A 57,671-nucleotide genomic window follows, 5' to 3' on the forward strand; every position below is an offset into this window, starting at 1 on the left:
CGAAGGGGGTCCCCCGGACCTCGGCCGGAGGGCCCTGCGGGATGCCGTCGCCGTCCACCGGCACGTAGCTGTCGGCGTCGACCTGAAGGCGGTGCCCGAGGACGTCGTCGTGGCCCGCCAGGTCGAAGTAGGCGTGGTTGGTGAGGTTGACGACGGTCGGCCGGTCGCTGACGGCCGTGTAGTCGATGGCGAGGGTCCCTGTCGCGTCGAGCGTGTACGTGACCGTGCAGTCCAGCGCCCCGGGGAAGCCCATGTCGCCGTCCGGGCTGTGCAGGGCGAGCCGTACGGACGCGGTGTCGTCCGTACTGTCCGCGCTCGCGTCCCAGACCTTGGTGTGGAAGCCCTCGGGGCCGCCGTGCAGGGCGTGGCCGCGGTCGTTGGCGGGGATGTGGTGCGTGGTCCCGTCGAGGGTGAACCGGCCGTGTGCGATGCGGTTGGCGTAGCGTCCGACGACGGCGCCGAAGTACGGGTGCTTGGCCGTGTAGTCGTCGACCGTCGCCAGAGAGCGGACGACCGAGGCGGTGGCGCCCGTGGTGTCGGGCACGGTGAGGCGGTGCAGCGAGGCGCCGTAGGTCAGTACCTCGGCCCGGACTCCCGTACCGCAGTCGAGGGTCCACAGGTGGACCGGTGTGCCGCCGATGGATCCGAAGGGGGTGCGGTGTGCGGTGGGGTGCGGCATCAGAGGTCCTCGGGACGGGCATCGTCAGGCGCCGGAGTGGTGGATTCCCGGACGATGAGGCGGTATCCGGGACGCGGCCTGCGTGGCTCGGCCACCGGTTTGCCAGACAGACGTTCGACGAGGCTGTCGACGGCCAGGCGGGCGATGGCTTCCTTGTCCGGGGCGATGGTGGTGAGCGTCGTGGCGCCGTAGTTGCTCTCCTCGATGTCGTCGAAGCCGACCACGGCGATGTCGGCCGGGATGCGCAGCCCCCGTGCCGTGATGGTCCGCATCGCGCCGATGGCGATCAGGTCGTTGTACGCGAACACGGCGTCGGGCCGCTCGCCCCGGTCCAGGAGGGCCGCCATGCCGACCGCGCCGTCCTCGCGGCCGTAACCGTCGGTGACCACGATCAGGTTCTCGTCCGGGGTGATCCCGGATGCGGTGAGTTCCTCGCGCCAGCCCCGCAGCCGCAGGTGTGCGGGCTGGCGTTCGCGGCCGGTGCGCGATCCGAGGAAGGCGATCCTGCGGTGGCCGTGGTCGACGAGATGGCGTACGGCGTCGCGGGCGGCTGCCACGTTGTCGATGGCGATGTGGTCGTACGGGGCCTCGTACTCGCGTTCGCCGAGCAGGACCAGCGGCGCCGTCTCGGTGCGCGCCATGAGGTCCTCGGTCTCCAGGTGGATGGGGCTGAGGATGAGGCCGTCGATCACGTGGGACCGGAAGCCCTGGCTGACGAGCAGCTCGTTCTCCCGCAGGCCCGCGGTGTGGTCGACCAGGACGGTGTAGTCGTGCCGGGCGGCCGCGTCGACGACCGCTCCGGCGAGCTCGGCGAAGTACGGGTTGCCGAATTCGGGGACCGCGAGCGCGATGATGCCGGTGCGGCCTTTGCGCAGGTGGCGAGCGGTGAGGTTCGGCCGGTAGCCGAGCTCGTCGATCGCCTGCTGCACCTTGGCGCGCATGGCGGGTGTGACGTGCTGATAGTTGTTCACCACGTTCGACACGGTCTTGATGGACACGCCCGCCCGTTGCGCAACGTCCTTGAGGCTGACGCCCACGGCACTCCTTGGCTCGACTCGGCACTTCTGCTCGGTGGCTCGACGCGGCTGGTTTCGCGGTCAGGTACTTCTGCGACTGCGCGCCAGGTAACGCTGGGCCACCACGACAACGATAAGGAAACCCCCGCTGACCACCGACTGGTACGAGGAGTTGAGCGAGCCGATCTGGTTGATCAGGTTCTGGATGACGGCGAGCAGGAGGACGCCCCAGAGGGTGCCGCTGATCGAGCCCGCGCCGCCGATGAGCAGGGTGCCGCCGATGACGACGGCGGAGATGGCGTCGAGCTCCATGCCTACGCCGACGATCGTGACGCCGGAGGACAGCCTCGCCGCGTTGAGTGCGCCGGCGAGCCCGGCCAGCAGGCCGCTGAGCGTGTAGACGAGGATTTTGGTGCGGGCGACGGGGAGGCCCATCAGGGTGGCCGCGTCGCTGCTGCCGCCGACGGCGAAGAGGGTCTGTCCGAAGGAGGTGCGCTGCAGGACGATGCCGCCGGCCCCGAACAGGACCAGGGCGATGAGGATCGGGTAGCCGAATCCCCACACGCTTCCCTGGCCCAGCTCGCCGAAGGCGGAGTCCTTGGGCACCAGGTGGGTCGTGGCGCCCTCGTCGGTGAGGGCGAGCAGCAGGCCGCGGGCTCCCAGCAGCGTAGCGAGCGTGACGATGAAGGGAGCCAGGTTCCCCCGGGCGATCAGGAACCCGTTGAGCAGGCCGATCGCCCCGCACACGGCGAGGGGGACGAGCAGTGCGGCGAGGAAGCCGTACTGCGAGGCCCAGGCGGCGAGTACTCCGCCCAGGGCGAAGACCGATCCGACGGACAGGTCGATGCCACCGGTGATGATGACCATGGTCATGCCGAGAGCGACCACGGCGAGGAACGACGCCTGGATGGTCACGCCGCGTGCGTTGTCCAGGGAGGCGAAGGTCGGGTAGACGAAGGACGCGGCGATCACCACGGTCAGCAGGACCGCGAGCACGCCCTGCCGCTGGAGGAGTTCGGCCGCACGCTGCCGGCCCGTGGGCCCGCCGGCGTCGGCGGGGCGGGGCGGTGACGTCTTCCGCGGCGCCGGCGTCGGCGCGGGTGCGGGGACGGTCGGTGCGGCTGTGGCTCCGGTGGGTGCGGGTGTGGTTTCGTTCATCGGGACCGACGCTCCCGTGCGACGTAGACGGCGGCGATGATGATGGCCGCCTGGGCGATCTGTGCGGTGGAGTCGGGCAGGTCGTGCTTGACGAGCGTGGCTCGCAGGAGCTGCATGAGCAGGGCGCCCGCCACGGTGCCGAGAACACGGACGGAGCCGCCGTTCAGGGGTGTGCCGCCGACCACTACGGCTGTGATGGCGGAGAGTTCCATGAGCGTGCCGAGCGAGGACGGGTCGCTCGCGGTGAGCCGGGCGGTGGCGAGGATGCCGGCGAGGGCGGCGAGCACCCCGCAGAGCACGTACACGCCGATGAGGACGCGCTTGACGGGCAGGCCCGCGAGTGCGGCGGCGGAGCGGTTCCCGCCGACCGCGACGATCTGCCGGCCGAAGGTGGTGCGCTGCACCAGGAAGGCCACCGCGACGGCGAGCACCGCGGCGATCAGTACGACGAGCGGGATGCCGAGGAAGGATCCGGTTCCCAGCGCCAGCAGGTCGGGGTTGACGATCTGCTTGAGCTGGCCGTCGGCCATGACCAGGGCCAGTCCGCGGCCGCCGACGAAGAGGGCGAGCGTCGCGACGATGGGCTGCAGTCCGATGAGGGAGACCAGGCTCCCGTTCACGGCACCGACGACCGCGCCCGCCAGGAGCGAGACGACGAGCGCGGGTACCAGCCCGTAGCCGAGGTAGAGCGGGAGAAAGGCGGCGGCGAGCGCCATCGTCGAGCCGACCGACAGGTCGACGCCCTCGGTGCCGATGACCAGGGCCATGCCCAGCGCGACGATCACGATGGGGGCGACCTGGACCAGCTGGGTACGGAAGTTGTCGGCGGTCATGAAGTGGTCGGTGAACAGCGCGTTGAAGAGCAGTACCACGCCCACGGCGACGTACACGCCGTACTCCTGGTACCAGGCGGGGTCACGCAGCCGGACCAGCGGCGAGGTGGCCCGGCCGGGCGGTGCGGGCTTCGTGGGTGGCTGGACGGCGGTCGAGGTCATCGGGGGTCCTCCTGAGCGGCCGGGTCCTCGGCCTCCGGTGCCGGTGCGTGGTCGGCGAGCACTTCGAGCAGCCGGTCCTCGGCCACGTCGTCGCCCGCCAGTTCGCCGGCGACGGCTCCGCCGCGCAGGACGACGATCCGGTCGGCGCCCTCGATGAGTTCCTCGATGTCGGAGGAGATGAGCAGGACGGCCAGTCCCTCACGGGCGAGGTCGTCGATGAGGCTCTGGACCTCGGCCTTCGCGCCGACGTCGATGCCACGGGTGGGTTCGTCGAGCAGCAGGACCTTGGGTTCCAGGCAGAGCCAGCGGGCCAGGAGGACCTTCTGCTGGTTGCCGCCGGAGAGTTCTCCGACCTTCTGTTCGGGGCTCGACGCCTTGATCCGCAGACGCTTCATGAAGATGTCGACGATCCGGTCCTGCCTGGCGCGGGAGACGACTCCGGCGCGGGACAGGCGCGGCATGGCCGCCAGCACGATGTTCTCCCGGACCGACAGGCCGGGAACGATTCCCTCGGCCTTGCGGTCCTCCGGCAGCAGGCTGATGCCGGCCCGGATGGCGGCGGCCGGGGTGAGCCGCTTCAACGGCGCCCCGTCCACGGTGAGTTGACCGGCGTCCAGCGGCAGGGCGCCGGACAGGGCCTTGGCCGTCTCGCTTCGGCCCGAGCCGAGGAGGCCGCCGAGGCCGAGCACCTCACCGGCGTACAGCGAGACGGATACGTCATGGAGCCGGAGTCGGCTGGTGAGACCTGTGGCCGTCAGTACAGGGGTACGGGCCGCCTCGTGGCCCTCGGCCGCGAAGTTGGTGACACCGGCACGGCGGACCTCGGCCAGATCGCGGCCGAGCATCATCGACACGAGCTGCATCCTGTCGAGGCCGGCGAGGTCGCCTGTGTGGATGTGGCGGCCGTCGCGCAGGACGGTGACGCGGTCGCAGATCCGGTAGAGCTCGTCCATGCGGTGGCTGACGTAGAGCACGGCGATGCCTTGGCGGCGCAGGTCCTCGATGACGCGGAAGAGGGTCTCCACCTCCCGTGGTTCGAGTGAGGACGTGGGCTCGTCCATGACGACGACCTGGGCGTTGACCGAGACGGCCCGTGCCAGGGCGACCATCTGCTGGGTGCCGATCCCCAGGGTGTGCAGCGGTCGGCGGGGGTCGACGCGTACGCCGAAGCCGTCGAGCAGTGCGGCGGTCTCGCGGTGCATCCGCGAGAAGTCGATGAGGCCGAAACGGTTGCGGGGTTCGCGGCCCAGGAAGATGTTGCGCGCCACGCTCATGAGCGGGACGAGGTTGACCTCCTGGTAGATCGTGGAGATCCCGGCCTGCTGCGCTTCGAACGGCCGGGCGAACCGGACCTGCTCGCCCGCCAGCCGCAGCTCTCCGCCGTCGGGCCGGTACACGCCGGTCAGCACCTTGATGAGGGTGGACTTGCCCGCGCCGTTCTCCCCGACCAGGGCGTGGGTCTCGCCGGCCCGCAGGGAGAAGGAGACGTCGTCGAGAGCGACGACACCGGGGAACTTCTTACTCACCGAGCGGGCTTCGAGCACGGCGGGAGCGGCGTCCGCGGCCGCCTCCGGTGCCTGAGGTACTGCTTCGGGTGGTGCCATGGGTGGTCGTGGCCTTCCGCTGTTCCAAGAGTGTGGGCCCAAGGGCCGCCGCGGTGTCGTCTGCGCCGCGGCGGCCGGGCCGTCGGTGTCCGGCGCGGATCAGTACGCCCCGCCGAGCGAGTCCTTGGCGTTGGTCTCGTCGTACGCGCGGTCGCTGATGATGACGTTCTCGGGGATCTCCTCGCCGCCGTAGAACTTCTGGGCGGTCGCGAAGGCCAGCGGTCCGAAGCGCGGGTTGGACTCGATCACGGCGTTGTACTCGCCGTTGACCAGGGCCTGTACGGCGTTGCGGGTACCGTCGATCGAGACGATCTTCACGTCCTTGCCTGGCTTCTTGCCGGCCGCCTTCAGCGCGGTGACGGCGCCCAGGCCCATCTCGTCGTTCTCCGCGTAGACGGCGGTGATGTCCGGCTTGGACTGGATGAGCTGCTCCATGACCTGCTGGCCCTTGTCGCGGGCGAACTCGCCGGTCTGCTGGGCGACGATCTCTATGCCGGGGGCCTTGGCCTCGATCTGGTCGACGAAGCCCTTGGTGCGGTCGGTGGTCACGTTGTTGCCGGAGGCGCCGAGGAGGATGGCGACCTTGGCCTTGCCACCGGTGGCCTTGATCATCGCGTCGGCGGCACGCTTGCCCTGCTCGACGAAGTCGGAGCCGAGGAAGGCCACGTAGTCCTCGCACGCCGTGGAGTTGACCTTGCGGTCGATGGTGAGGACTGGCACCTTCTTCGCCGCGGCGGCCTTGAGCGCGGGCTCCACGCCGTCGGAGTTGAGCGGGGCGACGATGAGGAACTGGGCGCCCTGGGAAAGCATGTCCTGGATGTCGCTGATCTGCTTCGACAGCTGCGACTGCGCGTTGGTGGTGAGCAGCTTCTTGACGCCGATCTTCTTGGCCTCGTCCTTGATGGACTGCGTCTCGGCGATACGGAAGGGGTTGGCTTCCTTCTCGGACTGGGAGAAGCCGACCACCGCGTCCTTCAGGTCGAGCTTCGGTCCGCCGTACGTCTGGAGCGAGCAGCCGCCACCGGAACTGGCCTCAGGCGTCTTGGCCGCCTGCGCTCCCTGGCTGCTGTCACCGCCGGCGGAGTCCGTGACCTCGGACTTCGAGCAGCCTGAGGCCGCCAGCGTGGCGGTTGCGGCCAGCAGGCAGGCCGCGGCGAGGGTACGGGATCGACGCTGAGTCATCATGCGCGGAACGCTCCTTGGCGGGGTGACGGCACGCCCTTCGGCGCACGGTCGGGCATGGCTGGACGACGCATCGGCCGCTGGGCGGCAGATGACACTGCATTCCTCACGACCCGCTTCCCAGCTGGGAAAACGGTGGTCGCAAGAGCCTGTGCGGCCTCTCGGCGGCTCGGTTTACAACGTTATATAGGCGGGGTGCCACCGGCGGCAAGAGAGTTGTCGTCGCGTTTCGAAAATGTGTCGCCCGGCGGTACGGACCCGGACGCGCCGCAGACGGGCCCTTAGGGCACCAGGTACTGCGCCACCCCTGGACACCTCGCTTGACCGCGTGCTGTCATACCGCCGACATCAGTTTTCCAACGTTGAAAGCAAGGGGCCGCGCCGTCGGCCCGAAAGCGGCAGCCACCTTCCTCAGGCACGGCCCGCGTGTGGGCCTCGCCCTCCCTGCCCGGCAGAGCAGAAGCGGAGCCGAACGATGTCCCTGAACCGCAGACAACTCATGGCCGGCGCCCTGGTCACCGCCGCCCCGGCCACCGCGACCGGCCGGTGGGCCACCACAGCGACCGCGGCCGGGGGCATGGCCGCGGCCGCCCGCGGCGGGCACTACGCACCCAACGCCGCTCCGCTGCACCCCACGGCGTTCCTGAAACTGCCCCCCGGCCGTGTCACCGCCCGAGGATGGCTCGCCGGTCAGCTCCGGCTCCAACTCGACGGTCTCTGCGGGCGGTACGAGGAGTTCTCGCACTTCCTCGACTTCGGCACATCCGGCTGGGTACACCCCGACCGGGGCGGCTGGGAGGAGGTCCCCTACTGGCTGCGCGGATACGCCGACCTTGCGATCGTCACCGCGGACGCGACAGCCCTGGCCGCCACGCGCCGCTGGATCGACGCAATCCTGGCCACCCAGCAGCCCGATGGATCATTCGGTCCGAAGTCCCTCCGGACCTCACTCGACGGCGGTCCCGACTTCTGGCCCTTCCTGCCCCTGCTGCAGGCGCTGCGCTCCTGGCAGGAGTACAGCGGCGACACCCGGATCATCCCCTTCCTCAGCAGGTTCTTCCGCTACATGAACGCCCAGGGCCCCGGCGCGTTCGGCACGAGCTGGATCGCACTTCGCTGGGGCGACGGACTCGACAGCGTCTTCTGGCTGTTCAACCGCACCGGCGACACGTTCCTGCTCGACCTCGCCGACACCATCCACCGGTACGGCGCCGACTGGGGCGACAACCTGGTCGACCAGCACAACGTCAACATCGCGCAGGGCTTCCGCGAGCCCGCCCAGTACTCCCTGCGCAGCGGGTCGCCGCAGGACGTACGGGACACGTACGGAACGTACGCCAAGGCCATGGAGCGCTACGGGCAGTTCCCCGGCGGCGGCTTCGCCGGGGACGAGAACGCCCGTCCCGGCCACGGTGATCCCCGGCAAGGTTTCGAGACCTGCGGAATCGTCGAGTTCATGGCGAGCCACCAGTTGCTCACCCGGATCACGGGCGATCCCCTGTGGGCCGACCGCTGCGAGGAACTGGCGTTCAACTCGCTGCCCGCCTCGCTGGACCCCTCCGCGAGAGCGGTTCACTACATCACGAGTGCGAACAGCGTCGATCTGGACAACACGCCGAAACGGGACAGGCAGTTCCAGAACGGGTTTGCGATGCAGGCGTACCTGCCGGGCGTCGACCAGTACCGCTGCTGCCCGCACAACTACGGAATGGGCTGGCCGTACTTCGTCGAGGAACTATGGCTGGCCACCCCGGACGGCGGTCTGGCCGCCGCCATGTACGCACCCTGCACGGTCACCGCCAAGGTCGCGGACGGCACGGAGGTCACCTTCACGGAGGAGACCGACTACCCGTTCACGGACACGGTGACCCTCTCCCTCACCTCTGCGAAGGCGCTGCGCTTCCCGCTGGTGCTGCGCGTACCCGCCTGGTGCTCCGCACCGGAGATCCGGGTGAACGGGCAGCGGATCACCGCCCCGGCCGGACCCGCCTTCACCCGGATCGAACGGACCTGGGCGGACGGCGACAAGGTCACCCTGCGCCTCCCGCAGCACACCTCCGTGCGCACCTGGACGGACAACCACGGCTCGGTCAGCGTCGATCACGGGCCGCTCACCTACTCCCTGCGCATCGGGGAGGCGTACGAGCGCATCGGTGGGACCGAGCAGTTCCCGGAGTACGCCGTGCACGCCACCACGCCGTGGAACTACGGCCTCGTGCTGGACGGTGACCGGCCGGCAGCATCCCTGCGCCACCGCTCCACCGGCCGCGCCGCCGACGGCAATCCCTTCACACTGGAGAACACACCGCTCGTCATGACCGCTCGCGCCCGCCGGATACCCGAGTGGACCGCCGACGACGAGCACGTGGTGGCGCCGCTCCGGCCGGGCCCGGCCGGAAGCACCGAGCCGGTCGAGACCGTCACGCTCGTCCCCATGGGCGCGGCGCGGCTGCGGATCACGTCCTTCCCGACCGTGAGCCCGGACGCGGAGCGGTGGCTCGCGGACCGCTGGTACCGGATCGGCAACCGGCACTCGGGCAAGGTGCTGGGCGTCGACCTCATGTCCACCGCGAACAGCGCCCACGTCGTCCAGTTCGACGACAACGGAACGGCCGACCACCTGTGGCGGCTCGTGGCCAACGGCGACGGCTGGTACCGCATCCGCAACCGGCACTCCGGCAAGGTGCTCGGCGTCGACCTCATGTCCACCGCGAACAGCGCCCACGTCGTCCAGTTCGACGACAACGACACCGCCGACCACCTCTGGCAGCTCGTGCCGGACGGCGAAGGCTGGTACCGCGTCCGCAACCGCAACTCCGGCAAGGTGCTCGGCGTCGACGGCATGTCCACGGCCGACAGTGCGCATGTCGTCCAGTTCGACGACAACGGCACCGCCGACCACCTCTGGCAACTCCTCTGATCCCCCGCTCCCCCACGAGAAGGAGAGAGATGAATTCCGTACGTGTACCCGGCCGCAGGCCGTGGTGGAGACGCTTGACCGTCGGCACGGGGCTTCTGGCCCTCGTCGCGACCGCGCTGGTCGGTGTCGGCGCGCCGCCCGCCCAGGCCGCGCCCACGGCCTGGGCGCCGAAGCCCTCCCCGATGACCACCCCGTGGACCGGCCAGGTCCCCGTGGACAAGCCGCTTCCGGAATACCCGCGCCCCCAGCTCACCCGTCCGGACTGGGCCAATCTCAACGGGATCTGGGACTTCGCCGTGACCGGGCGCGACGCCGGCCAGCCTGCCGCGTTCCCGGAGCAGATCAGGGTTCCGTTCGTCGCGGAGTCCGCGCTGTCGGGCATCAAACGCAGGATCACCGAGAACGACAAGCTCTGGTACAAGCGCACCTTCACGGTGCCATCGGACTGGAACGGCCGCCGTGTCGTGCTCAACTTCGGCGCTTCCGACTGGCAGAGCACGGTCTGGGTCAACGGCACGCAGGTCGGTGCCCACAAGGGCGGCTTCGACTCGTTCGCGTACGACATCACGCCTCGGCTGAACGGTGGCACGAACACCGTCGTGGTCTCGGTGTACGACCCCACCCAGACCGGCGGCCAGGCCGTGGGCAAACAGCGGATCAACGACGTGAACCCGCATCCGGGCGGCGGGATCTTCTACACCGCCGCCTCGGGCATCTGGCAGACCGTCTGGCTCGAACCCGTCGCCGCGTCACACATCACCCGGCTGGACATGGTGCCTGACCTGGCCGGCAGCACCCTGCGGGTGAAGGTACACGCGGCGTCCGGCGGTGGCCGCAGCGCCCGGGTCACGGTCTCCAGCGGGGGCACGGTGGTGGGTACGGCGACCGGGGCGCCCGGCGCGGAGATCGCCGTGCCGGTGCCCGGTCCCCGGCTCTGGAGCCCTGAGGACCCGTTCCTGTACGACGTGCGCGCGGAGCTGCTCGACCAGGCGTCCGTGGTGGACTCCGTGGGCAGTTACGCGGGTATGCGGTCGGTCGGCCTGGCAAGGACCGGCGGCATTCTGCGTCCGGTCCTCAACGGGAAGTTCGTCTTCCAGAGCGGCACGCTCGACCAGGGCTACTGGCCGGACGGCATCTACACGGCGCCCACCGACGCGGCCCTCAGGTCGGACCTGCAGGCCCACAAGGACCTGGGCTTCAACATGGTCCGCAAGCACATCAAGGTCGAACCGCAGCGGTGGTTCTACTGGGCGGACCGGCTGGGGCTCCTGGTGTGGCAGGACATGCCGTCGATGGACACCGGCAAGACGCCCGACAGCGCCGCGCGCATCCAGTGGGAGGCTGAGTACCACGCGATCATCGACCAGCACCGCAGTTCGCCGTCCGTGGTCATGTGGGTCAACCAGAACGAGGGCTGGGGGCAGTACGACCAGGCACGCATCGCCGACGAGGTGAAGGCGTACGACCCGTCCCGGCTGGTCAACAACATGAGCGGCGTCAACTGCTGCGGCTCCGTGGACGGCGGCAACGGTGACGTGGTCGACAACCACATCTACGTGGGCCCGGGCAACACCGCGCCCACCGCGACCCGGGCCGCGGTCCTCGGGGAGTTCGGCGGGCTGGGATACCGGGTCCCGGGGCACGAGTGGTATCCGGGCGGTGGATTCAGCTACGAGGACCAGGCGAGCGTCTCCGCCCTGAACAACCGCTTCACTGGGCTCCTCGACAGCATCCGCATCGGGCAGATGCCGGCCGGTCTCTCGGCCTCCGTGTACACGGAGATCACGGACGTCGAGAACGAGGCGAACGGCCTGCTCACCTACGACCGCCAGGTGGTCAAGGTCGACGCGGCGCGCGTGAAGGCCGCCAACCAGGCCCTGATCCAGGCCTCCAGGACTCCCGTACCCCCTGTCACTCTGCCCACCGGCCAGTTCACGTCCCTCCGGGTCACCACACCGGGGCACACGAACAAGTACCTGCGCCACCAGGAGCAGCTCGCCTTCACCGCGGTCGTGGACGGCGGCAGCACCGCACTGCTGAAGAACGACGCCACCTGGAAGGTCGTCACCGGGCTGGCGAACAGCAACTGCTACTCGCTGGAATCCCGCAACTACCCCGGTGAGTACCTCCGGCACCGGGACTTCCGGGTCCGGCGCGACGCGGACGACGGCTCCGCGCTGTTCAGGGCGGACGCCACCTGGTGCGCGGTCGCGGGAACGGGCGGGGTGCGGCTGACCAGCGCCAATCTGCCCGGCAGCTACCTGCGCCACATCGGCTCCGAGGTGTGGCTGGCCACACCGGGCGGTTCGCACGCGTGGGACAACCCGGCCACCTTCACCGAGGACATCACCTGGGCGGTGGAAGCCCCCTGGGCTCCCTGAGGTGATCCCTGAGCCCGGCGTCGGCCCCGACAGGTCGACGCCGGGCTCTCTCGTGCGCTCGCGGCCGTCCTCGGACGTCGCCCGTCACCGGGGCTCACAGGTGTGCTGCCTTCCCGGATCCTTCCCGTGACATGCCGAACTCCCGGCAGCGCGTACGCCGCGCTGCCGGGAGCGGTACGCGGGCCTCGGCCCTACGGCTTCTCGCCGTCGTGGAGTGCGGTCACCTCCTGGTCACTCAGCGCCTTGTCGTACACCCGCACCTGGTCGATGGAGCCGTTCCAGAAGTCGACGTTGCCGCCCGACCACCTGGCGCGGCCCACGGAGAGCGCGCCGGTGCTGACATCGGCGGCCCCGGCCGCGACGGTTGCGGCGAGCTCGCCGTCGACGTACAGCTTGATCTGGCCGCCGCTGCGCACGCCGACGAGGTGGTACCACCGGCCGAGCTCGGGCGTCACCTCGAACCGGGCCCGGTTGCCGCCTGGCGTGGAGAAGGCGAACGCGCCCTGTCCGTACTGGAGGTAGAACGGGTTCTCCGTGCGGCGGCCGTCCTGACTCACGACGGTGGCGTAGTTGCCCGGGAGCGTGTCCAGGGAGGCCCAGGCGGAGACGGTGTAGTCGGTGGTGGTGTCGACCACCGGGCCGCTCGTCTGGGCGTACTGTCCCTTGCCGTCGAACTTCAGCGCGGATCCGTGCACTCCGGTGGTCCAGGACGCACCCCCGGTGAGCGTGAGGTCCTTGTGGTTGGGTCCGCTGTCGGCCGCCGTGGTACCGCCGTTCTCGTCGAGGGACCAGGCGCCGCCGCCCTTGACCGCGTCCCGGTCACCCGCGGCGGCACCCGCCGCGATGACCTCTTCGTTGATCTTCCGCACCTGCGCCTGGTCGACCTTGATGTCCCGGCGGTCGTACGTCCAGAGTCCGTTGAGCTCGTTCTCCAGATCGGTCACCTGGGTGTAGACGGATCCGGAGAGCTCGGCGCCGGCCGCTTCCAGGTAGTGCGTACGGGTGTTCTCCACGTACTTGGCGGTGAGCGCGGCCTTGTCGGCGACGCCGCTGTAGATCACCGTCGGGGTGCCCGGCCACATGTGTCCGGGGGCGCGCAGCGTGAAGCCGCCGTGCTCCCCGTCCATCGCCGCCCGGTGGTCCGGGAAGGGGGCGTCGGTGTTGTTGTAGTCGTGGTGGTCGATGATGTCGCCCTTGCCACTGTCCCCCTTGGAGTTGCAGCAGTTGACGCCACTGTGGGCGTTGACGACCCGTGAGGGGTCGGCGGCCTGGACGGACTCGGTGATCCGCCCGGTCTCCGTGCGGTCCCACTCACCCCAGCCCTCGTTGAAGACGATCCATCCGCCGATCGAGGGGTAGTTGTGCAGCTGCTCCATCATCTCGGCGCCCTGGTCGAGGAACGCCTTGTGGCCCTTCTCCCCCGTCAGGTCGCCCGAGACGAAGTCCTGCCACACCAGGAGACCCAGCCGGTCGGCGTGGTGGTACCAGCGGGCGGGCTCGACCTTGATGTGCTTGCGTACGGCGTTGAAGCCGAGGTCCTTCTGTGTCTTCAGGTCGAAGACGAGGGCCGCGTCGCTGGGCGGCGTGTTGAGCCCGTCGGGGTAGAAGCCCTGGTCGAGCTGGGCGAGGGAGAAGAACGGCTTTCCGTTCAGCACGAGCTTCTGGTAGCCGCCGACCTTCTCGACGCCGAAGGAACGCATGCCGAAGTAGCTGTCGACGGTGTCCTTCGACCTGCCGTCGCGCAAGGTGACTTCCAGGTCGTAGAGGTAGGGGTCGTCCGGCGTCCACAGGTGCTGCTTCGCGACCGGCAGGCTGAGCTCGCTGTTGGCCGGTCCGGTGACGCGGCCGACGACCTCGCCCTTCTTGTCACGCGCGACGGCGGTGATCCGGGCAGCCCCGGTCGCACCCTCGGAGTTGACCGTCAGAGCCAGTCGTCCCTTGTCGATGTCGGGCGTCGCCCTGAGGGAGTCGACCGCGGCAGACGCGACGGGCTCCATCCACACGGTCTGCCAGATGCCGGAGGACGCGGTGTAGAAGATGCCGCCGGGGTTGCTGGACTGCTTGCCCGTGGGCTGGTCGCGTCCGGTGGTGTCGGTGACCGCGACGACGATCTCCTGCGGGCCGCGGCCCTTGAGCGCGTCGGTGATGTCGGCGCTGAAGGCCGTGTAGCCGCCGGTGTGCTCGGCGACCTGCTCGCCGTTCACCCACACGCGTGCCTGGTAGTCGACGGCGCCGAAGTTGAGCTTCAGGCGCTTCGCGTGGTCGCCGTTCTTGCCGACCGACCAGTTCTTGGGAACCGTGACGAGCTTGCGGTAGAACATGTGGTCTTCGTGGCGTTCGAGTCCGGACAGCTGCGACTCGACGGGGAACGGCACGGTGATGCGCTCGTCGAGCGTCCTGCCGAAGACCGGCTGCTCACCCGCGGCCGCGCCGGCGAACTCCCACGGCCCGTTGAGGTTCTTCCACTGCTTGCGCACCTGTTGCGGGCGCGGGTACTCGGGCAGCGGGTTCTGACGGTCGAGCTTCTCGCCCCACGGGGTCAGCAGCCGGTGCGTGGAGAGGTTCTTGGCCCTGCGGCTGATCTCGGGGACGGTCTCGTCGCCGTTCTTCAGGCCGCCCTCGCCGTCGTACGCCACCCGGACCTGCTGGTTCTTCTGGATCGGCTCGGCGAGGTCGACGACGAGCGCCTTCGGGTTGTCGGAAGCCCTGGTGACCGATGTGACCGGCATGGGCGTGGTGTCGGCCTCGATCACGAGGTGGTCCTTCACGCCCTCGACGTCCGCCACCTCGCCGTCGAAGGTCGCCTGCAGCTTCCGGCCGTCCTCGCCGACGGTCAGCGCGACCGGGTAGACCTCGAAGTCGGCAGGCGGGGTGAAGGCGGACTCCGGCACGATCTGCTTGGCGAGCCCCGGGCTCGACCAGCGCAGGAACATGTTGGCGCCGCCGATGTCCTGGAACATCTCCAGCCGGAACTCGTGGGGTTCACCGGCGTTCAGAGCGACCGGCTCGCTGGTCTGTTCCTTGTCCCAGTCCGGGACCCAGTGGTCGATGACCGGCTCGTCGTCGATGAAGAGCCGGAAGCCGTTGTCACCGATCGCGGAGAAGGTGTACTCGCCCGTACTCGGGGCCTCGATCTGTCCGGTCCAGCGAGCGGTGGTGTGCTCGGACTTGCCGGTGGCGGACTCGAAGGCGCCTGTCAGGCCGGGGAAGTTGATCTCCGGATCGAGTGTCACCCCGCCCAGCTCGGCGAAGTCGCGGGCGCCCGGGGCGGACATGGCGAAGTACTCGCCCTTGAGGCCGTTCACCTCGATGGACGGCTCTTCCGTCACGAAGGCGGCGGCGGAGGCCGCGTCGGCGGCTGCGGCCGTGACAGGGGCTGCCGCGGCGGCCGGTATCAGTGTCGCCCCCAGCGGGAGCAGAAGCGCCGCCGCGCAGGCGATGGTCCTGAACAAGGCGCGGGGGCGGGTTGGTTCTCGTCTCAAGGCGTCGTCCTCATCGAAGAAGCCGGAGTGCCTCGACCCGCGAGGCACTGCACATAGACGAACATTGAGCCACAGCATCAAACACCTGACTACGGTCGTGCACAGAGAATTTTCAACGATAGAAAAATGAGGCCGTTTCCGGTTCACCCCTCCGCCGGCCCATCGGCATCCGGAGCCGGGAGCGTGTCGAGCCGGTCGGTGAGCCCCCGTCCGCCGGTCGCCTTCGCGCCGGTGCGCGCCGGTACGGGCGGCGTGCTCAGGGCCCGTTCGAGGGTCTGGCCGGGCTCGTGGCGCACGGCATCCCGGAGCTCACGGCCCTGCCGGTCCCTTGCCACTGCTGGACACCACCGCCTCCCGGAACCAGATCTTCGTACTCGGCGTCTGAGGCGACATGCGGGGGACACACAGGATTCTGACCATGATCATCGCGCTGCTCGCGCTCCAGCTCGGCTCACTGATCGCGCCGGCGTACGCATGTGGCTGCGGAGCCATGGTCCCGGACCGCAACCAGCACATCGGTGTGGACCGGGAGACCTCCGCCGTGCGGTGGGACGGCCGTACGGAAGAGATCGTGATGCGCTTCACCGTGCGCGGGACCGCCGAGCGCGCCGCGTGGATCATGCCCGTGCCCGGCCGGGCCGACGTGCGGCTCGGCGACGCGGACCTCTTCGACGAGCTCGAACAGCTCACCCGCCCGGAGCACGAGGACCGGCACTACTTCTGGCCACGCGCCAAGGACTGGCCGTTCGCCGGCGGTTCCTCGGACGGGGCGGGCGCCGCACCACCCCGCGCCGGCGCGGTCGGGGTCGTCGGCCGCGAGCGACTCGGCCCCTTCGACGTGGCACGGCTCACCGCCACCGACCCGAAGGCGCTGGGCGACTGGCTGGAGGGGAACGGTTTCGAGCTCTCCGACGGGCTCACGGCCGGACTCCGGCCGTACGTGGAGCAGAAGTGGGAGTACGTCGCGGTCCGCCTCGCGCCCGACGCGGAAGGCTCGACGCTCGGCGGCGAACTGGACCCCCTGCACATCAGCTTCGCCAGTGAGCGGCTGATCTACCCCATGCGGCTCTCCCGTCTCGCCAAGACCCCCCAGTCCCTCGGCCTGTACGTCCTCGCCGAGCACCGCATGGAGCCGCGTGGCGACATCGGCGGGCGGGCCCCGGAGGTGACGTTCGCCGGGGCGATCGAGCCGGAGGGCGCTGTCGCCGAACTCACGGGCGGCGACAAGCGGGTGTACCTGACCGCGATCGACCAGTCGTTTCCCTCCCCGAAGCGGATCGACGGCGACCACGAACTGACCGCGGCGACCGCCGACACCCCGTACCGGGAGGTGATCCACCACGACCGGCTCCTGACGGTCGGCGGTGGGATCCCGGTCTGGTTCCTCACGGTGGCGGGCGTGCTGGTCGCGGCCACCGGGACGGCTCTGACGGTACGGGTCCGGCGGCGCCGCCGCCCCGCGGCGCTCTCGGCGTCATGAACCACGATCACCGAACCGTTGCCTGCCGCTGGGTGACGACCTGATCGGTACGCCGCCCGCGCGCTGACCGCCGGTTCGGACCTCCATGGCGCCACGACCCGAAGGTCCGCTCCGCGAGCACCGTCAGCACGCGCCGCACCGGGGGACGAGAACCGGGGGCGAGAGCGGGCGCGTGCGCCCTCGCACGCCCGGCCCGGCCCGCCGAGGGAGCCACTCGATGCGCGTCACACGTCGCGGCGGGGCGGCGGCGGCCCGACGCGCGCGGTGATCGTTCACACGCGTGAGTGAAGGGTTCGCACGTATGCGCTGACCGCGGCCTGTGATGCCACCCGTGACACGTACCAGCCAGCCATGCGGAACGGGCCGGGAGACGTCCGATTCCCGTGGCGACCGAACAGCCCATTCCCCGGAGAGGCCTCCAGGCCACGCCCCTGTCCGCCCATATTGTTTTCTTGCGGATTCGAAGGATCCGCTTTCCGTCTTTCGTCCCCTCCTGGAGAAAAGCCATGCGCGTTGCAGTGACCGGCGGCGGGGGATTCTTGGGCTCACACCTGTGTGAGGCACTATTGCGGCGCGGTGATTCCGTCGTATGCCTCGACGACTTCTCCACGGGAAAGCCCGAGAACATCGCACACCTGCGTGAGTTCCGCGCGTTCGAATTCATTCTCGCCGATGTGAGCGAAGCGGTCGAGGTGCACGGCCCGCTCGACGCGGTCGCTCACCTCGCGAGCCCCGCCTCACCACCCGACTACCTGCGCCGGCCCCTGGAAACCCTGGCGGTGGGCAGCCGCGGCACCGAGAACGTGCTGCGCCTCGCGGAGCGGAACGGGGCCCGCTTCCTGCTCGCCTCGACGAGTGAGGTCTACGGCGACCCCGTGATCCACCCGCAGGACGAGGACTACTGGGGGAACGTGAACCCGGTCGGACCGCGCAGCGTGTACGACGAGGCCAAGCGATACGCGGAAGCGGTCACAATGGCCTATCACCGGAGCCGCGGTGTCGACGTGGGAATCGTCCGCATTTTCAACACCTACGGCCCCCGAATGCGCCCGCACGACGGCCGTGTCGTCTCAAGTTTCATCACACAGGCGCTCACCGGCGAACCGCTCACGATTTACGGCGACGGCAAGCAGACGCGGAGCTTCTGCTATGTCGACGACCTGATCCGAGGCATTGTCGCCATGCTGGACTCACGCGTCACGGGACCGGTCAATCTCGGAAATCCGGAGGAGCGGACGGTACTCGAACTCGCCGAGCTCGTACTCGAACTCACGGGCTCGGCATCGGACGTCCAGTACCACCCGCTCCCGACGGACGACCCCACCCGCAGGCGACCGGTGATCACCCGGGCACGTGAACAGCTCGGCTGGGAGCCGGAGGTGGAGGTCCGGCAAGGGCTGCGCAGGACCGTCGAGTCGTTCATGGAGCGGCCCAAGGACATCGCGGTGGGAGCCGCGGCGATCCGCGGCGGGCAGCAGGACACCGTCCCGGTTCCGTGATCCCCCGCACGCCGGCTCGCACCCCGCCCCCGGCCCGGGCGTCGTGCCGATGCCCTCACGCATCGGCACGACGCCGCGTACGGCCGCACAAACTCGGCGACCTTCCTCCTGGAGCACACAGATGACGCAGGCCGCACCAGGCCCTGCCTTCGAGGCCGACACGATCACCCGCACGTCACCCGACGCGCTCCCCGGCGAGATCCAGGCACTCTCCGCGGGGAACGTCGTGGGGATCTCCCCCGACGGGCCCGTGTTCGGGAGCCCTCCCCGTAAGGCCATGACACGAGCCGGCAGCTTCGTCTCCCAGTTCTCCCGCGCCGAACGCTTCAAAGTGACGCTGCTCAGCGCCGGATGGCTGGCCGGGCTCGTCTGGTTCTGGGTCTGGTGGCTCCAGCCCGAACACCGGGTCGGCTGGACGGGGCTGATCGTCAACAGCGCCCTGCTGATCTACCTGGCCCTCCTGCCCCTCCAGTTCGTGCTCGTGTGCACCCGGATGCGCCGCTTCGACCCGTCCGTCGCCGTCCCCGAGCTGAGGACGGCCTTCGTGGTGACCCGCGCGCCCTCGGAGCCCTGGGACGTGGCCCGTACGACCCTCCTCGCGATGCTCGACCAGGCGTTCCCGTACTGGTACGACGTGTGGCTGTGCGACGAGGATCCCACCGAGGAGATCGTCGCCTGGTGCCGTGAGAACGGTGTCGGGCTCTCCTGCCGTCGGGGCGTAACCGACTACCACCGAGCCACCTGGCCGCGCCGCACCCGCTGCAAGGAAGGCAACCTCGCCTACTTCTACGACCACGGGGGCTACGAGAACTACGACGTCGTCGCCCAGCTCGACTGCGACCACGTTCCCCACCGCGACTACCTGAGCGAGATGGTACGGCCCTTCGCCGACCCCGCCATCGGCTACGTCGGTGCCCCCAGCATCTGCGACTCCAACGCCGACGCCTCCTGGTCGGCGCGCGGCCGGCTCCACCAGGAGGCGGCCTTCCACGGTGCCTTCCAGCTCGGACACTCCGAGGGATACGGTCCGCTGTGCATCGGCTCGCACTACGCCGTACGCACCCAGGCCCTGCGTGAGATCGGTGGCCTGGGGCCCGAGCTGGCCGAGGACTTCTCCACCACCTTCCTGATGAACTCAGGGGGATGGCACGGTGCCTTCGCCATCGACGCCGAGGCGCACGGCGAGGGCCCGATCACGTTCGCCGCCATGACCACGCAGGAATTCCAGTGGTCGCGGAGTCTCTCCGTCCTCCTCTTCGCCGTGCTCCCGAAGCACCTCGGCCGGATGAACCGTCGGCTCAGGGTGCGGTTCGGGCTCATCGCCCTCTACTACCCGCTCCTCGCGACAGCGACGGCCGTAGGCATCGCCCTCCCCCCGATCGCGGCCGTGACCGGCAGGTCCTGGATCAACGTCAACTACTTCTCCTTCCTCGGCCACTTCTGGGCCATGTCCGTGTGGCTGGTCCTCCTCACCCTCACGGTCCGCCGCTGCGGTCTGCTGCGCCCGCGCGACGCACCCGTCGTCAGCTGGGAGAAATGGCTCTTCACGCTGACCCGTTGGCCATTCGTGGCCGCGGGCATCGCCGCCGCCGTGGTGCAGCGCCTGCGCAAGCGACCTGTCGTGTTCAAGGTCACCCCCAAGTCCCGCAACGGCCTTGAGCGACTGCCGCTGCGCCTCGTGGCCCCGTACCTGGTCATCAGCTGCGCACTGTCCTCGGCGGCGGTCGCCGGCGAACTCACCGGCCCCGCGGCGGGTTACGTCTTCCTGTGCATCGTCGGCTCCCTGTCGTACGCCGTGGTCACCTTCGCCGTGGCCACCCTGCACGTCGTCGAAGCCGCCCGGAGCGCCGGAATCCGTGCCCACCGGGCCCTCGTCACCGCATGGCTGCCCCTGCTCGCGGGCACCCTCGCGCTTCTCCCCCTCGCCCTGGCCTCCTACCTGTACCCGGTCTACCTCGCCGGTGTCCTGGGCTGGTGACCGGGCTCGCCCCCCTCCCCCACACGAACCAGAAAGGTGCCCCATGCCCGGTCCCTCCACCGTCCTCGTGACTGGTGCCGCCGGCTTCATCGGCAGCCACACCTGTGTCGAACTCCTGGAGCACGGCCACGAGGTCGTGCTGGTCGACAACTACTCCAACAGCTCTCCCCAGGCCGTGGAACGCATCGCGAAGGTCGCCGGCCGTCCGCCGGTCGCCGTGTACGAGGCCGACCTGCTCGACCGGCGGGCGCTCGGCAAGGTCTTCGCGAACCACTCCTTCGACGCCGTCATCCACTTCGCCGCCAAGAAGGCGGTGGGCGAGTCCGTGGAACTCCCCGTCGAGTACTACGACACGAACGTCGGCGGGACGACCGCGCTGCTGCGTGCCATGCACGACCACGGCGTACACCGCCTCGTCTTCTCCTCCTCCTGCTCGATCTACGGCGACACCACCAAGGTGCCGCTGACCGAGAGCGACCCGGCCCGCCCCACCAACCCGTACGCCACATCCAAGTGGATGTGCGAGCAGGTGCTGTCGGACGTCTGCCGCCGGATCCCCGAACTGTCGGTACTGGCACTGCGCTACTTCAACCCGGTCGGCGCGCACCCCTCCGGTCTGCTGGGCGAAGTTCCTCGCGGAGTACCCAACAACGTCATGCCGTACGTCGCGCAGGTCGCGGCCGGGCGGCTCGACCGGCTGAAGATCTTCGGCGACGACTACCCCACCCCGGACGGCACAGGTGTCCGCGACTACATCCACGTCATGGACGTCGCCGAGGGGCACCGGGTCGCCCTGGACCACCTCGACGACGAACGGGGGATGCGGGTCCTGAACCTCGGCACGGGACGCGGAACCTCCGTACGCCAGCTCGTGGCGGCGTTCGAGGACGTCTGCGGCAAGCCGGTCCCCTGCGAGATCACCGCTCGCCGCCCCGGTGACGTGGCGGAGCTGGTGGCCGACCCCACCGCCGTCGCGCGGGCATGGGGCTGGACCACCACACGGGACCTGACCGCCATGGTCGAGGACGCATGGCGCTTCCAGAGGTCCAACCCGTCCGGCTACTCGAACTGAACCCCAGACAGGAGCAGAACACCATGCGGTTGACCGTCATCGGAACGGGCTACCTGGGTGCCGTGCACGCCGCGTGCATGGCGGACATCGGGCACGAGGTGCTCGGCGTCGACATCGACGCCCACCGGATCGCCATGCTCAGCGAGGGCAGAACCCCCTTCTACGAACCAGGGCTCCAGGAAACGCTCACGCGGGGCGTCGACTCGGGCCGCCTGCGGTTCACCACCTCTCTGCGGGAGGCCGCCGAGTTCGGCGACGTCCACTTCGTCTGCGTCGGCACCCCCCAGAAGGAGGGCTCCCAGGCCGCGGACCTGCGGTACGTCGACGCGGTCGTCGAGGGGCTGGCACCGCACCTTCGACGACGGTGCCTGATCGTGGGCAAGTCGACGGTACCGGCGGGCACCACGGCCCAGCTGGAAGTGCGCCTCGACACCCTCGCCCCCATGGGCGCGGACGTCGAGGTCGCGTGGAACCCCGAGTTCCTCCGGGAGGGCCACGCCGTCGAGGACACCCTGCGTCCCGACCGGATCGTGGCAGGCGTCTCGTCATCGCGTGCCGACTCCGTCCTGCGGGAGGTGTACGCACCGATGCTGCGGGACGGCGTTCCCTTCATCAGCACCGACCCGGCGACCGCGGAGCTGGTGAAGGTGGCGGCGAACTCCTTCCTCGCCACGAAGATCTCCTTCATCAACGCGATGGCCGAGGTGTGCGAGGCCGCCGGAGCGGATGTCACCACTCTCTCGGAGGCACTCGGTCACGACACCCGCATCGGGCGCCCGTTCCTTTCCGCGGGGCTCGGTTTCGGCGGCGGCTGTCTGCCCAAGGACATCCGGGCGTTCATGGCACGTGCCGGTGAACTCGGTGTCGGCGACTCCGTGGCGTTTCTCCGCCAGGTCGACGAGATCAACGGGCGCCAGCGGAGCCGCACGGTCGACATCGCCCGGAGCATGGTCGGCGGCGATCTCGCGGGCCGCCGCATCGCCGTACTCGGTGCCACGTTCAAGCCGAACAGCGACGACGTACGCGACTCGCCCGCACTCTCCGTCGCCGCAGCGGTCCACCGGGAGGGCGGGATCGTGAGGCTCTACGACCCGGAGGGAATCGAGAACGCCAGGTCCGTACTGCCACAGCTCGAGTACGTCCACGACGTGGCGAAGACGTGCGAGGACGCCGACCTCGTCCTGCACCTCACGGAGTGGTCCGAGTTCCGCCGGATCGACCCCGCGGTGCTCGCGGCCTCGGTATCCGTTCCGAGGATCCTCGATGCCCGCAACGCGCTCGACGCCACGCTCTGGCGATCCGCGGGCTGGACCGTGCGCGCACTCGGGAGGCCGACGCCGCCGGCCCTGCCGAACCAGCAGGCGACGGCCCCCGTGACCGCGGTCTACTCCTCCGACCTGGGCTGAGCCGCTCCGGCGGCTGCTGTCGGAGCGAGGCGTTCACCGAAGTAGTCCACCGATCCGGGATCGATGCCCAGCTCCTGGAGATCGAGCGCGGCCGCGGTCAGTTCGTCCGAACAACCCGGCACCATCATGGCGGCCCCCTTCACACTTCTGACGGGGGCCGTCGCGCTCTCCATGCACGGATCGGCGTCCGAGCCCGTGGGGCCGGAGTCGTCCTCCTCCTGTCCGCCGGCGGAACGCCAGGAGTCGAGCGTCCGGTAGCTCTCGGCGCCCCATCGCACCTTCCAGCTGTCCGTGCTGAAGTAGTCGTTGCCCTGCAGTGCGACGTCGCCCGCCCTGAAGGCCTTGGTCGACAGCACGAGGGGCCCGCCGTCCGTGACGAAGATGTTGTTCCGGATTCTCGCGTCGGTCAGCCCCTCCTCGAGCCGGAGGGCGGGGGCGGCTTCCGGCACACGGTTCGAGGCCTTCATCACCACCGTGTTGTGGTAGATGTCCAGATCCCTGACACGGCCGCCGTAGGCGACGATCCCGCCGTAGTGGGGCTGCTCCCGGGAATCGCCGTGGCTGAGGTTGAAGCGCACGACGTTGTCCCGGTGCGCGCCGTTCCGGTCGCGGGTGTAGAGGAGATAGCCCGGTCCGTCGTTCCCGAAGGCGAAGTTGTACTGGAGGACCGACGAGGAGACGTTGTTGTCCAGGCCGAAGCCACCGCCGTCCACGTCGGAGCCCGACCGGTTGGCGTAGGAGGCGCTGTGCTCGATGAGCACGCGGGTCGAGTCGTAGGTCCAGATCCCCTCGGGCCCTTCCGCTGCCCGCCTCGACGACTTCAGCCCGTTGTGATGAGCCGTCGACCGTTGGACCTTGGCGTTGCGGACGCTGCCCAGGATGATCCCGCTGCCGGTGTTGCGACTGCCCGCCTTCGGGTCGCCCGAGTTCCCGTACGCCTGGACCCGTACGAGTGAGACCCGCTCGTGCGCGTACACCGGGTCGTCCGAGTCGAACTCGGGGCCCATGGAGGAGATGCCCACGTCCTTGTTGTCATGGACGGCGGAGTCGCTGATGCGTACATCCCGGAAGCCCGTTCCGGCGTTGGCGCCGACGAGGGTTACCCCGGTGCGGAAGTGGGAGACGTCGACCCCCGAGACGACCACGTGCGACAGTTTCCGGTCATTCGGGAGGTTGCTGAACAGCACGACCCCGCCACTCCCGACGTACGAGCGTTCGTCGCCGACCAGTTCGAGGTCCCGGATTTCGACGCCGGCCGTGTTGTAGACGGAGATTCCCGCCTTTCCGGGGGGAACGATCGTCGCGCGTCCCTCGCCGTACGACTCGATCACGACGGGCCGCTTCGCGTCGCCCGCCTCCTTCTCGCCGATCGACAGGGAGCCCGGGTACCGGCCGTCCCCGCGCAGCCGGAGGCGGTCGCCCGGCCGGTAGTTCGCCGCGTCGGCCTTGCGCAGCGTGCGCCAGGCCCGCTTCCGGGAGAGCCCGTCGTTCTCGTCGTCGCCGTCGGGGCTCACGTAGAACGTGAAGCCCTCGGCAGCGTTCTCGCGGGGCGGGGCATAGGTCTCCGGCAGCGAGCAACCGGCCGCGGCCAACAGAGCGGCGACCAGCGCGCACGGTACGGCTCGTGAGCGGTACAGCCGGTTCCGCCCTGGAACCTCCCCGCCGCCCGAATCCGAAGTGCCCCCCGGCCTCTGCGTTCGTTCCTGCATCGACGCTCGCGCTCCCTGACTGTCTGGTGCATCAACGGTGTCCAGGAAGCCTGACAGAGAGTGCGGGCCTGCTCACGGAAATGACATGACGCACAGGGCTGAAGAATGACGGGGGCGTGCTCGCCCGGGTGAACGGAGCGGCGATGCACGAGCAACAGGAACGTACGAGCAGGTGGACGCGCGCCTGCGCGCCCGGGCACACATCGCGCAGGTGCATTTCAGCGGCCGGGGGCCGGCGTGCGCAGGGCCCTCACTTCACTGAAGTGAGGGCCCTGCGCTTGATGTCGCGTCAGCCGCGGTGCAGACCACGGCCCTTTCGGACGTACAGCACGGTTCCTCCGAGGACGAGCGCCACGCTCAGTGCGGCTACGCCCATGAGGAAGGGCTCGCTGCCGGTGTCGGGGAGTTGCGGATGTCCGGGGTGAGTCGAGGTCGGGGTGGGGGTCGGCGTCGGCGTCGGTTCACCGCTGGGCGTGTCCGGCTTCGTCGTCGGAGACGTCGTGGTGGATGAGGTGGGGGATGTCGTGGGGGACGACTGCGAGGGCGACGGGGTCGGGTGCGTCGTTGGATGCGTCGGCGTCGGAGTCGGGTGCGTGGGGGTCGGGTGCGTGGGAGTCGGGTGCGTGGGAGTCGGGTGCGTCGTCGGGTGCGTGGGAGTCGGGTGCGTCGTCGGGTGCGTCGGCTCCTCGCAACCCGGGCCCGGATGCCCACCGGGCGCCGGCTCCTCACACGGACCGTCCGGCTTCGTCGGCGGGGTCGAGGGGCCGGTCGGCGTGGGCGTGGGATGACCGGGATGCCCCTCGCCGTATTCGTCCTCGCCGTATTGGTCCCCGCCGTATTCGTCCCCGCCGTATTGGTCCTCGCCGTATTGGTCCCCGCCGTATTCGTCCCCGCCGTATTGGTCCTCGCCGTATTCGTCCCCGCCGGATCCGTCCGGGGCGCCGTCCGGGGCGTCACCGGAGGGAGCGCACAAGTAGTCCACCACCGTCACGACGACTTCGCCGAGGCCGCACAGGTCTGCGGAGAGTGGACCGTTCCCCTGGTGGCTGCCGACCGAGGTGTACCCGGACGTATCCGCAGTGCTGCCGGCGGAGTTCGCCGCCGCGAAGCCGCCGGTAAGCGACACGACCCCCGCCACGGCGGCAGCGGTCAAAAGCCTCTTGCTGATGATGGAACGCATATCGCCCTTCCTCATGAGAGAGGGAAAGGCCGTCGGGCCGCAGGGCCCGGCGGCCTGACCGCTTCTCGTCAGTCACCGATCGACCACTGCGGAAAGCGCGGCGGACCCTTGTGCGGATGCCGGGTCAGGCAGCACATCGCAGCCGTAGCCCCGAACTCCGAGGGCCCACCTTCCACGAGGGGGTCGCTGGGGAGCGTAAGAAGGTTCCGTGGCGGAAAACCGACCACCACGCGACTGGCAGTCCGTAAATCATCCTATTAGCCGCATCAGGTGAGATGGCGGGCATCGCAAAAGATCGGTCGCGCCACACTCTCCGCCAACGGGCGGGGCACCAAATCAGAGGAGGGGCCATCGGAATTGAGCTTGAACTGCACTCGGGGCGACCCGCGCGAAAGGGCTCGTCCCGGGAGACCTTTCTGCGGGGCTCGTACGAGCACGGTGAAGCGCTGTCGCGGGTGCTGAGCAAACTCGACCGCCATGGCTCGGGCAAGCTCTGCTGGGTGGATCCGTACGGCGACACGCTGTTCAACGAACAGGAAGCTCAAGTCGTACGCCACGAAGTCGCCGCTCTGGCACACAAGAGCGCAGACGACCGGGAGAAGGCCGCTCTGCTCGACCTTGCCGAGATCCTTGACGCGTGCGCGGCGACTCCGGGCAGCTACTTGTGGTTCATGGGTGACTAGCCATACCCGGGGAGGGCCGCTGCTGCCGCGTTCAGGCAGCAGGTTTGAATGGCTGTGGCGGGATCACCGCGTGATACAAGGCGTGCTCTCCCCGTTGCGAACCGGCGCCGACAGCTCGTAGACCCGCACGTTCCGACCGCAGGTGGGATCCACCGTCTCCCGGAACGGCCGCATCCCCAGTTTGACCATGATCCGCTCGGAAGCGTGGTTGCCCACCTGGGCGATGCTGACGATCCGCCCAAGCCCGCGCTCATCGACGCCGAACCGGACCGCGGCGGTTGCGGCCTCGGTAGCCAGCCCCTGTCCCCAGTGGGCACGTCCCAGCCGCCAACCGACCTCCACCGCCGGCAGCACCTCCGGTAGGAAGTCGGGAACCGAAAGGCCGGTGAACCCGACCAGTTCGCCGGTGGCTCGCGCCTCCACGGCGAACAGACCGAATCCCTTCTCCTCCCACTCACGCTCCATCGCTTCGATGCCGTCGCGGGTCTGCTGTTCGCTACGGACACTGCCGTCACCGATCCAACGCATGACCTCGGGGTCGGCGTTCACGACGGCCAGGGGCAGAACATCCTCCTCGCGCCAGCGACGCAGGAGCAGACGGGGAGTCTCAAGCACGACCATCCGAACATTCTGTCCCAGAGCTACGCCACGCCAAGCGGTTGGGCAGGGAGCACGTTCTCGCTCGGATGCGGGAGCACCACGACGCGAGGGACCGCGCCTGACCAGCCCGCTTGTCGACGGGAGATCAGTTTCCGTCTGATGTCGACGGCGGTGCGCATGGGATTCTGTCAGCATGGAAACGTTCTCAGCCCGCCTGGACGATGCAGGGGAGTGGTGGGCCGCCGCCATCGATGAAGCGCAGGAGGGACGGTGGGTCCGTGATGCCGTGGAGCGGCAGGTGACGACGGACATCATGGCCGCGACCAACGCCCTGCACGGAGGCCGACTCGCGCCGTTCACCGAGGACTCGTGGTACGTGCGCCTCGGGCGGATCGCCAACTGGGCCGGCGTACTCCGGCTCGCGGCTCGGGCAGGGGAATGGGAACTCCAGCCTGTCGTCGGGCGCAGTCCGAAGAACCCTGCGGGCATGGCCGAGCTGCTGTCCGGCATCTATGCGATCGGCGAGCAGGGCGAGCTATGGATGGCGCGGTTTCTCCGGGACGGCCAGGTGCCCCCGGAGAAGGACATCGGCCAGGCCGAGGGCTTCTTCACCGGGTCAGGGTCCATGGAGGATCTTGAGCTGTTCTTCTACGACAGCTGACAGTCGTCCTGATGCGAAAGCTGGGCGCTGAAGTAGCTAGTTGGAGCGGGGACTTACCCACGCGGGCATCTGGGGAAGTGACATGGGAGCCGATACCGCGGTGCCTGCACGGCCTTCATGCCCCGCACCCCACACACAAGCGCGGACCACCCCCGCTCATCTCCCGTCTGGACGGCCCCACTTCGGCGCCAGTCCCCGCAGCGCGTTCGCGTTGGCCGACCTCGGTCCCGTCGGTCGACGGAGATAGGGTCGTCGAAATCTTCGCCGCGTTGTCGGATTCCGCAAAGTCCCTTCGTCGTCTTCATGAAACGCTCGAGAGGAGAACGGTCATGAAGTACGTGTTGTTCGTCGCCACCGACCCCACAGGGGAACCGACCGACGAGAACCCACAGGCGTGGGTCGAGAAGTGGAACGACCGCGGCGTCCGTGTCGAGGGAATGCCGCTCAAACCCGTCAACGAGACCAGAACCGTACGCGTCCAGAGCGAGCGAGTACTGGTCACCGACGGGCCGTTCGCCGAGACGACCGAGTGGATCGCCGGGTACGACCTCGTCGAGGCCGCCGACCTGGACGAGGCGATCGAGGTCGCCGCCTCGCACCCGATGGCGACCGGAGGACGTATCGAGATCCGGCCGGTGGAACCGCTCGATCTGGGACCCGGGACCGCGAACATCCCGCATGAGGGCGACGCGCCCGCCTCTCGCTTCCTCGGCATCTTCCGGACGGACCCGAGCGCGCCGTCCGTCGCCCCCGAGCCCGCCGAAGTGGCGCACTGGGTCCGCGACGGCCTCGCATCCGGCCGCTACCTCGGCGGCGAGCACCTGCGTCCCGTGGAGGACGCCACACTCGTCCGCCGCCGGGGAGGGAAGTTGCTGATCACCGACGGCGCGTACACGGACACGGCGGAATGGGTGTCCGGGATCGTGTTCCTCGACGGTGAGTGGGAAGAGGCGATCGACTACCTCTCCCGCTCCCCCATGGCGCGGTCGGGAATCGCCGAACTGCGCGAGTTCTGGACCGACTTCTCGTGAGGACCGGGCCGGCGGAGGTGCGGGCGGCGCTCGCCGAGGCGTACCGCGGCGAATGGGGCGTCGTGTTCGGCACGATCGTGCGCCTGACCGGCGACTGGGATCTGGCCGAGGACTCCGCGCAGGAGGCTTTCGCCCGCGCCCTGCCGGCCTGGGAGCGGGACGGAGTTCCGCGAAGACCGGGGGCATGGCTGGTGACCGCCGCGAGGCACCGCGCCCTCGACGTGCTGCGCCGCCGGACGACCGAGCGCGGCAAGCTCGCCGAGGCCGCCGCGGTGGAGGCGGGGCGCGAAGCTCAGCCGCCCGGCGACGAAAGGCTGCGGCTGGTGTTCACCTGCTGCCACCCGGCGCTCCCCCTCGAAGCCCGGGTCGCACTGACCCTGCGCGCGGTCAGCGGCCTCACCACGCGCGAGATCGCCCGTGCCTTCCTGGTCGGCGAGGACACCGTGTCCCAGCGGATCCTGCGGGCGAAGCGCAAGATCGCGGCGGCAGGGATCCCGTACCGGGTGCCCCCGCCCGGGGCGCGTGCCGAACGGCTGCACGGGGTCCTCGCCGTCATCTACCTCATGTTCACCGAGGGGTACGCACCGAGCGACGGCAACACCGTCCGCGACGCCCTCGCCGAAGAGGCCATCCGGCTCGCCCGGCTCGTCGCCACCGAGGCCGCCGACGAGCCGGAGGCGCGAGGGCTGCTGGCGCTGCTTCTGCTCCAGCACTCAAGGCGCGCCGCCCGGCTCGACGCGGACGGCGGGCTGGTCACGCTGGAACGCCAGGACCGGACGCGATGGGACCAGGCGCTCATCGCCGAGGGGGCGGCCCTCGCCCGCGAGTCAGACACGGCGGACGGCCCGTACGCCCTCCAGGCGGCGATCGCCGCACAGCACGCGCTCGCCCCGGTCGCGGCGGCCACCGACTGGGTGACGATCGTGGCGTTGTACGACCGGCTCCTCTCCGTCCGCGCGAACCCGGTCGTTGCACTCAACCGGGCCGTCGCTGTCGGGATGCGCGACGGCCCGCAGGCGCAGTTTGACGCCGTCGACGCCCTCGGAGCGTCCAAGGAGTTGGTCGGGAACCACGCCGTTCCCGCAGTCCGGGCGGACGCGTTGCGCCGCCTCGGCCGCCCGGGCGAGGCGGCGGAGGCGTACCGGGCGGCGGAGGCGCTCGCACCGAATGGGGCGATCGCCCGTGAGTACGCTCAGCGGGTTGCCGAGTTGGGACCGCGCCCTTGACTTCGATACCCGTCGACCGCCGGAGAGCGAGTGCCTGGAACGGCCCAAAGACCCAACGTCGGCCTGTGCCGTCGCGGGCCGGCGTCGGGTGCGCTGTCGAGGAGGCACGCGTCGGATCTGTGCCCCGAGGAATCGAATGAAGGGAGTGCCCCGCTGTGAGGGATACACACAACGAGGAAGTGCTTGCCCGGATCGCCGAAGGGCTTGTCTACAGCGAGTCAGAGGCCGCCTTCCAGGCCCCTCTGCGCCGGGCGGAGGAGATCTTCGAGTACAACCACACGCCCCCGAGTGCGGTGGAGAGGCGTCGGTCGCTGCTCCTCGCCATCTTCGGCTCGGTCGGTGAACGAACGGTGCTGCTGCCGCCGTTCAACGCCGGGTTCGGCAGCAACGTCCACCTCGGCGACGACTTCTTCGGGAACGTGAACCTCACGTTCGTGGACGACGTGAGCATCCGCATAGGCCACGGCGTCATGATCGCTCCCAGCGTGACGCTGACCACGACGGGGCACCCGGTGCATCCCTCGCGCCGGGTCGACTTCGGGCGGTTCTCCGAACCGATCGTGGTCGAGGACAAGGTGTGGATCGGCAGCAATGTGGTGGTCCTGCCCGGCGTCCGTATCGGATACGGATCGGTCATCGGTGCCGGCAGCGTCGTCAGCCGCAACATTCCACCGATGACAGTGGCACTCGGAACCCCCTGCCGCGTGGTCCGCCAGATCACGGACGAGGACCTCACCACGCGCACTGCCGACCGCTAGGCCGATTCCCTTCGGATCATCTGATCGTTGGTCTGGCGTGTCGTCGGCTGACGCCCGGTGGGTACGCATCGAGCCGTTACTGCCGGACCGGAAGCGCCGAACACATCCACTGCCCCACTCGTGCCTGCCCGGCCCCTGCCCACCGCACCGCACCGCGGGCAGGGGCCGGGCCCGGTCCGGGTGTGAGTAGTTGAGGCACAGGAAATCCCGGCGAATGACCTTGCCAGCTGTCCGGTCTCCGTGGCCGCGAGGACCTGGCCCTGCAGATGCTGCCGGAGATCGGCCTCCTCCTCCGTGCGGCGGGTGCGGGCATCGTCAGGGCGTCGGATACGACCTTCGGGAGGTTCGGAACGGTCAGCAGCGAGACGCCGGCGCGGCCCTCCTCGATGTGGTGAATCGCCGCAGTGTCCTGTGTTGCGCTGACTGCGGTTTGTCCCAGGATGTCAGGGTGTTACTCGTATCGGTCCCTGTGCACGAATCCAGGAGGAGAAATGGGAAAGATGACCGAGGCCGAGGCCGAGGCTGTGTTCGCGGAGATCGATGCGGACGGAAACGGGGAGATTCGGTTGCGCGAATTGAGGGACTACGGGAAGGCCCACGCCGGCACCCTCGACGGAGTGAAGCTCGCCGACTTCGTCCGGCAGGCCGACACGGACGGCGACAGGCGGATCAGCCTCGCCGAGTTCAAGGCGTTCTTCGTCTGACCGATCGCATCGCCGCACAGGGGGTGCGCTCCGGCGAGATCGATCTTGCCGGTAGTCGGCCTCCGTGGGCTGAAGGGCCGGGTCGCGCCGGCAGTCGAGTACTGGCCCAGGGTCGAGGAGTGATGGGCGTAGCCGACGCGGGTGTCCACGCCCCAGGTGTCCGGGTCGGTGCCGGGCCGCCAAGGCTGCCCGCGGTTCGCGGTCGGCCGGGGTCCGCACCCGCAGGAGCTTCGCGAGCCGGGGCGCGTCGGTGAACCGGCCGGTGCAGTACGTCCCGGCGTCGGCGCGTGGGCGGCACGGCGATCCCGGCTCGGTCGCGCACCGCGGGCACGTGTACCGGTATCCGCCCTTCGCACCAGCGGTGAAGAGCGCTGCGCCCGTCGGGCTCAGCTCGTCGTGCGGGTGAATCAGGGCAGGCCGCCATGTCGATCATGACGGTTGGCTCGAACGGCTCGAACGGCCGCAATCAAGCTGAGACGAACGGCTCCGTCAGATGCGGCGTCGCCAGGTGCAGCGTGGTGGCGGTCTCGCGGTTGAGCATTCGCTCTCGCGAGTTCCTGGCCGCCTCAGGGTCGTCCTCGTGCGCGTAGGCGAGCTCGGGGTGGAGCAGCTGGAGCGCGTGCACCAAGAGGTCGCCTGTGACCAGCGCCAGCTCGCGCCCGTCGGCGACCAGCACACTCTGGTGCCCGGGCGTGTGACCGGGCGTGGCGACCGCGCGCCCTGCACGAAGCGGTGTGTCTCCGTTGAGGAGCCGGAGCCGACCGGCCGCCGCGAGCGGGTCGGTGAGAGCCTCGCGAAGCTGCGGGTTGAGCGCGTCGATGGCGTCGAACTCGGCCTGCTGGAGCAGGTATTCGGCGTTCGGGAAATAGGGGCGGCGGCCGCTGGTCGCACTGCCGGGCGAAGGGGCGCTTCCCACTGAACCGCCCTCGGACGGGACGGCCGTCTCGGTGACGACCGCCCACCCGACATGGTCGGTGTGCAGATGGGTGAGCACCACGGTGTCGACCTCGGCCGGGTCGATGCCCGCGGCGGCGAGCGACTCGGGGAGCACGCCGGGCACCGGCGCCCACGAACGGGCGGGGCTGTCAGCCGGACCGATACCGGCGTCCACGACGGTGATGCCCTTGTCGCCGCGGATCGCGTACGCGCGGAACTGGAGCCGCCAGCGACCCTCGGCGTCGACCGCGCCCGGGTCGTAGCGGTCGGCCTCGGCCCACTGGGCGTCCGTGGCCTCGGGGAAGGCGCCGGCGCGCGGGGAGAAGAACGGGCCCTCGCCGTCGGCGAGGGCGATGATCTCGGTCGAGCCGATCCGGATGCGGGGAACACTGAGGGACATGGCCTCGATCCTGCCACGCCTGGATCCACACCCAACTGCCCTACCGTCCAACGTATCCTCGCCCGAGCCGGCGCAACCGGCAGCACCGATGAGTGATCCAGGGCTCACCGACCACACTCAAGATCAACTATTGGCGGCTTCCGGACTCACCTCGGCGACACCCGGTCCGCCCTTTGTGAGCACACCGTTGCGGTCGTGTGGCGGAGCGGCCCAAAAGATCGACACGGCGGCGCGGCGAGGACCATTCTCATCAGTAAGCGCTTACCCCCTGCTCGCTCCGCTCGTCGCGGAGCCCGCCACCGCGCCCCGCGCACCAAGGAGCCATCACCGTCATGCACGCCATCCGTTCCCGCTATCGAAGACTCGCGGCGCTGAGTGCCGCCTCGGTCATCGCCGGGCTCCTGTCCGCGCCGTCGGCAGCAGCGGCCGACCACGACCGGCCGAAGCCCCTCCGGATCATGGAGAACCTCGACCGAGGACTCGTCGCCGTACCCACGGCCAAGGGCACCTTCCTCAGCTGGAGGCTGCTGGGAACCGAGTACGGAGCCGACGTCGCGTTCAACGTCTACCGGGCCGGAAAGCGGCTCAACCACCGCCCCCTGACCGGGTCGACCACGTACCAGGACCGGGGCACAGGCCGTGGAACGTACACCGTGCGCGCGGTCGTCGACGGACGGGAGCAGACGGACGGCGCCCTCGCGCTCTCCCTCACCGACAGCTATGCGGAGATCCCTCTCGCCGATGCCGACGGTTACACGGTGCAGCACGCCTGGCCGGGCGACCTCGACGGCGACGGCCGCTACGAGTTCGTCGTCAGCCGCCTCTCCGCCTCTCGCGACAGGCCCGATCTGCTGGAGGCGTACACCCTCTCAGGGCAGCGCCTGTGGCGCGTCGACCAGGGGCCCGGTTCGTACACACAGGCCACGGGCAACGGCGCCAACGACCCCGCGCCCGCGGCGATCAGCGGTTCGACCGCCATCGGCGGTTACCGCAACGACGACAACGTCACCGTGTACGACCTCGACAGCGACGGCAAGGCCGAAGTCCTCGTCCACACCGCGGACGGCACCACCTTCGCCGACGGTGCCCAGGTCGAGGCGGACTCGCCCGCGCGACAGTTCGTGTCGGTCATCGACGGTGAGCACGGCACGGAGCGGACCCGGCAGCCCGTACCTGACGACTTCACCCCCGACGGCCCGTCCGGCGGTCACTTCGGTGTGGCGTACCTCGACGGCGTGCACCCGAGTCTGGTCACGAAGCTGGTCACCCGCGTCGGGGCCAAGCGTGGCGCGTTCCGCACCCTGTTCCAGACCTGGGACTTCGACGGCCGCGAGCTGAGCAGACGCTGGAAGTACGTGGCCACCGTGGAGAGCGGCTCCACGAGCTTCCACCAGATCCGCGTCGTGGACGTCGACCAGGACGGCAAGGACGAGATCGCCGACGGCAACTACGTCGTCAACAGCGACGGCACCCTGCGCTACGTCGTCGACGGCGCCGGCCACGGCGACCGCTTCCACATCGCGGACCTCGACCCCGTGCGGCCCGGACTGGAGGGCTTCGCGATCCAGCAGTCCGAACTGGGCGTCGTCTCCCGCTTCCCCTGGTACTACTACGACGCCGGCACCGGCAGGCGGCTGACCACCGGGGCCCATCCGGCGGACCCGGCAAGTGAAGCCGACCTGGACGTCGGCCGTGGCACCGCCGCCGACATCGACCCCCGCCACCGCGGCCTGGAGTACTGGACCTCGACCGCCGACGTCACCGCCCCCGGCGCCGGCGTCCGCAACGTCCGGGACGGAAAGGTGTCCACGACCACCCCCAGCGTCAACTTCCGCATCTGGTGGGACGGGGACAAGGGCGCCGAGCTTCTCGACGGTACGTACGTCGAGAAATGGGATCCGAGGACCGAGACCTCCGACCGGATCTTCGACCCGTCCGGCGTCGTCTCCGCGGCCCGCAACGCGACACCCTTCTACGGCGACGTCATCGGTGACTGGCGGGAGGAGATCCTCGCTGAGACCGACGACCACACCGCACTGCGCCTCTACACGACCACCGCACCCACCCGCAGCCGGCTCTACACACTCCCCCACAACCCGGCCTACCGCCTCGGCTGGACCGTACGGGGCTATCTCCAGTCGACCTTCACCGACTACTACCTCGGTTTCGGTTCAGGGAACCCGCGCAAGCCGGCGATCCGGACCGACACCGGCCCCGACCGTGCCTGGACCCGGATCGCGACCGACACCTTCCGCTCCGGAACGGAGCGATGGCGCTCCGAACTCCAGGACGGTGGCTCGGTGACGGCCGCCGACGGCATCCTGGACATCGACGTGCCGAGCGGCGCGACGGTCTGGTTCGAGCGGAAGCTGAGCGGGCCGTACGAGATCGAGTACACCGCGACACCCGTGTCCCAGGGAGGCCCCAACGACCGGGTGTCCGACCTGAACAACTTCTGGAACGCCACTGACGTGCGCTCCCCCGACGACCTCTTCGCCACGCCGCGAGGCGGCCGACTCGACGAGTACAACTATCTCAAGACGTACTACGTCGGTTACGGAGCGAACGGCAACACCACCACGCGCATGCGCCGTTATGTCGGCGAGCCGGACAACCGTCCACTGCTCTACGACTACACGCAGCCGCTCCTGACGGCCGACGAGCCGAACCGGGTCAGGATCGTCTCCGACGGATCCGCAGTGCGGTGGTGGAACAACGGTCGGCTGGTCTTCGACCACCACGACCCGGATGCCTACACGAGTGGGCACTTCGCCTTCCGCACGGTCACCAGTCACTTCCACATCAGTGACTTCACGGTCTGGCGCCCGCCGGCAAGGGAGTGAGCCTCGGCCACGCGGGGGCCTGCCGTCCGGAGCACCGGTGACGTGAGCCACCGGCGCTCCGGACGCCTCTGCCTGCCACTTCGCCGTACTCGGCGCTCCCGCTACTCGTCGATCGCCGTCCCGAACCGCGCGTCGGCCACCGGCGCCCCGAGTCGTGCCCCGTCGTACGCCCACGACCCCTTGGCGATCAGCCCTGACGACGAGGCGGGGAGCACCCACACGAATCCGTCGTGGGTGTTCTCGCCCGGTGCCGCCGCCAGCAGGCCGAATCGTCCGTCCTTGTCGGCGTCGATCAGCCGCACCTGGCCACCCCATGCGTCCGAGGTCTCGGCGGCACCGGGGATGTCGGCGAGATTCTGGTCGAAGCTCTTCGCACCCACATCCGTGAGGCCGAACGGTGCGCCGCGCATCACCCACACGGCGCCCGCGTCGGCCACGGCCCCGATGTCCTCGCCCGGCGCTCCGATCGCGAGGTCCGGGTGGCCGTCCCCGTCGGTGTCACCGGCCGACAGCTCGGCGCCCCACTGGTCGCCCGCCTCAGCGGTGCCGGGTACGCCGGGAGAGTCCTGGGTCCACGTCTGCACCTCTTCCGGTTCCAGGCCGGCCAGGTCGCCCCTGCCGAGGTAGACGGAGATGCCACCGCCCGGCGGCGAGCCCACGCCCGTGTCGCCGATGATCAGGTCGTCCTGGCCGGTGCCGTCCCAGTCGCCGGAGACGATGGCCGGGCCACCCCTGAACGTGCCGCCGTCACCGAGGTCGGCGACGTCCGGGGCGCCGTGCAGCACCTGCACCGAGCCGACGCCGCGCTGGTCACCGGTCGTGACGCCGGAGATCGCCAGGTCGGCCCAGGAGTCCTCGTTGTAGTTGCCGTGGCTCAGGTTGCGGAACTCGAAGCCGGTCTCCAGCGGTGCGAAGTCCCGCGCCCTCACGCTGCGGTCGGAGAGCTTCAGTTGCTGCGTGGCCGCGCCGGGCGGTGCGGTGAAGAACAGCAGCGCGTCGTCCTCCAGTACGGCGATCGAGTCGCGCATGTGAGCGTTCGGGTCCGCCGGGTCCGGAGCGAAGTAGCGGGCCGCCTCGATCGCCCGCCCGAAGTTCGCACCGGCCCGCAGCTCCCCGGGGTTCTGCAGCCACGTGCTGTCCGCCCCGTGCAGCCCGGTCGGCGAGCCCCAGAAGACGGTGGCGCCGCCCGCGTCGGACAGCCCCGCCACGTCCTCGCCGGGAACGCCCACGATCATGTCGTCGTATCCGTCGTTGTCCAGGTCCCCGGAGGCCACGGCGCGCCCGAAGCCGTCACCGGTCTCGGCGCCGCCGGGTACACCGGAGGAGTTCTGGTGCAGGACGGTCCGCTTGGTCGTGCTCAGACCGCTCGCCGAGCTGTACTGCACGCTGACGTAACCGGCGCCTTTGATGCCACTGATCGTCGCGCCCGGTGCTCCGGTCAGGACGTCGTCGAAGCCGTTGCCGTCGAAGTCGCAGTTTCGCTGCTGCCAGCCGATGGACGGGAAGGGCGATGCGGCCTGTGCGGCCGGGGCCGTGACAACGGCTCCGCCGCCCAGGGTGAGCAGTGCCGCGGCCGTGAGGGCCGCACTCTTGATGTGACGCACAAGAACCTCCGTGGTCTCCTGGGTTGCCTACGGCGTCCCTGCTCAGCCGCGGTGGATTGTGCGGGGGGAGGTGCAGGGCACGGGAGGGGTGGTCCATGCTTCCGCGCCCGTAGTAGAACGGCGCGGAAACATGTGGGGCCTCCCCCGCTGGGTGAGCTCCGAACGCACATGCCGTTGTGCGCTCACCCAGAAGACGTCCCAAGTTCGTCGAGGGTTGTACGCCGGACGAAGGGTTGTCCGCCGGACCGAAGGGTTGTCCGCCGGACCGTCGGAGTCGGGGGACACCGACGCGCGGCCGGTGCCTGGCGCCGCGGACGGGGGCCGGTGCGAAGGGCCCCGGTCAGCGAAGCGTCGCGTACACGATGAGGTTGTCGACGGGATGGCCTTCGGCGTCGAACGCTCCGTCGCACGTCACCAGACGGAGCACGCGCTCGCCGGTCGCCCCGTACACCTTCTCCGTGGGGAAAGCGTCCTTGTCCACGGTCTCCCTACCCGTGACCGTGAAGCGGGACTCGCCGCCCGCGCCGTCGGACACGACGATCTCCGCTCCCTCGGCGACCGACCGGAGGTCGTGGAAGACGGCCTTGCCGAAGCGGGTGTCGTTGTGGCCGATGAGCACGGCGGCCCCGGGTTCCCCTGGAACGGCCCCGCCCGCGTACCAGCCCGCTGTCATGCCCTTCTCGGCCGGCGGCACCTCGACCGTGCCGTCCTCGTTCAGCCCCAGCCGCATCAGCGCGGTGTCGATGCCGAGCGACGGGACCGTCAGCCGGGTCGGCGCGGGCGCCTTGACAGCTTCCGGGGACCGGGGTGCGTGCGAGGCCGTCCGGGCGGGCGCCTCGGGGGCGTCCCCCGCCGTGCCGCATCCCGTGACGGGGGCGATCAGCAGGCCGGCCGCGGTGGCGGAAACGACCGCCCGCCGGAACGAGTTCGGTATGAGGGGCATGTGCACTCCGGTGCGGTGGTGAGAGAAGCGGAAACGGGAGTGGCGCCGCCCCCGGGGGAGGCGGCGCCACTGTGCTCGGTCAGCCGTTGCGCTGAGCGGCGGACCGGCGACGGAGCACGAGGGCACAGGCGCCCGCGAGCAGCACCGCGCCGGCGGCCGAGCCGTACGACGCGGTCCCGTCGACGGCCTGGACGGGACGCTCCCCCGCGTCGACGCCGCCCCGCGGCATCGTGCCCGGCTCCGCCACTGCGGGAGGCGCGGTCGCCGAGGGCTCGGCCGCCTCGGAAGGGGTGGCGCTCGGGGCGGCCACGCTCGGCGTCGGCGCCGGCGTGGCAGGGCCGCCGTCGGCGACGGCGGCGGCCGTCGGGAGGAGTACCGCTCCGGCGGCGGCGGCGGTGAGGACCGCGGTGCGCAGGGTCGTTCGCAGGGACATGAAGAACTCCGATTCCAGCTCGGCATGGGTGGTGCCCGCGCTCGGATGCGCGTCGGGCGTCGCCGGCTCGTCCCAGAGTGGAGTGAAGTTGTGAGGAAGCTGTCAGACCGCCGTTTCCATCGGATCAGGGCCGGCCGACGGAAGCCGCAGGGTGAATACCGATCCCTGCCCCACGGTGCTGACCACGCCGGTCGTCCCTCCGTGCGCCTCGGCCAGCTTGCGGACGATGGCCAGCCCGAGGCCGCTGCCACCGGTGCGGCGGCTGCGGGACTTCTCGGCACGCCAGAACCGGTCGAAGACGTACGGCAGGTCTTCGGGCTCGATACCGCTGCCGGTGTCGGCGACCTCCACCACCACTTCCTCGCCTGCGGCACCGCTGCCCGTGTCCCCCGGCGAACCCGCGTACGCGCGCAGTGTGACGTGCCCTCCGGGCGGGGTGTGGCGTACGGCGTTGGCCACCAGGTTGCCCACCGCCTGGCGCAGCCTCACCGGGTCGGCGTCGAGGGCGGGTGCCGGCTCGCTCCCAGCAGCGACGGCCACGGTGAGGCGGACCCCGGCGGCCTCCGCCTCTGCCTGGTGGGCCGACGCGACCTGGGCGAGCAACTCCTCGATCCGCACCGGCTCGGGGTGCAGTCGCAGAGCGCCGGCATCGGCCGCCGACAGGTCCTGGAGGTCGTCGATGATGTGCTGGAGCTGGACGGCTTCCTCCAGGAGCGAGGAGACGAACGTCGCGTCGGCCTCGGCGATGCCGTCCTGGGCTCCCTCCAGCCACCCCCGAATGTTGCTCAGCGGGGTGCGCAGTTCGTGCGCGACATCGCTGACCATCACCTTGCGCTGTTCCTCGAGACGGGCGCGGTGTGCCGACATGTCGTTGAAGGCGGCGGCCAGCCGGCCTATCTCGTTGTCACCCGCGACCACAACCTGCGACGGGCTCTCACCGTCCCGCATCCGCTGGGCCGCTCCCGTGAGCGCGTGCAGCGGCCGTACGAGGCGGACTCCGGCGAGGACCGAAGCACCCACGGTGAGCGCGAGAACGAGCGCCGCGGCGCCGATGACCTTTCCGGTGTTCGCCGCGGACAGTTCGAAGCCGGGAACAGCCCCTCCGCCCGGGTCGGTGATGAACAGCAGCGCGGGTGCGGCGACATAGGAACTGAGCTGCTCCTGCCGGGCGATGCCGACGCACGAGGCGATGTCACGGTCGTTCTCGCTGTCCAGGGGCGAAGGGGTGGCATACGGCGTCGCCACGGCGGTCCCCGGAACACGGACGTCCGGTGCGGCGGCCGGCGCTTCGGTCGGTGCGTTCGTCGGTGCTTCGCTCGGCGCTTCGGGGGCGGCTGTGGGGACGGGATCCCCGTCGCTGTTCCACGAGAGGTCGAGATCCAGGCGTACGCCTTCGCGGCCCTGCCTCTTCAGACACGCGTCGACGAGTTCGTTCAGCGCCCTCAGCGCCCTCGTCTCGGTACGGGTCGGGCTGTCGAGCGCGTACGTCGGGCACGAGCTGCTCCGCAGCCGGTCCGGATCGTTGCCGACGACCTGGACGCGGGGGCGCCCGCTCGGCGCCTCGACGACGTCCGAGGCGATTCCTGACCGGCTGAGGCACTGCACCGCGGCGTCGGCGGTGCGCCTCAAAGACGTACGTTCGGCCTGGGGCAGCCTGAACGGTCCTACGGCCCGCGGGTCGATGCGGTCGTCGGCCGAGCGTTGTTCCCCGTCCGCACCGGGTGCGCCGACCGTCACGGACACCGAACCGGACGCCGTGCCCGCCCCGTTCGGACCCGTGACCCCTGATCCGTCCACGGTCGCGCTCGCGGCTGTCACGGACAGGGGGTCGACCACGGCGGTCGCCTGGGCCGGAAGGGCCGGGGGCAGCGGAGAGGCAGCCGCGGAGTCGGCGACCGGCTCCCGGCTCTGCGTCGTCAGTGTGATGCGCCGGTCGGCCGTTTCGGCCAGCTCGTCCACGGTGGCTGCCACCCCGTCCCAGGTGGGGTGTTCGGCCGCGTAGGCCAGCAGCGCGTCAAGGATCCGGGTGTCGGCGGCCAGGTTGCGGCCCTGCTCCTGCTCGATCGCACCGGATGTGGTCTGGACGGCCAGCCATGCGGTCGCCGCGACGGAACACGCCGCGACGAGCGCCGACACCGCGAGCAGCCGGCCGAGCAGACTCCTGCGCAGCGGCAGACGCGGCCGCTGCCCTCCCCGCTCAGCGCGCCGAAGCACGCGTGGCCGCCTTCAGCGGATCCATGAGCTTGTAGCCGACTCCGAAGACGGTGAGCAGCCGGACCGGTCGGCGGGGCGCACGTTCCAGCTTCTTGCGCAGGTTCATGATGTGCACATCGACCGTACGGCTACTGATGTACCGGTCGAATCCGTGCAGTTCGGCGAGCAGTTGCTCGCGGGTGAAGACGCGCTCGGGCTCGGCGGCCATGGCCGCCAGGAGGCGGAACTCGCCCGGTGTGCACTCGACTCCGGCGCCGTCGACGGACACCTCGTGGCGCACCGGATCGACCACGAGGGTTCCCACCCTCAACACGTCGCTCTCGGCCCGTCCTTCGTCCCGGCGGGTCCGCCGCAGGAGCGTGCGCACACGTGCCATGAGTTCCCGCGGACTGTACGGCTTGGTCATGTAGTCGTCCGCCCCCAGGTCGAGCCCGAGCAGCAGATCGTCCTCCGTGGCCCGGGCGGTCAGCATGAGTACCGCCGTCTCACGCCGCTCCGCCCGCAGTACGCGGAGCACGTCCAGTCCGTCGGCCCGGGGCATCATCACGTCGAGGACGATGAGGTCGGGAGCTCCCCGTCGTGCCTCTTCCAGCGCGGACAGACCGTCGGACACCACCGTGACCGCATGACCTTCGCGCTCCAGGTAGCGGCGTACAAGCTCCGCCTGCTTCGGGTCGTCTTCGGCAACTATGATGTTCGCGCACACAGGGGTGATGGTAGAGGAGCCCGAACCGAGGCCCTCGGCCGAGCGACCGGGCGGCAGGCCCACAGGTCGCGCCCCTCCCCCGTGGCCGTGAAACACGGTCACGGAGAACGGTGAGCACCGTCAAGCCGCTCAGAGGCGGTGAGTACGGGTGCTCAGGCCCCTGGAGGGCCGCGGAGCCACGATGGGACTCCCGCCGCCCTGATCCCGAGGAGCCCCATGCTCAGCCGTATCGCTGCCGGTGTCGTCCCTTCCCTCGGCCGCATGACGATGTCCGCCGACCTTCCCTCCGTCCAGGGCCCGGGCATTCTCGTCGCCAACCACACGTCCCTGGCCGATCCGGGCGTCGTGCTGGCGGCGCTCCGCCGCCTCGGCATCGAACCCGTCGTCCTCGCGACCGCCGGCCTGTGGCGTATCCCCGTTCTGCGGTACGTCCTGGAGCGGGACGGGCACGTGCCCGTCCACCGCCGCACAGCCCGCGCTGCCGACGCCCTGGACGAGGCGGCGGCCGCACTGCGCGCGGGCCGCCATGTTCTCGTCTACGGTGAGGGCCGCCTCCCGAGCCGCACGGACGCGGCCGAAGCGGCCCCCGAAGCGTTCAGGAGCGGCCCCGCCCGGCTCGCCGCCGCCTCCGGAGCCCCTCTCATTCCGATCGGCCAGGCCGGTGCCCGCAGGATCACTTCGGGCAGCCCCACCAAGCAGGTGGCGGGGCTGCTCACGGCGCCACTCCGGCGTCCCCGCCTGCACGTCCACGTCGGCGCTCCGCTGGTGCTGCCCACCGAGATCGGAGCGGCGAGCGCGGTCGCCCGCCACGCCGTCACGGCGGCCTGGCGTACGGCCGCCATGGAGTTGGGCGAACCGGCGGCACTCGCGGCATGAGCTGCCCACGAGAGGCGGGCGGTGGAGGCTGTGACGGCGTCACGCCGGCCACAGCACTTTTCGGCTCCGCGCCTTTCAGCGGCAGAGAGCTGCGTCCAGAATGCCGTCCATGTGCTCCTTCGTCGCCTGGCCAGGCTGGGTGGTGACGGCGACGTTGGCGGCACGGCCCTCCTCGGTGGCCCCGCCCCGGGTCTCGTAACCCGTCATGCTGCCGCCGTGACCCCAGTACACGCCGCCGCACGACAGGGGTGTGCTCACGAGGCCCAGCCCGTAACCGGCTCCGGCGGGAAAGGGGTACGCGGCGGGGACGGTGGTCCGCATCTGGTCGAGCTGCGCCTTCGGGAGGAGGTTGCCGGCGAGCAGGGCCGTGAAGAACCGGTTCAGGTCCGAGTTGGTCGACACCATCTGCCCCGCCGCCCAGGCCCAGGAAGGGTCCCATTCCGTGGCGTCGACCGCAGGCGCGCCCGCCGTGTCCTGGAAGTAACCCCTGGGGTGGCGCTCCCGGATCGCCACCTCGCCGGGGGCCGGGAAATAGGTGTGGCGCAAGCCGACGCGTTTGATGACCCGCCGGTCGATCTCTTCGGCGAGTGTGCGTCCTGTGACGTCCTCGACGATCAGGCCGGCCACCACGTAATTGGTGTTGCTGTACGCCCATTTCTCGCCGGGCGCGAAGTCGGCCTCGTGCTGGAGAGCGAGGCCGAGTAGTTCGTGGGGTTCGTAGGGGCGGATCTCATCGGCGAGGTACCGGGTGTAGTTGGGAAGTCCGCTGGTGTGCTGGAGCAGTTCACGGACGGTGATGTGGCGGCCGTCGATGCCCTCCCCGCGGACGAGTCCGGGCAGATAGGTGTCGACCATCGCGTCGAGGTGGATCCTCCCCTCGGCGACCAGTTGCAGGACGACCACCGCGGTGAACGTCTTGGTGTTGCTCCCGATGCGCACCTGGCCGTCCTGCGGCACCCGCGCGCCGGTCGACAGATCGCCGGCCCCCGCGACGTACGTGCGGCTGTGGCCACCGCGTCCCCCGACGCTCGCCAGCGCGGCGGGCACACCGTCGGCTCGCACCAGTGCGTCGAGGCCCTGTTGGGGCGTGTCCGGCCTGGCGGCGGCGGACGCCGCGCCCGGGACCAGGGCGCCTGCCGTCATGACAGCGACGGCCAGTGCGGTCAACGCCGTCACGGTCCTGCGGCGACCGTTGCTCCGTCCGGAAGAGCGAAACGTATGCCATACCTGCTCACGCATGAGCCAACTCCTGCGGGGTCATCGGAAGTCGAGCGACTTGTGGACCCAGCATCGCCGGACGCGCGGCCCGGAACGATCGTGCTACCCGCCCGGACTCAGGTGGGGATAGCCCCCGGCCGGCGGGACGGATCGGGCAGCCGGTCGTGAGCGGTTCGCGACCCGATCCCAGCGCGATACACGCATTGGGCTCTCGCCCCGACGACCGGGCGGGACCCGCGACCTCCGCAGCCTGCCTACTTCGCGACCTGCGACACCTGCGCGACGTGCGCCACTCAGGCAAGCATGACGCGTCCACGCCAGGCGGGACGCGCGCCCTTCGCGTCCCCGATGTGTCGATTCATGCGACGGGGCGCAATATTTCCCCGCCCGCGCCACAAATGCGCAATGATCATCTGCCGATGCGCAACAACCATGCATTACGAGCGCGAACTCTGGGGCTTAGGCTCATGCCTCGTACCAGGAGTGGCGGCGACCGCCTGCTCGGCGGTTCCCCATCCCCCTCGGGTCTCCTTCGTGACGCCCGTGTCACCGCCGCGGTCCCCTCCACTGACCCCGCAGCGATGAAGGAGTCCCCCCAGTGCTGGACCAAGGCACAGTCGCGCCCGACGCCAAGGCCCCCACGCCGAAGCCGTCCGCGCTCTCCGCCCTTACTCGGCGCAAGCCGGTAGAACGCCTGGTCGCCGAGGGTGGACAGGGTGAAGGCGGCAGTCTCCGCCGCTCGCTCTCCATGTGGCAGCTGACCATGATCAGCATCGGTGCCACGCTCGGCACCGGAATCTTCGTGGTACTCGGCGAGTCCGTGCCCAAGGCCGGCCCGGCCGTCACCCTCGCCTTCGTGTTCGCCGGACTCACGGCACTCTTCTCGGCCCTCTCGTACGCCGAACTCGCCGGAACCATTCCGGTAGCCGGCTCCTCCTACTCGTATGCGTACGCAACGATGGGTGAACTCGTCGCCTGGGTCTGCGGCTGGTGTCTGCTCCTGGAGTACGGCGTCTCCGTCGCGGCCGTCGCGGTCGGCTGGGGTGACTACCTCAACGAGCTTCTCGACGGCACCCTCGGCGTCACGCTGCCCACGGCGCTCAGCGCACCTCCCGGCGACGGCGGCATATTCAACCTGCCGGCACTGATCGTCGTGGTGCTCGCCATGATGTTCCTGCTGGGTGGGGCCAAGGAGTCCGCCCGCGCCAACACGATCATGGTCGTCGTGAAGATCGCCGCGCTCGTCCTCTTCTGCGCGATCGGCTTCATGGGATTCAAGTCGGGCAACTACCGCGACTTCATGCCGCTCGGCGTCGGAAGCGTGGGCGCCGCGGGCGCCATCCTCTTCTTCTCCTACATCGGTTTCGACGCCGCATCCACCGCCGGGGAGGAGGCCGAGAACCCCAAGCGCGACCTGCCGCGGGCGATCATGCTCTCCCTGGTCATCGTCACCGTGCTGTACGTGCTCGTCGCCGCCGTGGCCGTCGGTGCCTGGGACTGGAAGAAGTTCGCGGGCTCCGAGGCGACACTGGCCGCGATCATGAACGATGTCACCGGACAGACGTTCTGGGGCACGCTGCTCGCTGGTGGTGCGGTCATCTCCATCGCCAGCGTCGTCCTGACGGTGCTCTACGGGCAGACCCGCATCCTCTTCGCGATGTCCCGCGACGGCCTGGTGCCCAAGGTCTTCGGCAAGGTCCACCCGAAGTCCGGGACGCCTCGGGTCAACACCGTGATCGTCTCGCTCTTCTGCGGTGTCCTCGCGGCGGCCATCCCGCTCGGCAAGCTCGTCAGCGCGACGAGCATCGGCACGCTCTTCGCGTTCGCCCTGGTCAACATCGCCGTCGTCGTGCTGCGCCGCAACCGGCCCGACATGGACCGCACCTTCAAGGTGCCCTTCGGCCCGGTCTTCCCCGTCCTCGGCTTCATCTTCTGCGGCTACAGCATGTACACCCTCGACATGGACACCTGGACGGTGTTCGGCATCTGGATGGCCGTCGGCCTGCTGTTCTACTTCGTGTACGGCATCCGCCGCTCCCGCCTGGCCTCCGCGGAGAAGTGATCCACCCGTAGCGCCACTTGACGCAGCGGTCGCATCCGGCGGCACTCCCTCCCCCGGAGTGAAGTGGCGCCGGCGGCACACGCAGCGCAGCACTCGGGACCCGTACGCCCGCCCCTCCTGACCGAGGTGGCGGGCGTACGGCTTTATTCGGGGCAACCTGACACCGGCTGCTCCGGCCCTCGTTGGCTCTGCGCCACCACCGCACTCCGCGAAATCCTTTGCGCGGGAACCGGGGCGCAGCGTAGTTTCTGGCACCACCACGACGTGTAGCTCAGCAGCAGAGCGCCGGGCTCGGGACCCGGAGGGGGCAGGGGCGGAACCTGCCACGTCGGCCATGAACACTCACGCTGACCAGCAGCTTCCCAGCCCTTCCCCGTCGACGCCGTCCGTGTCCGCCGCCTACGCGGCCGGCCGTCTCGCCCACGCCCTGCGGACCTCGGCGACCCACGAGGACCCCGCAACACGTGAGCGTGCGCGGTCCCGTGTACGCCAGTGGCGGGACGTCCTGTCCGGCATGGCCGGCGGCGTGCTCTCCATCGGGTCGCGCACACCGGTCGCCGGACTGCCCGCATGGGTCACCCCCGACGTGGTCACCGGGGGTTTCGCCACGGGCGCCGCCTCGGCGGGCGGGCACCTGCTGCCCTACGAGGAGGAAGTCGCCCGCTCGGCCGGCGTACCGGCCTCCCGCTCCGCCCTGTTCGCGTACTGCCTCACCGAGGACGGTCTGCGCCGGCTGTGGTCCCTGCTGGACAGCGGACGCTACGAGGTGCGTGTGCCGGAGGAGGCCGCGCTCGCGACCGTGGCATGGCTGGTACGGGCCGGGGATTTCGATGCGGCGGTGGAACTCCTCGCCGTGCTGGAGCCGTTCGCCGACCGGCTGCGCTTCCTCCCCAGGCCCACGGATCGTCAGGCGCCGGACGTGACGTACGTGCAGCGGCGCACCGTCGGCGAGGCCGGGGCCGCGCTCGCCCGTCGCGGGCCCAACGCCGCAGTGGAGGCGCAGCGCGAGGCGCTGGCCGTCTGGCGGCCTTTCGAGGACGAGCTGCTCGCCCACCGGCTGGCGGCCGGGAAGGGCGGTTCCGACTGGCAGGTGAACGGCGCGGCGCTGCTGGCCCGTTACGGCGTGCTCGCCGCCGCCCACACGCGCTGCACCAAGCACCTCGACCCGAAGTCCAACGCCGCCATCCTGCGCCGCGCCCTGGAGGAGGAGCTCGCGGGCCGGGCACCGGCACCCCGGCTGGCCGGGCTGCTGCGGGTCGCCGTCGACTCGATGGTCGCCAAGCGTGGTCTGCCCGGTTCGGCCACGCACACCCGCGTGCGGCGGGCGCAGGCGCGGCAGGCGGCGTTGCCCCCGCATCACGAGCTGGCGGCGCTGGTCCTGCGCCGGCTCTCCCGGCTCGACCAGGCAGGGGGTACGGCGGACGTCGAGTCCCCGGTGGCCCCTGTCAGCGCGGAGGAGGCCCGGGAGACGGGCCTGCCCGTCGGGGCAGCGGTCCCCGCCGCGATCGCCTCCACCGTCCGGGCGGCCCTCAGCGCTCCCCTTGAGGTGCTGGTGGACCGCGGGGTGGTGCCCTCCGCCGAGGTGCTGGCCACACTGGTCCCGCAGCTGGTCGCCGTCGTCACCGCCGAGCGGTACGTGGACGAGCCGCTGCGCACCCTGATGGCGGCGACGTACCGCGCCTTCCGGAGCCGCCGTTCGCTGCTGCTGCTCAACCTGGAGAGTCAGGTACGGATCGAGGAGCTCCCTTGGGTACGGGCGCTGTCCGGACACCGCGGCACCGGCACGGCGGTCCGGGATCCGGCCGCCGAGGCGGTGCGCAGGCTCGGTGAGCTGGCCGTGCGCGCCTTTCCCGGTACGGTGCTGCCCAATCCCCTGGTCAGGGAGCTTGCGCAGCTCACCCGGCAGGCCGATCCGGGCGCGCCCTTCGTGGAGGAGCTGGCCGCCGATATCTTCATGGGGACCTTCGGCCCGAAGTTCCTCGTCGCGGCCCGGATCGCCGCCGAACTCCTCGAAGGAAGCCTGTACGAGCGCTACTACGGCATCGACTACGCGCACCTTCGCCGCATGGCTGTGTCCGAGGCCGCCGACACGGCTCCCGGCGGCCGCCGGGCCCGTACCGCGGGTGACTTCGCTCGCCTGTGCTCCGAGCGCGCAAGCCACTCCGGTGGTCCGGCCCGGGGCACTGCGGCGAACGGCAAGGTGATCGAACAGGCCCAGATCCTCACCACCCACAACCTGGCCACCCTGGTCGTCCACGCCGGCATCGCCCCGTCGCCCGGCTGGGCCGGCCTCGCCCGTGACTGCTTCACGGACGTGTGCCGCCTGGTGGCACGGGTGGAACGGACCCCGCGCCCCCTCTCCACGGTCAAGGACGTGGCGTACGCCTGGCGGCAGATGCTGTTCCACCTCTCGCTCTGCGAGGCGGCGGAGCGGGAGGCGGTACTGGACTGGATCGAGGCGGAGGCCGCCGGCCGGCAGGCGCACGTCCGGCGTCGGCTGGCTCCTGCCCTGGCCGGACTGCGCCTGGTCGCCGACGGCGGCACGTTCGGGCCGGACGGTGCCGGAGACGGGGGTCGCGCCCGGCGTCTGCTGGGGTGGACCACGGGACACCACTGGATGCTCGGCGCCGGATGACCCCAGGGCGCCGGGAGGTGACGGGGCCGAAAGGATGCCGGCCGCTGCCCGTCGGGCAGCGGCCGGCACGGTGTATCCGAACAGCGGCGCAGCGCGTGTTTCCTACTGGGCGTAGAACGTCGCGTCCGCCTTGGCGGTGGTCGTCGTCGCCGGCTGCGTCACGATCAGGTTGTCGTAGTGACGGAGGTAGCGGCCAGGGAAGTTGTACGACTCGAAGGAGACGCCGGCGGACGCGTCCGCCAGGCCCGGGCGGCGGTGGAAACCGGCGTCGTTCTTGAAGGCCGTACTGCCGTCGTTCTTCTCGACCCACACCTCGTGGTTCTTGTGGCGGAGGTAGTAGCCCGGGAAGTTGGCCGACTCCAGGGAGACGGTGCCGGTACCGGCCAGACCGGGCACGACTCGGAACTGCGAGTCCGCGAGGTTGGTGACGTTCCCTTCGAGCTTGGCGCGGAATTCCCAGTGCCGGATGTACCGGTCGGGGAAGTTGAAGGAGGAGAAGCGGACGGGGGTGGCTCCGTCGGCGACCGGAATGCCGAAGTTCGGGGTGCCGTCGGCGTTCCAGTAGAGCTTCTGGTAGCGCGTCCGGCGGTTGGGGTCGTTGAGCGGGTCGCCGCTGATGTCCTTGTAGTTGCGGTCGTGGTAGACGAGGACGTCGGACTTCCCGTCCTCGGACGTCGTGAAGGTGCTGTGCCCTGGTCCGTACTGGCCGGTCGCGGTGTTGCTGGTGAAGACCGGGTTCGGGTTCTTGGTCCAGGACGCGGGGTTCATCAGGTCGGCCCCGGCGGCCGCGGTCAGCAGGCCCAGACAGTAGTTGCTGTCGGTGGCGCTGGCGGAGAAGCTCATGAAGACCTTGCCGCCCCGCTGGATGACCGCGGGGCCCTCGTTGACCGTGTGGCCGGCCGTCTCCCACGCGTGGGTCGGCCGGGAGATCATCACCGGACTGCCGCTGATCGTCCAGGGGTTGGACATCCTGGCCAGGTAGATGTTGGTCCCCGCACCGACCGCGGGATCGTTCTGCGCCCAGGAGAGGTAGCGGGTCGAGCCGACGACGAAGGTGGTGGCGTCGAGGGAGAAGGTGTCGAGGGGCAGGGCGATGCGGCCCCTCTCGGTCCAGGTTCCCGTCAGCGGGTTGGCCGCGCCGGTCTCCAGGACGTACGGCCGGATCTTCCAGATGTCGCTGGTGGACCCGGCGGCGAAGTAGACGTACCACTTGCCGTCGATGAAGTGGATCTCCGGCGCCCAGATGTGCGCACCCATCTCACCGCTGGCGTGCCTGCTCCAGATGGTGGTCTCGGCTGCGGTGGAAAGGCCCTGGAGGGTGGTGGCCCGCCTCATCACGATCCGGTCGTACGCGGGGACGGTCGCGGTGAAGTAGTAGTAGCCGTCCGTGTGCTTGTAGATGTGCGGATCGGCGCGCTGTTCGGCGACCGGGTTGGTGAACGTCACCGCCGGTGAGGCGGGGGCGGCCGCGTGCGCTGTGGTCCCGGTGGCCAGCACGGCCAGTGCGGCGAGCAGCGCCATGACCACCCTCGTGATGTCGCGTCCCACTGTCTTCCTCCCGTTCGCGGCCGTCATGCCGCCGGCTTGAGCTGCCACTGCTGGCAGGCGTTGTTCAGCCAGGTCCACTGCCGTACGTCGGTGCCGTTGGCGGTGCCGCAGTCCGCGACGTCCGCGACCTTGCCGCTGCTCTCGTTCACGATGCGCACGTAGTCACCGGAGGCCGTGTGGACGAGCCGGAACTTCTGGCAGTTGTTGTTCAGCCAGGACCACTGCCGCAGATCGGCACCGTCGGCGGTGGAACAGTCGGCTGTGTCCATGACCTTGCCGGTCGCGACGTTGACGAGCCGGCTGGTGTCGTTGCCGAGGTCCTCGATCCGCCATTTCTGGTTGGCGGCGCCGCTGCACGTCCACTGGGCGATGTTGGTGCCGTCCGCGGTGCTGGACCCCGCGACGTCGAGGCACTTCCCGCTGTTGCGGTTCACCAGGGTGTACGCCGTCGGGGTCACCGCCGTCTCCCCGGACGGGCCGGGCCGGGAGGAGCCCAGTGCGACCGGGGCGCCGAAGTCGGGCGTGCCGTCCGCGTTCCACGTGAACTTCTGGGCGCGGGTGGTGCGGCCGTTGTCGCAGCCGTCGGACGTCGAGTCGTTGGCGTGGTAGACGATCCAGTTCTCGGTTCCGTCGGGCGAGGTGAAGAACCCGTTGTGTCCGGGGCCGTAGACGCCCGCGGAGTCATTCCGCGAGAAGACGGGCGTTGACTTCTTGGTCCAGGAGGAGGCCGACAGCGGGTTGCTGCCGGTCAGTTCGAGTTGGCCCAGCTTGTAGTCGGGCCCCCAGCAGGCGCTCGCGGAGTAGACGACGAACGTCTTGCCGTTGCGGTAGAGCGGCTCCGGTCCCTCGTTGACGGTGCCGCCCTGCGTCTCCCAGCTCAGCGTGGGACTGGAGATGACGGTGAAGGTGGATCCGCTGACTGTGTAAGGGTTGCTCATCGGGGCGATGACCAGGCTCTGCTTGCTGCCGTTCACGGAACCGCTGCCGAGCAGGTACAGCTTCCCGCCGTGGCGCAGCACGCTGGCGTCGATGAGCCATCCGCCCGGGCTGAGGTTGGATCCGGTGAGCTGGCTCTTGTACGTGTACGGGCCCATCGGGTCACTGCCCGCGCTCTCCAGGACGTGGGTTCGCTGGGAGTCGCAGCAGGCGACGCCGCTCTGCCCCGCGGAGTAGTAGAGGTACCAGCGGCCGTCGACGAAGTGCAGCTCGGGCGCCCAGAAGTTGGTGTTGCGGGTGGCGGTGGTGTCGCTCCACACCTGGACGCTGGGAGCCGTCGACAGACCGGCCAGAGTGGGCGACTTCCGCATGGTGAGCACACCGGTGAAGGAGGTGGTGACCAGGTAGTAGTGGCCGTTGTAGTACTCCAGCCAGGGATCGGCGCCCTTCTCCGACTTGACGGGGTTCGTGTACGGACGTCCCTCGGCGGCCGCGGCAGGCTGTGTGGCAACCGGGGAGAGCATCACGAGCAGCGCCGCCATGAAGGCGAACCAGTAGCGGGTGCGGAACAAAGCGAGTCCCTTTCGACAGCGGGCAGCTGACAGCCACCAGCTACGTCATGTTCGAAATACCGGACAACGTACGTAACTTCGACCAGAACATAGGCACGCGACCTGTACGCGTCAACGGTTGCGACAGCTTTCGTTCCGCCGGGATCACCGGCGGGTGAGGAATCGCCCGACAGGCACCGGCCGGACACCCGGACCCGCCGGGCACCTTGGTCCGACTCCTCGAAACCGGCCGGCCCCCGCCACGGCACGGTTCTCCCGGTGACGCAGAGCGAGTGCGACCGGCTGCTCCGCGCCTACTGAGGGGGCGTCCGGCCCGTGCGGGGCGAACGCGGCCTGCTCCACGAACGCGTCGAGCAGGCCGCAGGCGTCTCTCCCGGACCCGTCAGGGCTTCCCGCGCGCCGTCATCGCCCGCTGGACCAGGATGAAGGCGCAGAGCAGTACGCCCGTGGCGATCTTCGTCCACCAGGAGCTGAGCGTGCCCTCGAACTGGATGATGCTCTTGATCAGGCCGAGGACGAGGACGCCGAACAGGGTGCCCACCACATAGCCGGAGCCCCCCGTGAGCAGCGTGCCGCCGATGACGACCGCGGCGATCGCGTCGAGCTCCATGCCGGTGGCGTGCAGGGGGTCGCCGGACTGGATGTACAGGGTGAAGAGGAGACCCGCCAGCGCCGAACAGAAGCCGCTCACCGTGTAGACGGCGATCTTCGTGCCACCCTGCGGAAGGCCCATCAGCATGGCCGACTGTTCGTTGCCGCCGATGGCGTACACCCGGCGCCCGAAGCGGGTGTAGTGCAGGACGTAGAAGGCCAGGGCCAGGACGACCAGCGCGACGACCGCGCCGATCGACAGGAAGGCACCGCCCAGTGACACCTGGGTCTGCGCCATGCTGCTGACCGAGGCGTCGCCGATGGCGATCGACTCCTTGCTGATGACCAGGCAGAGTCCCCGGAAGAGGAACAGGCCGGCGAGTGTCACGATGAAGGGCTGGATCTCGAAGTTGTGGATCACGTAGCCCATCAGGAAGCCGCCGAAGGCGCCGACGGCCAGGGCAAGGGGGATCACCACCAGCACCGGCAGCCCCTGCCGCTCCACCATCCAGGCCGTGAACATGGTCGTGAAGCCGATCACGGAGCCCACGGAGAGGTCGATGCCGCCGGAGAGGATGACGAAGGTGGCTCCGGCTGCGGCGACCAGCAGGTAGCCGTTGTCGATGAACAGGTTGAGGAAGACCTGGGGTTCGGCGAAGCCGTAGTTCTGGTACCGGCTCAGACCGGCGACGTACATCGCGAGGAAGAGCGCGGCCGTGACCAGGACGGGCAGTCGCCGGTCACCGATCAGCCGGGCGGCCCTGGATACCGTACGGCTGCTGTCCGGTGCCTGACGGGCTCGGGTGGTCGCGCTCATCGCGACACCTCCATCGTGGGAGCGTCTTCGTTCACCGCGGCGGGCTCCGCCGGGCTCGCCGCGCGTGCGCGGCCCTTGGCGCCGAACACCCTGGCGCGGAACTTGGGGGACTGGAGCAGGCAGACGACGATGACGACGGCGGCCTTGAAGACCAGGTTGGTCTGGGTGGGTACACCGATGGTGTAGATCGTGGTGGTGAGGGTCTGGATGACGAGTGCGCCGACCACCGTGCCGCCGATGGAGAACCGGCCGCCGAGGAGTGAGGTGCCGCCGATCACCACGGCGAGGATCGCGTCCAGCTCGATCCACAGACCGGCGTTGCTGCCGTCGGCGGCCGAGGTGTTGGAGCTGATCATCAGCCCGGCGATGCCCGCGCAGACCCCGCAGAACACGTAGACCATGACCTTGATGCGCCGGGACCTGATGCCCACCAAGCGGCTCGCCTCGGCGTTGCCGCCGACCGACTCGACGAGCAGCCCGAGGGCCGTACGGCGGGTCAGCGCGACGGTGACGGCCACGACCACGGCGACGACGAAGATCGAGAAGGGGAGCGTCAGCCAGTAGCCGCCGCCGATCAGCTTGTACGGCTCGCTGTTGACGGTGATGATCTGGCCGTCGGCGATCAGCTGGGCGACACCGCGCCCTGCGACCATGATGATCAGCGTGGCGATGATCGGCTGAATGCCCATCCGGGCGACCAGGAATCCGTTCCAGAGCCCGCAGACGACGGCGGCCAGCAGGCCGAGGCCCAGGGCGAGCAGGACGCCGGAGAGTGCGTTCTGGTCCGCCTGGTCGCTGATGTACGAGCAGGCCAGCGCGCCGCTGATCGCGACGACCGCCCCCACGGAGAGGTCGATGCCGCCGGTGGCGATGACGAGCGTCATGCCGACCGCGACCAGGATGAGCGGCGATCCGAAGAGCACGATGGAGACGAGGCTGCCGTAGAGGTGGCCGTCCGTCATCCTGATCGAGAAGAAGTCCGGGGTGAAGGGGACGTTGACGAGCAGCAGGACGACGAGGACCGTGACCGGCCAGAAGAGGTGATGGTGTGTCAGCGCCCGCCATGGGGCCGGGGTGGTCACTGCTGTTCTCCGCTCGCGATGGTCTCCAGGATGTGGCTGGGCGTGATCTCGGCCCCGTTGGCGAACCGCGCCACCAGCCTGCGGTCGCGCAGCACGCCGATGGTGTGGCTGATCCGCAGCACCTCCTCCAGTTCCGCCGCGATGTACAGCACGGACATGCCGTCCTCGGAGAGCGAGACCACGAGTTTCTGGATCTCGGCCTTCGCACCGATGTCGATGCCGCGGGTCGGCTCGTCGAGGATGAGGAGTTTCGGCCCGGTGATGAGCCAGCGCGCGAGAAGCACCTTCTGCTGGTTGCCACCGCTGAGCCGGCCGACGCGTGCCTCCGGGTCGGCGGGGCGGATGTCCAGCGCCTCGATGTACTTGGCCACGAGTTCGTCGCGCTGGGCGGCCGGGACGGGCCGCGCCCAGCCGCGCGAGGCCTGCAGGGCGAGGATGATGTTCTCCCGCACCGTGAGATCCGGCACGAGCCCCTCGGCCTTGCGGTTCTCCGAGCAGAAGGCGACTCCGGCGTCGATGGCGTCGTTCGGCGCGCTCATCGAGACCGGCCTTCCGCCGATGGTGAGTTTGCCGCTGTCCGGCTGGTCGGCGCCGAAGAGGAGCCGGGCGAGTTCCGTACGGCCCGAGCCGAGCAGTCCGGCAAGGCCGACGACCTCGCCCTTTTTGATCTCCAGATCGAAGGGGGCGATGGCGCCGGTTCTGCCGAGCCCGTCGGCCCGGAGCAGCGACTCACCCACCTCGGCGTGGAGTTGGTGGTCATGGAGCTGTTCGAGCTGCTCGACGTCCTTGCCTATCATCAGCTGGACCAGCCCGACCTGGCCGAGGTCGGCGACCAGGTGCTCGCCGACCAGGGTGCCGTTGCGCAGTACGGTCATCCGGTCGCAGACCTCGTAGATCTGGTCGAGGAAGTGCGAGACGAAGAGAATGGCGACGCCCTGGTCCCTCAACCGCCGCATCAGGCCGAAGAGTTCGAGGACCTCGTCGCGGTCGAGGCTGGAGGTCGGCTCGTCCAGGATCAGCACCTTGGTGCCTGACCCCTCGCCGTCACTGTCACCGGTGCCCACCGCCCGTACGATCGCGACCAGTTGCTGAACGGCCAGGGGGTAGGAGGACAGGGGCGCGGTCACATCGATGTCGAGGCCGAGCCGGTCCACGAGCTCCGCCGCCTCCTGGCGCAGCCGCTTCCACCGGATGCGTCCGCCACGGGTGGGTTCACGTCCGATGAAGATGTTCTCGGCCACCGAGAGGTTGGGGCACAGATTGACCTCCTGGTAGACCGTACTGATGCCCGCCTGCTGCGCCTGGAGCGGGCTGGCGAACCGTACGGACGCGCCGTCGAGGGTGATCGTGCCGCCGTCGAGGGTGTGGACCCCCGTCAGCACCTTGATGAGCGTGGACTTCCCGGCGCCGTTCTCGCCGAGCAGGGCGTGGATCTCGCCGGGGTGGAGGCGGAAGTCGACACCCGACAGAGCCCGTACCCCCGGGAACTCTTTGACTATGCCCGTCATCTCCAGGACGGGCAGCGGCTCTGCCATGGCAGCGCTCCTCATGGATTTCCTTCAGTCCCGCGGGGAGCCCCCTGGAGCCGGACCGCGTGCGGTCCCTCGGGGGCTCCCTGCCGGTGAGTGGGTCGGTCAGTACTTGCGGGTCGGGAGCGCGGCCTTGGCCTGGTCCTGCGTGTAGTCGCTCTCCTCGGTCTTGATCCAGCGCTCGACCTTCTCGTCGGCGTGGACCTTCTTCACGACGTCCATCAGCTGCGGGCCGAGGAGCGGATTGCACTCGACGATGGCGTTGATCTTGCCCTCGGACATCGCGACGAAGCCGTCCTTCACGCCGTCGATCGAGACGATGAGGATGTCCTTCCCGGCCTTCTTGCCGGCGGCCTCGATCGCCTGGATGGCGCCGATGGCCATGTCGTCGTTGTGCGCGAAGAGGACGTTGATGTCCGGGTTGGACTGGAGGAACGCGGCCATGACCTGCTTGCCGCCCGCCCGGGTGAAGTCGCCGGTCTGGCTGACGACGATCTTCCAGTCGTCCTTGTGGTCCCGGTCCATGACCGTCTTGAAGCCCTTGGCACGCTCGATGGCCGGGGCGGCGCCGGTGGTTCCCTCCAGCTGTGCGATCTTCACCTCGCCCTTGTGACCGGCCGTGGCCAGCACCTTCTCCAGAATCGCGGCGGCTCGCTCACCCTCCGCGGTGAAGTCGGAGCCGACGAGGGTGACGTACAGGGACTCGTCGGACGTCTCCACCGAGCGGTCGGTGAGGACGACCGGGATCTTCGCGGCCTTGGCCTCCTTGAGCACCGCGTCCCAGCCGGTGACGACGACCGGCGAGAAGGCGATGACGTCGACCTTCTGGGCGATGTAGCTGCGGATCGCGGAGATCTGGTTCTCCTGCTTCTGCTGCGCGTCGGAGAACTTGAGGGTGTAACCCGCTTCCTTGGCCGCCTCCTTGACCGAGTCGCTGTTGGCGGTGCGCCACCCGCTCTCCGATCCGACCTGGGAGAAGCCGAGGCTGATCGCCTTGCCCCCGCCGCCGGCGGAGTCGGACGTACCGGACGATCCCTCGTCGCTCTTGGCGCAGGCGGTCAGGGCACCTGCCGCCGCCACGCCGACCGCCGCGGTGAGGAAGTTACGTCTGTTGAGCATGTTCTTCTCCTTGTACTCGGTGGACAGGCTGAGTTACGTCCAGCCTGCCGATCATTGTTCGAAATCTCGGACATGGAAGGGGGCGCCGGCCCGGCACGGTGAGAGCACCTGCCCCGTCAGGGTGGGTACGGGGAACTGCTGGCCCGGACGACGAGCTGGGGTTCGATGACGATGCGGGTGGCCCCGGCGGAGGCCCGGCCCTCGATCAGGTCCAGCAGCAGAGTGATGCTGCGGGTGCCCACCGCCGAGAAGTCCTGGCGAACGGTGGTGAGCGGCGGAGCGAAGAACTCCGACTCCGGGATGTCGTCGAAGCCGACGACCGCCACGTCCTGGGGGGTTCGTACCCCCGCCTCGCGCAGGGCCCTCAACACCCCTAGCGCCATCTGGTCGTTGGCCACGAAGACGGCCGTCAGTCCCCTGCCCACCCAGCCGGCCAGTTCCTGCCCGGCCCGGTAGCCCGACAAGGGGCTCCAGTCCCCGCTCAGCGGGGGTGGCGCCTCGACACCCGCCGCCTCCAGGGTCGCGCGCCAACCCGCGACCCGGTCAACCGCCTCCTGCCAGTCGCCGGGACCGGCCAGGTGCCAGACCGTGCGGTGACCGGCTGCCAGCAGATGCCCGGTGACCAGCCGGGCTCCCATTCGCTGGTCGACGTTGACGCCGGGAATCCCCAGACCGTGTTCGCTGCCCACGGTCACCACCGGGAAGGGATGGCGGAGTTCCGCGAGGGCGGCGACCGCCGGCTGACCCGGGGCGATGGCGACCACGCCCTCGACACCGCCGTCCCTGAGGTGGTCGAGGGCCTCGGAGAACGTACCGACGGTCATCTCGCGCAGACTCACGGCCGAGACGAGGTACCCCTCGGCGCGCGCCGCCTCCTCCAGCGCGAACAGCGTGCTCGCCGGGCCGTAGAGCGTCGTGTTGGAGGCGATCACGCCCAGCGTGCGGGTGCGTCGGGTCGCCAGCGCCCGTGCGGAGGAGTTACGGCGGTAGCCCATCTCCTCGATCGCCCGCAGGACCTTGCCACGCGTCTCGTCCCGCACGTTGGGGTGATCCCCCAGGACCCGCGAAACCGTCTGGTGGGACACACCGGCCCGTCGTGCGACATCGGCCATGGTGGGCGGCCGAAGCGGGGACCGCACCTGCAACTGCTCCATGGCCGCACCTCCTTGGACATCGTCATGTGAACGCGGAGGTCATTGTGAG

General features: G+C 69.8%; 41 protein-coding genes, 1 tRNA gene and 2 pseudogenes (1 of these 44 running past the window's edge). 19 read left to right on the forward strand and 25 right to left on the reverse strand.

All coding sequences use genetic code 11. From position 1 onward, the window contains the following. The 6 genes from AB0C82_RS24925 to AB0C82_RS24950 all read right to left on the reverse strand — a co-directional run. Nucleotides 1-679 carry the 5' portion of an aldose epimerase family protein gene (locus AB0C82_RS24925; protein WP_362845833.1) on the reverse strand. The gene continues 383 nt to the left of window position 1, outside the view, so 679 of the gene's 1,062 nt are visible here — the first part of the coding sequence; it begins with the start codon at nt 677-679; the stop codon falls past the left edge of the window. Beyond that, nucleotides 679-1,716 (reverse strand): LacI family DNA-binding transcriptional regulator, encoded by a 1,038-nt coding sequence (locus tag AB0C82_RS24930; RefSeq protein ID WP_362845835.1) that lies wholly within the window; start codon nt 1,714-1,716, stop codon nt 679-681. The genes AB0C82_RS24925 and AB0C82_RS24930 overlap by 1 nt, the downstream gene beginning before the upstream one ends. A 60-nt stretch (nt 1,717-1,776) precedes the next feature. Beyond that, complete coding sequence (locus tag AB0C82_RS24935; RefSeq protein ID WP_362845837.1) at nt 1,777-2,853, reverse strand: ABC transporter permease; 1,077 nt, start codon at nt 2,851-2,853, stop codon at nt 1,777-1,779. Further along, nucleotides 2,850-3,848 carry an ABC transporter permease gene (locus AB0C82_RS24940; RefSeq protein ID WP_362845839.1) on the reverse strand — a complete coding sequence of 333 codons (999 nt, stop codon included), beginning with the start codon at nt 3,846-3,848 and terminating at the stop codon, nt 2,850-2,852. Before AB0C82_RS24940 ends, AB0C82_RS24935 begins: the two co-directional genes overlap by 4 nt. Continuing rightward, a complete protein-coding gene (locus AB0C82_RS24945) occupies nt 3,845-5,452 on the reverse strand; it encodes a sugar ABC transporter ATP-binding protein (protein ID WP_362845841.1) in 1,608 nt (535 codons plus the stop codon). The genes AB0C82_RS24940 and AB0C82_RS24945 overlap by 4 nt, the downstream gene beginning before the upstream one ends. A gap of 99 nt (nt 5,453-5,551) precedes the next feature. Further along, the gene (locus AB0C82_RS24950) at nt 5,552-6,637 is read right to left on the reverse strand and encodes an ABC transporter substrate-binding protein (RefSeq protein ID WP_362845843.1); all 1,086 of its coding nucleotides are present in this window, start codon (nt 6,635-6,637) and stop codon (nt 5,552-5,554) included. Between the two features lie 472 nt (nt 6,638-7,109). Between AB0C82_RS24950 and AB0C82_RS24955 the strand changes: the two genes are divergently transcribed. Both AB0C82_RS24955 and AB0C82_RS24960 read left to right on the forward strand, forming a co-directional pair. Further along, on the forward strand, nt 7,110-9,554 hold the full coding sequence (locus tag AB0C82_RS24955; protein ID WP_362845845.1) for a beta-L-arabinofuranosidase domain-containing protein: 2,445 nt from the start codon (nt 7,110-7,112) through the stop codon (nt 9,552-9,554). Nucleotides 9,555-9,583: 29 nt separating this feature from the next. After that, nucleotides 9,584-11,935, forward strand: coding sequence for an AbfB domain-containing protein (locus AB0C82_RS24960; protein WP_362845847.1), 2,352 nt, complete (start codon nt 9,584-9,586; stop codon nt 11,933-11,935). Between the two features lie 191 nt (nt 11,936-12,126). Here AB0C82_RS24960 and AB0C82_RS24965 read toward each other — a convergent pair whose 3' ends face one another. Together AB0C82_RS24965 and AB0C82_RS24970 are read right to left on the reverse strand one after the other, a co-directional pair. Then, a complete protein-coding gene (locus tag AB0C82_RS24965; RefSeq protein ID WP_362845849.1) occupies nt 12,127-15,465 on the reverse strand; it encodes a LamG-like jellyroll fold domain-containing protein in 3,339 nt (1,112 codons plus the stop codon). Between the two features lie 95 nt (nt 15,466-15,560). Further along, on the reverse strand, nt 15,561-15,752 hold the full coding sequence (locus AB0C82_RS24970) for a hypothetical protein (protein ID WP_362845851.1): 192 nt from the start codon (nt 15,750-15,752) through the stop codon (nt 15,561-15,563). Between the two features lie 83 nt (nt 15,753-15,835). Here AB0C82_RS24970 and AB0C82_RS24975 point away from each other — a divergent pair, with 83 nt between their 5' ends. From AB0C82_RS24975 to AB0C82_RS24995, 5 genes are all read left to right on the forward strand, one after another. After that, complete coding sequence (locus AB0C82_RS24975) at nt 15,836-16,897, forward strand: DUF2330 domain-containing protein (RefSeq protein WP_362845853.1); 1,062 nt, start codon at nt 15,836-15,838, stop codon at nt 16,895-16,897. Between the two features lie 506 nt (nt 16,898-17,403). Continuing rightward, nucleotides 17,404-18,396: a UDP-glucuronic acid decarboxylase family protein gene (locus tag AB0C82_RS24980; protein ID WP_362845855.1), complete on the forward strand. Its 993-nt coding sequence runs from the start codon at nt 17,404-17,406 to the stop codon at nt 18,394-18,396. A 121-nt stretch (nt 18,397-18,517) separates the two neighbouring features. Next, on the forward strand, nt 18,518-20,374 hold the full coding sequence (locus AB0C82_RS24985) for a glycosyltransferase family 2 protein (protein ID WP_362845857.1): 1,857 nt from the start codon (nt 18,518-18,520) through the stop codon (nt 20,372-20,374). A gap of 43 nt (nt 20,375-20,417) precedes the next feature. Next, a complete protein-coding gene (gene galE / locus AB0C82_RS24990; RefSeq protein WP_362845859.1) occupies nt 20,418-21,446 on the forward strand; it encodes a UDP-glucose 4-epimerase GalE in 1,029 nt (342 codons plus the stop codon). 23 nt (nt 21,447-21,469) lie between these two features. Continuing rightward, nucleotides 21,470-22,852, forward strand: a complete 1,383-nt coding sequence (locus AB0C82_RS24995; RefSeq protein WP_362845861.1) for a UDP-glucose/GDP-mannose dehydrogenase family protein — start codon at nt 21,470-21,472, stop codon at nt 22,850-22,852. Here AB0C82_RS24995 and AB0C82_RS25000 read toward each other — a convergent pair. Further along, nucleotides 22,831-24,444 carry a right-handed parallel beta-helix repeat-containing protein gene (locus AB0C82_RS25000; protein ID WP_362845863.1) on the reverse strand — a complete coding sequence of 538 codons (1,614 nt, stop codon included), beginning with the start codon at nt 24,442-24,444 and terminating at the stop codon, nt 22,831-22,833. The genes AB0C82_RS24995 and AB0C82_RS25000 overlap by 22 nt on opposite strands. Nucleotides 24,445-25,022: 578 nt before the next feature. Next, the gene (locus tag AB0C82_RS25005) at nt 25,023-25,253 is read right to left on the reverse strand and encodes a hypothetical protein (RefSeq protein WP_362845865.1); all 231 of its coding nucleotides are present in this window, start codon (nt 25,251-25,253) and stop codon (nt 25,023-25,025) included. Between the two features lie 943 nt (nt 25,254-26,196). Between AB0C82_RS25005 and AB0C82_RS25010 the strand changes: the two genes are divergently transcribed. Then, nucleotides 26,197-26,424, forward strand: a complete 228-nt coding sequence (locus AB0C82_RS25010) for a hypothetical protein (protein ID WP_362845867.1) — start codon at nt 26,197-26,199, stop codon at nt 26,422-26,424. 63 nt (nt 26,425-26,487) lie between these two features. Here AB0C82_RS25010 and AB0C82_RS25015 read toward each other — a convergent pair whose 3' ends face one another. Further along, on the reverse strand, nt 26,488-27,045 hold the full coding sequence (locus tag AB0C82_RS25015) for a GNAT family N-acetyltransferase (protein ID WP_362845869.1): 558 nt from the start codon (nt 27,043-27,045) through the stop codon (nt 26,488-26,490). Between the two features lie 172 nt (nt 27,046-27,217). On the opposite strand from AB0C82_RS25015, the gene AB0C82_RS25020 reads away from it, so the two are divergent. The 5 genes from AB0C82_RS25020 (at nt 27,218) to AB0C82_RS25040 (ending at nt 31,404) form a co-directional block, all read left to right on the forward strand. Further along, entirely contained in the window at nt 27,218-27,685 is a 468-nt protein-coding gene (locus AB0C82_RS25020) for a hypothetical protein (protein WP_362845871.1), read from the forward strand. A gap of 329 nt (nt 27,686-28,014) precedes the next feature. Beyond that, nucleotides 28,015-28,716, forward strand: coding sequence for a YciI family protein (locus AB0C82_RS25025; protein ID WP_362845873.1), 702 nt, complete (start codon nt 28,015-28,017; stop codon nt 28,714-28,716). Then, the gene (locus AB0C82_RS25030) at nt 28,713-29,942 is read left to right on the forward strand and encodes a sigma-70 family RNA polymerase sigma factor (RefSeq protein WP_362845875.1); all 1,230 of its coding nucleotides are present in this window, start codon (nt 28,713-28,715) and stop codon (nt 29,940-29,942) included. The genes AB0C82_RS25025 and AB0C82_RS25030 overlap by 4 nt, the downstream gene beginning before the upstream one ends. 155 nt (nt 29,943-30,097) lie before the next feature. Continuing rightward, nucleotides 30,098-30,700, forward strand: coding sequence for a sugar O-acetyltransferase (locus AB0C82_RS25035; protein ID WP_362845877.1), 603 nt, complete (start codon nt 30,098-30,100; stop codon nt 30,698-30,700). A 491-nt stretch (nt 30,701-31,191) separates the two neighbouring features. Further along, a complete protein-coding gene (locus tag AB0C82_RS25040; RefSeq protein WP_362845879.1) occupies nt 31,192-31,404 on the forward strand; it encodes an EF-hand domain-containing protein in 213 nt (70 codons plus the stop codon). A gap of 466 nt (nt 31,405-31,870) precedes the next feature. On the opposite strand, the gene AB0C82_RS25045 is transcribed toward AB0C82_RS25040, so the two are convergent. Next, on the reverse strand, nt 31,871-32,740 hold the full coding sequence (locus AB0C82_RS25045) for an MBL fold metallo-hydrolase (protein WP_362845881.1): 870 nt from the start codon (nt 32,738-32,740) through the stop codon (nt 31,871-31,873). Between the two features lie 458 nt (nt 32,741-33,198). Here AB0C82_RS25045 and AB0C82_RS25050 point away from each other — a divergent pair. Then, nucleotides 33,199-34,920: pseudogene (locus AB0C82_RS25050) on the forward strand (hypothetical protein); the annotation flags it as partial. 54 nt (nt 34,921-34,974) lie between these two features. Further along, a pseudogene (locus AB0C82_RS25055) lies at nt 34,975-35,583 on the forward strand (DUF6250 domain-containing protein); the annotation flags it as partial. Between the two features lie 101 nt (nt 35,584-35,684). On the opposite strand, the gene AB0C82_RS25060 reads toward AB0C82_RS25055, so the two are convergent. From AB0C82_RS25060 to AB0C82_RS25080, 5 genes are all read right to left on the reverse strand, one after another. Then, complete coding sequence (locus AB0C82_RS25060) at nt 35,685-37,187, reverse strand: FG-GAP repeat protein (RefSeq protein ID WP_362845883.1); 1,503 nt, start codon at nt 37,185-37,187, stop codon at nt 35,685-35,687. A gap of 340 nt (nt 37,188-37,527) precedes the next feature. Next, entirely contained in the window at nt 37,528-38,130 is a 603-nt protein-coding gene (locus tag AB0C82_RS25065; RefSeq protein ID WP_362845885.1) for a class F sortase, read from the reverse strand. Nucleotides 38,131-38,209: 79 nt separating this feature from the next. Then, a complete protein-coding gene (locus tag AB0C82_RS25070) occupies nt 38,210-38,563 on the reverse strand; it encodes a hypothetical protein (protein WP_362845887.1) in 354 nt (117 codons plus the stop codon). A 102-nt stretch (nt 38,564-38,665) separates the two neighbouring features. After that, on the reverse strand, nt 38,666-40,777 hold the full coding sequence (locus AB0C82_RS25075) for an ATP-binding protein (RefSeq protein WP_362845889.1): 2,112 nt from the start codon (nt 40,775-40,777) through the stop codon (nt 38,666-38,668). Beyond that, on the reverse strand, nt 40,761-41,483 hold the full coding sequence (locus tag AB0C82_RS25080) for a response regulator transcription factor (protein WP_362845891.1): 723 nt from the start codon (nt 41,481-41,483) through the stop codon (nt 40,761-40,763). Before AB0C82_RS25080 ends, AB0C82_RS25075 begins: the two co-directional genes overlap by 17 nt. A 216-nt stretch (nt 41,484-41,699) precedes the next feature. Here AB0C82_RS25080 and AB0C82_RS25085 point away from each other — a divergent pair, with 216 nt between their 5' ends. Further along, a complete protein-coding gene (locus AB0C82_RS25085) occupies nt 41,700-42,359 on the forward strand; it encodes a lysophospholipid acyltransferase family protein (RefSeq protein WP_362845893.1) in 660 nt (219 codons plus the stop codon). 75 nt (nt 42,360-42,434) lie between these two features. On the opposite strand, the gene AB0C82_RS25090 is transcribed toward AB0C82_RS25085, so the two are convergent. Then, on the reverse strand, nt 42,435-43,535 hold the full coding sequence (locus AB0C82_RS25090) for a serine hydrolase domain-containing protein (RefSeq protein WP_362845895.1): 1,101 nt from the start codon (nt 43,533-43,535) through the stop codon (nt 42,435-42,437). 640 nt (nt 43,536-44,175) lie between these two features. On the opposite strand from AB0C82_RS25090, the gene AB0C82_RS25095 reads away from it, so the two are divergent. The 3 genes from AB0C82_RS25095 (at nt 44,176) to AB0C82_RS25105 (ending at nt 48,274) form a co-directional block, all read left to right on the forward strand. Then, nucleotides 44,176-45,639: an amino acid permease gene (locus AB0C82_RS25095; RefSeq protein ID WP_362845897.1), complete on the forward strand. Its 1,464-nt coding sequence runs from the start codon at nt 44,176-44,178 to the stop codon at nt 45,637-45,639. Nucleotides 45,640-45,899: 260 nt separating this feature from the next. Continuing rightward, nucleotides 45,900-45,974, forward strand: a tRNA-Pro gene (locus tag AB0C82_RS25100). After that, complete coding sequence (locus AB0C82_RS25105) at nt 45,974-48,274, forward strand: hypothetical protein (protein WP_362845899.1); 2,301 nt, start codon at nt 45,974-45,976, stop codon at nt 48,272-48,274. Before AB0C82_RS25100 ends, AB0C82_RS25105 begins: the two co-directional genes overlap by 1 nt. A gap of 102 nt (nt 48,275-48,376) precedes the next feature. Here the strand turns inward: AB0C82_RS25105 and AB0C82_RS25110 are convergent, their stop codons facing one another. The 7 genes from AB0C82_RS25110 to AB0C82_RS25140 form a co-directional block, all read right to left on the reverse strand. Beyond that, nucleotides 48,377-49,795, reverse strand: coding sequence for a family 43 glycosylhydrolase (locus AB0C82_RS25110; protein WP_362845967.1), 1,419 nt, complete (start codon nt 49,793-49,795; stop codon nt 48,377-48,379). A 50-nt stretch (nt 49,796-49,845) separates the two neighbouring features. After that, nucleotides 49,846-51,300: a family 43 glycosylhydrolase gene (locus tag AB0C82_RS25115; protein ID WP_362845969.1), complete on the reverse strand. Its 1,455-nt coding sequence runs from the start codon at nt 51,298-51,300 to the stop codon at nt 49,846-49,848. Between the two features lie 412 nt (nt 51,301-51,712). Next, nucleotides 51,713-52,738 (reverse strand): galactofuranose ABC transporter, permease protein YjfF, encoded by a 1,026-nt coding sequence (gene yjfF, locus AB0C82_RS25120; protein WP_362845901.1) that lies wholly within the window; start codon nt 52,736-52,738, stop codon nt 51,713-51,715. Beyond that, a complete protein-coding gene (locus AB0C82_RS25125) occupies nt 52,735-53,820 on the reverse strand; it encodes an ABC transporter permease (RefSeq protein WP_362845903.1) in 1,086 nt (361 codons plus the stop codon). The genes yjfF and AB0C82_RS25125 overlap by 4 nt, the downstream gene beginning before the upstream one ends. Further along, nucleotides 53,817-55,355: a sugar ABC transporter ATP-binding protein gene (locus AB0C82_RS25130; protein WP_362845905.1), complete on the reverse strand. Its 1,539-nt coding sequence runs from the start codon at nt 55,353-55,355 to the stop codon at nt 53,817-53,819. The genes AB0C82_RS25125 and AB0C82_RS25130 overlap by 4 nt, the downstream gene beginning before the upstream one ends. Before the next feature lie 99 nt (nt 55,356-55,454). After that, complete coding sequence (locus tag AB0C82_RS25135) at nt 55,455-56,468, reverse strand: ABC transporter substrate-binding protein (RefSeq protein ID WP_362845907.1); 1,014 nt, start codon at nt 56,466-56,468, stop codon at nt 55,455-55,457. Between the two features lie 116 nt (nt 56,469-56,584). After that, nucleotides 56,585-57,622, reverse strand: a complete 1,038-nt coding sequence (locus tag AB0C82_RS25140; protein ID WP_362845909.1) for a LacI family DNA-binding transcriptional regulator — start codon at nt 57,620-57,622, stop codon at nt 56,585-56,587. Nucleotides 57,623-57,671: the final 49 nt, after the last annotated feature.

The sequence above is a fragment of the Streptomyces sp. NPDC048560 genome (assembly GCF_040650955.1).
In the GTDB taxonomy this organism is placed as follows: Bacteria; Actinomycetota; Actinomycetes; order Streptomycetales; family Streptomycetaceae; genus Streptomyces.

What these genes read in the sequence shown, in the direction of transcription:
- AB0C82_RS25065 (WP_362845885.1), bottom strand. Translation starts at nt 38,130, where the DNA reads ATGCCCCTCATACCGAACTCGTTCCGGCGGGCGGTCGTTTCCGCCACC.
- AB0C82_RS25020 (WP_362845871.1), top strand. Translation starts at nt 27,218, where the DNA reads ATGGAAACGTTCTCAGCCCGCCTGGACGATGCAGGGGAGTGGTGGGCC.
- AB0C82_RS25135 (WP_362845907.1), bottom strand. Translation starts at nt 56,468, where the DNA reads ATGCTCAACAGACGTAACTTCCTCACCGCGGCGGTCGGCGTGGCGGCG.
- AB0C82_RS25070 (WP_362845887.1), bottom strand. Translation starts at nt 38,563, where the DNA reads ATGTCCCTGCGAACGACCCTGCGCACCGCGGTCCTCACCGCCGCCGCC.
- AB0C82_RS25110 (WP_362845967.1), bottom strand. Translation starts at nt 49,795, where the DNA reads ATGGCGCTGCTCGCCGCACTGGCCGTGCTGGCCACCGGGACCACAGCG.
- AB0C82_RS24975 (WP_362845853.1), top strand. Translation starts at nt 15,836, where the DNA reads ATGATCATCGCGCTGCTCGCGCTCCAGCTCGGCTCACTGATCGCGCCG.
- AB0C82_RS24935 (WP_362845837.1), bottom strand. Translation starts at nt 2,853, where the DNA reads ATGAACGAAACCACACCCGCACCCACCGGAGCCACAGCCGCACCGACC.
- AB0C82_RS24980 (WP_362845855.1), top strand. Translation starts at nt 17,404, where the DNA reads ATGCGCGTTGCAGTGACCGGCGGCGGGGGATTCTTGGGCTCACACCTG.
- AB0C82_RS25140 (WP_362845909.1), bottom strand. Translation starts at nt 57,622, where the DNA reads ATGGAGCAGTTGCAGGTGCGGTCCCCGCTTCGGCCGCCCACCATGGCC.
- galE (WP_362845859.1), top strand. Translation starts at nt 20,418, where the DNA reads ATGCCCGGTCCCTCCACCGTCCTCGTGACTGGTGCCGCCGGCTTCATC.
- AB0C82_RS24995 (WP_362845861.1), top strand. Translation starts at nt 21,470, where the DNA reads ATGCGGTTGACCGTCATCGGAACGGGCTACCTGGGTGCCGTGCACGCC.
- AB0C82_RS24940 (WP_362845839.1), bottom strand. Translation starts at nt 3,848, where the DNA reads ATGACCTCGACCGCCGTCCAGCCACCCACGAAGCCCGCACCGCCCGGC.
- AB0C82_RS24960 (WP_362845847.1), top strand. Translation starts at nt 9,584, where the DNA reads ATGAATTCCGTACGTGTACCCGGCCGCAGGCCGTGGTGGAGACGCTTG.
- AB0C82_RS25015 (WP_362845869.1), bottom strand. Translation starts at nt 27,045, where the DNA reads ATGGTCGTGCTTGAGACTCCCCGTCTGCTCCTGCGTCGCTGGCGCGAG.
- AB0C82_RS24985 (WP_362845857.1), top strand. Translation starts at nt 18,518, where the DNA reads ATGACGCAGGCCGCACCAGGCCCTGCCTTCGAGGCCGACACGATCACC.
- AB0C82_RS25085 (WP_362845893.1), top strand. Translation starts at nt 41,700, where the DNA reads ATGCTCAGCCGTATCGCTGCCGGTGTCGTCCCTTCCCTCGGCCGCATG.
- AB0C82_RS25130 (WP_362845905.1), bottom strand. Translation starts at nt 55,355, where the DNA reads ATGGCAGAGCCGCTGCCCGTCCTGGAGATGACGGGCATAGTCAAAGAG.
- yjfF (WP_362845901.1), bottom strand. Translation starts at nt 52,738, where the DNA reads ATGAGCGCGACCACCCGAGCCCGTCAGGCACCGGACAGCAGCCGTACG.
- AB0C82_RS25040 (WP_362845879.1), top strand. Translation starts at nt 31,192, where the DNA reads ATGGGAAAGATGACCGAGGCCGAGGCCGAGGCTGTGTTCGCGGAGATC.
- AB0C82_RS25105 (WP_362845899.1), top strand. Translation starts at nt 45,974, where the DNA reads ATGAACACTCACGCTGACCAGCAGCTTCCCAGCCCTTCCCCGTCGACG.
- AB0C82_RS24950 (WP_362845843.1), bottom strand. Translation starts at nt 6,637, where the DNA reads ATGATGACTCAGCGTCGATCCCGTACCCTCGCCGCGGCCTGCCTGCTG.
- AB0C82_RS25045 (WP_362845881.1), bottom strand. Translation starts at nt 32,740, where the DNA reads ATGTCCCTCAGTGTTCCCCGCATCCGGATCGGCTCGACCGAGATCATC.
- AB0C82_RS25115 (WP_362845969.1), bottom strand. Translation starts at nt 51,300, where the DNA reads ATGGCGGCGCTGCTCGTGATGCTCTCCCCGGTTGCCACACAGCCTGCC.
- AB0C82_RS25025 (WP_362845873.1), top strand. Translation starts at nt 28,015, where the DNA reads ATGAAGTACGTGTTGTTCGTCGCCACCGACCCCACAGGGGAACCGACC.
- AB0C82_RS24945 (WP_362845841.1), bottom strand. Translation starts at nt 5,452, where the DNA reads ATGGCACCACCCGAAGCAGTACCTCAGGCACCGGAGGCGGCCGCGGAC.
- AB0C82_RS24955 (WP_362845845.1), top strand. Translation starts at nt 7,110, where the DNA reads ATGTCCCTGAACCGCAGACAACTCATGGCCGGCGCCCTGGTCACCGCC.